Raw genomic sequence first — 57479 nt, forward strand, 5'->3', positions numbered from 1 at the left:
CTGCAAAGGTTTTCTATCACGCTGAAAAGAAGACAAAGGGCTAAAATAAAGTTCATTTTAGCCCTTTGTCAACAATCTACAGCCCGCCTGCTTAGAGCAGGGGGCTTTTTTTTATTTTTGCCGTCTTAAATTTTCGTACACTTGCTTTAGTGCACCTTCAAATTTTCCAGTTTGCTTTGGTTCATAATATTGCTTGTTTTTCAGCGGGTCAGGTAAATATTGCTGCTTCACCCAGCCATTTTCATAATCGTGCGGATATAAGTAATCGGCGCCCCTTCCAAGTGCTGCTGCTCCTTTATAGTGGGCATCTTTTAAATGAACGGGAACTTCACCCATTTTTCCCGTGCGAATATCATGCAGTGCCGCATCAATCGCTTGGTAAGCGGAGTTTGACTTTGGAGAAAGACACAGTTCAATCACGGCATTAGCGAGTGGAATTCGTGCTTCTGGGAAACCGACTCTCTCAGCTGTTTGAACAGCGCTTAACACACGTGGCCCTGCCTGCGGGCTGGCTAAGCCAATATCTTCATAAGCCATCACAAGTAATCGTCTCGAAATGCTTTCAAGGTCTCCCGCTTCAATGAGTCTTGCAAGGTAATGCAGCGCAGCATCTGCGTCAGACCCTCTAATGGATTTTTGAAAAGCCGAGAGGACATCATAATGGGCATCACCGTTTTTATCATGCGAGAAGCTCTTTTTTTGTAAACATTCTTCTGCTGCAGCTAGAGTGATCGTGATCTGTCCAGATTCATCCGATTTTGTCGATAAAACGGCTAGTTCAAGCGCATTTAAAGCGGAACGCACATCTCCTCCGCATCCATTTGCAAAATGATTCATTGCCTCCTCATCAACTTTGACCGAATAACCGCCAAGCCCGCGATGTTCATCCTGTAAAGCTCGAGATAATGCAGCTTTGATTTGCTCTGTTTCCAGCGGCTTCAGCTCAAATATTTGTGTCCGGCTACGGATGGCTGGGTTGATCGCATGATACGGATTAGCTGTTGTCGCGCCAATTAAAATAATCATGCCATTTTCTAAATACGGAAGAAGGAAATCCTGCTTCCCTTTATCGAGTCTGTGGACTTCGTCTAAAATCAAGATGACCTGACCACTCATTTTCGCTTCAGCGGCGACAGCTTCCATATCTTTTTTGTTATGAATCACCGCATTCAATGTACGGAAGGCAATGCTTGTACTGCCAGCGATTGCAGTTGCAATGGATGTTTTGCCGATTCCCGGCGGCCCGTATAAAATCATCGAGGACAAATGTTTCGCCTCGACCATTCGTCTAATAATTTGACCTTCTCCAACGAGATGCTCCTGCCCAATAATGTCTCCAATATGACTTGGGCGCATCCGATACGCTAAAGGTTTCATGATTATCTCTCCTAAAGCAATGTCTTGTTTGTATAGAGTACCGAAATTTCTTCAAATAGAAAAGGGATGCGTCCTCGTTTTGAGCTCAGAACCCGCAAATGAAAGTTGGCTAAAAGTATGATATAATTGCTTTTGGTCTATATAAGCGTATATGAAATCAGAAAAAAAATTGATGACATAGAAATAGAAAACGCAGAGGTGTTTAACTTGAAAATTTCTACTAAAGGCAGATATGGTCTGACGATCATGATCGAATTAGCCAAAAAACATGGTGAAGGCCCTACATCATTAAAATCAATCGCTCAAAACAATGATTTGTCTGAGCATTATTTAGAGCAGCTTGTATCACCACTTCGCAATGCTCGTCTTGTGAAAAGTATCCGCGGAGCGTATGGCGGCTATGTGCTTGCCCATGAGCCAAACGAGATTACAGCCGGTGATATTATTCGAGTATTAGAAGGACCTATTAGTCCTGTTGAAGTGATCGAAAACGAAGAGCCAGCAAAGCGTGCACTTTGGATTCGTATTCGTGATGCAGTAAAAGACGTACTAGACAATACAACTCTTGAAGACTTGGCAAGCTATAAAGATGACGAGGATCAAGAGGCGTATATGTTCTATATTTAGATCAGAGGTGTACCGGAAATGGAACGTATCTATTTAGATCATGCAGCCACAACGCCGATGGATCAGCGAATTGTGGACAAGATGATGCCTTACTTTACAGAGATATTTGGCAATCCCTCTAGTATTCATTCATATGGACGCGAGGCAAGAAAGTGGCTCGATGAAGCAAGGGAAGTCATTGCAGGAGAATTACACTGTAAGCAGCAGGAGATCATCCTCACAAGCGGGGGAACAGAGGCAGACAACTTGGCCATTACAGGTGTGGCAATGGCAAGGCAGCATGAAGGAAAACATATCATCACAACAAAAACTGAGCATCATGCAGTGCTGCATACATGCGAACGCTTAGAGAAGCTTGGTTTTGATGTGACGTATTTAGATGTGGATCACACTGGATTGATTCATCTTGATCAATTAAAACAAGCACTAAGAGACGATACAATTCTTGTGACCATCATGTATGGCAATAACGAAACAGGTGTGATTCAGCCAATTAAAGAAATTGGTCAACTTTTGCATGATCACGCTGCTCATTTTCATACAGACGCTGTACAGGCATTTGGGACAATATCAATTGATGTCACAGAACTTCATATCGACCTCTTATCTGCGTCCGGTCATAAACTAAATGGCCCGATGGGAACAGGCTTTTTATACGTGAATGAGCGTGTAAAACTTTCTCCGCAGCTATTCGGAGGAGAACAAGAAAGAAAACGCCGTGCTGGCACTGAAAATGTGGCGGGAATCATTGGACTTGCAGAAGCAGTTCAATTAACAAAGCAAAATAGAAGAGAAAAAGCAGTGCATTATGGTAAGCTCAAAGAAGCGATGCTGCAAGTATTCGAAGAGGAATCACTCAATTTCTCTATCAATGGACATCCGAAAGAGACATTGCCGCATATTTTAAATGTCCACTTCCCGGGCGTTTCCATTGAATCGTTACTTGTGAACTTAGATATGGAAGGGATTGCTGTTTCGAGCGGGTCAGCATGTACGGCTGGATCTGTCCTTCCTTCGCACGTATTAAGCGCCATGTATGGTGAAGAAGCAAAAGAGCTGACATCCTCAGTCAGAATAAGCTTCGGTCTTGGAAATGAAGAGGAACATGTGAAGCAGGCGGCGCGTAAGATAGCGGCTGTCGTGAAACGCCTAGCCAAATAAATGCTCCCTTTTGTTCGTGTGTGAAAAATGAAACAGCTAGGCACCTGAAGAACGAAACGCGCACGTTGTTTCATTGAAATTGGAGTTGATGAAGATGACAAAAAGACCTGAAGACACAAGAGTTGTGGTCGGTATGTCCGGAGGCGTCGATTCATCAGTTGCTGCGCTCATGTTAAAGGAGCAAGGCTATGATGTAATCGGCATATTTATGAAAAACTGGGATGACACAGATGAAAATGGTGTATGTACAGCAACGGAGGACTATGAGGATGTCATTCGTGTTTGTAACCAGATTGGAATCCCATATTATGCAGTGAATTTCGAGAAACAGTATTGGGACAAAGTGTTTCAATATTTTCTTGATGAATATAAAGCAGGCAGAACGCCGAACCCAGATGTCATGTGTAACAAAGAAATTAAGTTCAAAGCATTTCTTGAGCATGCATTGTCGCTTGGAGCGGATTATTTGGCAACGGGCCACTATGCCCGTGTCGACAGAACCGGCGATGAAGTCAAAATGCTAAGAGGTCTTGATACAAACAAAGACCAAACTTATTTCTTGAATCAGCTGACTCAAGAACAGCTTGATAAAGTGTTGTTCCCAATCGGCGATTTAGAGAAAAAAAGAGTGCGTGAATTAGCGAAAGAAGCAGAGCTCGCAACAGCAACGAAAAAAGATTCTACGGGCATCTGCTTTATTGGGGAAAGAAACTTTAAAACATTCCTCAGCCAATATTTGCCTGCACAGCCCGGTGTGATGCAGACAATGGACGGAGAAGTAAAAGGTGAACATGATGGACTCATGTATTACACGATCGGTCAACGCCAAGGACTTGGCATTGGCGGAAGCGGTGATCCGTGGTTCGTTGTTGGGAAAGACTTAGAGAAAAATATCTTATTTGTTGAACAAGGCTTCCACAATCCGCTTTTATACTCTGAAAGTATTTCAGCTGTTAACATCAGCTGGACTCGTCCTCATATTGTCGGCGAAAACGGTGAACTCACATGCACAGCGAAATTCCGATACCGTCAAGAAGACCATCATGTAAAAGTCAAAATGACAGGTGAGCAGGAAGCAATGGTGATCTTTGATGAACCCGTTCGTGCTGTCACTCCAGGACAAGCTGTTGTTTTTTATGATGGCGAAGAATGTCTTGGCGGCGGGACAATTGACGATGTCTTTAAAGATGGCCAAAAGCTGTCGTATGTGTAACATGTGTTAAAAACCTCAACGTCGCTGTTGAGGTTTTTTAATGAAAGGATGATGAGAGCGAATGAATCATAACGAAATCGGTATTGAAGCTTTAAATCAAGGGAACATCGAACAGGCAGCTGAAGCTTTTACGAAAGCCATTGAAGAAAGCCCAAAGGACCCGGTTCCATATATTAACTTTGCGAATTTACTTTCAAGCGTTCATGAATTTGAACGTGCTTTGAACTTCTTTCAAAAAGCCATTGAACTTGATCATACAGCAGCTGCAGCCTATTACGGGGCAGGAAATGTCTACACGATGAAAGAAGACTTTATGAAAGCGAAAGACTATTTTGAGCAAGCGCTACAAGCTGGAATGGAAAACAGTGATTTGTTTTATATGTTAGGACAGACACTGATGAAATTAGAGCAGCCGAAGCTTGCGATGCCTTATCTTCAGCGTGCAGTTGAGTTAAACGAAGAAGATAACGAAGCAAGATTTCAATTTGGCATGTGCTTAGCGAATGAACATCTGCTGGAGGAAGCGGTCGCAGTCTTTACTGAAGTAATTGCGCGAGATCCGCAGCATGCAGACGCCTTTTATAATGCAGGCGTTGCGTATGCGTATTTAGAAAAAAAAGATGAAGCGCTTGAAATGCTAGGAAAAGCCATTGACGTGCAGCCTGATCATATGCTTGCATTGCATGCGCAAAAGCTGATTCAAGAGGCAGAATAACCGGAAGGAGGGAAGACCTGTGCAGGAACATCCAGATCAAATGAAGCTTGAAGATGAACCGTTTTTAAAAGGGACGGTTCAAGCCGTTATTTTCCATAACGAAAGTAATTTATACTCGGTGTTAAAAGTAAAAGTCATTGAAACATCAGAGAATTTAGAGGAAAAAACAGCATCTGTCACAGGGTACTTCCCAGCGCTTCATGAGGAGGAAACCTACACCTTCTATGGCAAGGTCACAAGTCATCCGAAGTTTGGTGAGCAGTTTCAAGCCACTCATTTTCAAAAGGAAGTCCCTACAACAAAACAAGGCATTATTCATTATCTCTCTAGTGACTTGTTTGAAGGGATTGGGAAAAAGACGGCGGAAGAAATCGTCGGCAAGTTAGGCAATCAGACGCTTCATCAAATTATGCGTGATCCGTCTGTTTTGTATGACGTCCCGCGCCTGTCAAAAAAGAAGGCAGATAAGCTGGCTGCCGCACTTCAGGAGCATCAGGGGCTTGAGCAAATTATGATCAGCCTGAATCAATATGGCTTTGGTCCTCAGCTTAGCATGAAGATTTACCAAGTGTACGAGAGTGAAACGTTGCAGAAAATTAAAGAAAATCCTTATCAGCTCGTCAAAGACGTAGAGGGGATTGGATTTATTAAAGCAGATGAACTCGGCGCTAGAACAGGGATATCTGGAAATGATCCAGACCGCATTCGTGCAGCCCTTTTGTATACCGTTGAGACAGCAAGCCTGCAAGACGGTCATACGTACATACAAACGAAAGATCTGATCATCGAAACCCGTAAATTGCTGAATCAAACAGGCAATGACTACAAAGTGACTGAAATGGACGTTGCCAATCAGATCATTGCACTTGGTGAAGGGAAAGACATGATCATTGAAGATGATCGCTGTTACCATCCTTCGCTCTTTTATGCGGAACAAAGTGTGGCAAAACGCATTCAAAAAATTGTCTCTCAAACAGAATATGCAGATCAATTTCCTGAATCAGAATTTCTGCTCGCACTTGGTGAATTGGAGGAGCGGCTGGGTGTCCAGTATGCACCGACCCAAAAAGAAGCCATTCAAAAGGCACTCATGTCCCCGATGCTGCTCTTAACAGGCGGGCCGGGTACAGGGAAAACGACGGTCATTAAAGGGATTGTCGAGCTTTACAGCGATCTTCACGGCGTATCTCTTGACCCGGGTGATTATAAAAAAGATGAAGCATTTCCGTTCGTACTTGCCGCACCAACTGGACGTGCTGCGAAACGAATGACAGAATCCACTGGACTTCCTGCTGTGACCATTCACCGGCTGCTAGGCTGGAATGGATCAGAAGGCTTCTCACATGATGAAGACCAGCCGATTGAAGGAAAGCTTGTCATCATTGATGAATCGAGTATGCTGGATATTTGGCTGGCGAACCATTTGTTTAAGGCGATCCCAGATCATATTCAAGTCATTATGGTTGGAGACGAACATCAACTTCCATCTGTCGGACCTGGTCAAGTGTTAAGAGACCTGCTTGCGTCACAAGCTATACCGGCAGTTACACTAACTGATATTTACCGGCAGGCAGACGGTTCAACAATTGTTGAGCTTGCGCATGATATGAAAAATGGTGTTTTGCCAAAGGATATTACTGCACGCTCGAAGGATCGATCCTTTATTCAATGCTCTAGTGACCAAATGAAAGAAGTCATCGAGAAAGTGGTCAGCAATGCTGCTCAAAAGGATTATTCAGCAAAGGACATTCAAGTGCTTGCCCCGATGTATAAAGGAAAAGCAGGCATTAATGAACTGAATAAAATGCTCCAGCAAATTTTGAATCCTAAAAAGCCAAAAGGAAGAGAAATTCCATTTGGTGATGTCGTCTACCGGACAGGTGATAAGGTACTTCAGCTTGTCAATCAGCCCGAGAATAACATTTTTAATGGAGATATTGGAGAAATTGTCTCGATCTTTTATGCGAAAGAAAACACGGAAAAAGAAGATATGGCGGTCATCTCCTTTGATGGAAACGAAATCACGTTTACGAAAAAAGATTTTCATCAATTTACACACGCTTATTGTTGCTCGATTCATAAATCCCAGGGCAGTGAATTCCCAATCGTGGTGCTGCCAGTCGTGAGAAGTTATTATCGAATGCTTCGAAGAAATTTGCTTTACACTGCCATTACACGAAGTAAAAAGTTTTTAATTTTGTGCGGTGAGGAATCAGCATTAGAGTGGGGCGTAAAAAATAATGAAGACTCCCTCAGACAAACGTCTTTAACCATGCGTCTTACTGAAACGGAAGAAGTCATGGATGCTGAGCTAGCAGCCCTCCAAAAAGAACTTCCTTTCAGCGTACACGATGCCAATATTGGCATGGAGGGAATCACTCCGTTTGATTTTATGCAAGAGTAAATGGCTTCCATGGAAGCCATCATATTGTTAAACAAAGGGCTAAAATGAACTTGATTTTAGCCCTTTGTTTTTTTTCAGCGTGAAAGAAAACCTTTGCAGCCCTAAGAAGGACGAGTACTGGCGCGGAGCGAATTTGACATTCGTGAGCACCAGCACGCAGGACTGACAAAGAATGCGAGGGTTTGTCTACACGCTGATGGCTTCCTTCATGGAAGCCATTTCTTCGTATGAGTCATAGAGGAAACGCACACGATAAGACTGTTCCGAAAAGGTGGTTGATCACATTTTGAGAACATGTCGAGAGCTTGAAGGACTGACGATCTATACAGACGAGCTGTCTCATTCACTTGGATCGATCAAAGATATTTGCTTTTTAGCCGGCGGCAGCTGCGGAGGATATGTATTAGATGGGAAAAAGAAAGACTGTGCTTTCATTCCATTCTCAGCTGGCGACAAACTCACAGACAAAGGTCTATATGTGAGCTGCCAGAAGGGAGTCGAAATAGATGCCTCCGCCCCATCCTTCTTCTTTTCGAAATTAAAAAAGAAAATGATCCATACGCCAGATGGTGAAACATTAGGTGTTTTGGAAGATGTATACTTTTGCATGAATTCGGGCACAATCGTAGCATATGAACTCTCGGACGGCTTCTTTACAGAGCTATCAGGGATTCGAAAGCAGCTACATGCTGCCGGAACCTTGATGGACGTTCAAAAGGAAGCACTTGTTCTAAACCGAACGTAAAGAGGTGCTGAATATGCTCATTTGCCCAAATTGCAAATGTAAAGACATCGGAAAAATTGGGGTCAATCAATATTATTGCTGGGGCTGTTTTATTGAATTGACGCTGTCAAAAGGCAAAATATCTACTCACCAAGTGGAGGAAGACGGTACACTAAGCAGTTTAGACGACCTGTTTAGTGATGATGAACGTTCAATTCAACTATAAGTGTTAAGGGGGAATTTCGAATGGGCAAAATGACTTCTTCACTATTAACGCTTGGTGCAGGTGCACTCGCATATCACTTTGCAAGTCGATATGATATGCCATCTAAGCGGGATATGAAAAAGATGAGAAAACGAGTTATGCGAATGTTTTAAACAAAAAGGGACATCCACCATGAGCGGATGTCCTTTTTTTATGCCTGCCTGTACTCTAATCTCCGTGCAAGTAAGGACAAGCTGAAGTTAACAACAAAATACATCATGGCAGCCAAGAGGAAAATAGGAAGTAAATAAGATTGGCTTTGACCATTTAAAATCTGTGCGTGATGCAATAATTCTGGAAGGGCAATCACAACGGCAAGCGATGTATCTTTTAAAAGAGAAATAAATTGGCTGACAATCGGCGGTACCATTCGGCGTAACGCCTGTGGCATGATAATCATTTTTAACGTTTGCATATACGTTAAGCCAGAGGACCTGGCAGCTTCGATTTGTCCCTTATCAATTGATTTTAACCCACTGCGAATGATTTCTGACAGCATGGCGGATTCAAACACGGTTAAAGCCGCAATGGCAGAGGCGGTGATGCTCAGCTTAATACCGATTTCAGGCAGGGCGAAATACGTAAAAAAGATGATCAGCAAAAGCGGCAGGTTCCGGACGGTTTCAACAATGACCGCAAGCACCTTTGATAAAATAGGGATTTGTGCGAACCTCAATGTGCCAACGACTAATCCGATGATAAAGCTTAAAATGATGGAGATAAAAGCCACTTTTAAGGTGACAGCAAATCCTTCAAGTAAAAAGGCGAGATGATCGGGCTGGTAGGCACCTATAAAATCCATTGTGTTTCCTCCTTTCTAGTGGCTTCGGGCTAATCTTTTTTCTAAATAACCAACGCCTAGACTAAGCGGAATGGTCAATAGAAGATAGAACATGGCAACAAAGATGTATACATCAAATGTCACAAACGTTCTCGAAGCGATAAGGTCTCCTTGGTACATCAGATCAAACCCTGCAATGACACCTAAAATAGACGAGTTTTTCACAAGATTGATAAATTGATTCCCAAGTGGGGGAATGACAATTTTGATTGCCTGCGGCAGAATAATATATCGCATCGTTCCACCATATGACAGGCCAGAAGCTCTAGCTGCTTCCATTTGTCCAAGCGGTACAGCTTGTATACCTGCACGAATGGCTTCAGCGATAAAAGCAGACGTATAAATGGAGAGGGCAATGGTTCCTGCTGTAAAGCCATCTGCCACAATGCCAAGTACCGGTAAACCAAAGAAGAACACAAAGGTGATCAATAATAACGGAATATTCCGAATAAATTCCACGTAAGCCGTCCCTAACCAGTTGAGCGGCCTTAGTGGCGCAATTCTCATAATGGCAATGAGTGTACCGATGAAAAAGCTTCCAATCAACGCAATGACACTTGCACCAATCGTATATTTAAACCCTTCTAAATAAAGATGGAAGTTCTCAGTTAAAATGGAAAACCGCAGCAATCAGTTCACTTCCTTCCTAATCAACAGAGGAGCCGGCAAGCGGCTCTCCTGAGGGTGTTGAGGTTGATCGAGTCAATTAATTATTCTTTGATCCATTTTTTATGAATCTTGTCATACTCTCCATTGTCTTTTAATGCCTTTAACGCTTTATTAATGGCTTCTGTCAACTCTTCATCGCCTTTTTTTACAGCGATGCCATAAGGCTCATCGGTAAATGTTCCGCCAACGACTTCATAATTTGAATCTTCGTCTGCCATGCCAAATAAAATTGCATTATCAGTTGTCAGAACTTGCCCTTGATTTGATTTTAAGGCTGTAAAGGCTTCTTGGTAATTTTCAAATTCTAAAACGGATGCTTCTGGTGCTTTTTCGCGAATGTTTTGAGAAGAAGTGGACCCTTTCACTGCAAGCACCTTCGTACCTTTTTTAAGATCATCAATCGATTGAATGTCGCTGCCTTTTTTCACAAGCAGTGATTGTCCTGCTTCAAAGTAAACATCTGAGAAATTGACCTCTTTTTTACGCTCTTCTGTGATCGTCATTGTGGCAACAATGGCATGAATATCTCCTTTTTGCAGTAAAGGAATCCTTGTTTTAGATGTTACTTCTTTAAATTCTGCTTTTCCTTCATCACCGAGCATTTCTTTAGTGATCGCTTTTGCTATATCAATATCAAACCCTTCGATATCCCCACTGCTAGGATTTTTTAGACCGAATAAACGAGTATCGTTCTTCACACCAAAAACGATTTTCTTGTCTTTCTTAATGGCTTCTAATGAGCTGCCTTGTTTTGCATCGGTTGAGCCTTTCTCGGCAGAGCCGCAAGCAGCGAGAGCGATCATACAGCAAGTCATCAACAGTAATAGGCCAAAGCGTTTCATTTTTTTCATCAAATTTATACCTCCTAGTGATTTAAAATACGGCTTAAAAAGAGCTGAGCGCGTTTCTCGCGCGGTTTTTCATAAAAGGCAGCTGGTGTTGATTCTTCAAGGATTCTTCCTTCATCAATAAACACAATGCGGTCTGCGACTTCACGGGCAAATCCCATCTCGTGCGTGACAACGACCATTGTCATCCCTTCCCTAGCCAGCTGTTTCATCACATCTAGCACCTCACCGATCATCTCTGGATCAAGAGCTGATGTTGGTTCATCGAAAAGCATGACATCAGGTTTCATTGCAAGTCCCCTTGCGATTGCCACACGCTGCTGTTGTCCTCCTGAGAGTCTAGAAGGGTAGGTGTCTGCTTTTTCAGGAATGCCAACTTTATTTAAATAAAATTCAGCTGTTTCCTTTGCTTCTTCTTTGCTCACTTTTTTAACCTTCATAGGCGCAAGCATAATGTTTTCAAGCACCGTCTTATGCGGATAAAGATGAAAGTGCTGAAACACCATCCCGATATTTTGCCTGATGAGATTGATGTTGGTTTTCGGATGCTGAACAGACACTTGATTGACAAGGACTTTTCCTTCATCAATGCTTTCAAGACGATTGATACACCTGAGCATCGTGCTTTTTCCAGATCCTGAAGGACCGATGATCACAACAACCTCACCTTTTTGAATATGTAGGTTAATGTCCTTAAGTACATGGAACGGGCCGTAATGCTTGTTGACTTCTTCGAATGTGATCATGAAGAACCTCCTCTTGTCATCATTGAACTAAAGCGGATTCTAGCATAAATGGTTTAAAAAGAAGTAAATATTGGAATATTTTCTGACGGGGTTTTACAGCAAACAGTGACTTTGGATGGAGCTGTATGTTTCATGTGTATTCATTTTTAACAAAGTTAGGACAAATTTTATTTACATGGATAATTGCAGAAGTTGGTTAAACAATAAGAAGAGAGGTGAAAAAGGTGAAGAAACGTCCGATCGAGTTTCTAATATATGCTGCAGGTGTACTGCTTGTCCTTGCGTCTTTACTCATTTTGGTTCAGCTCGACGAGTTATGGATGCCTATTTTTTTATTGCTCAAAGCGGTTTTGATCCCGCTTCTTATCGCTATTTTTATTTCTTATCTTCTTTATCCAATTGTTGAACGACTACATAAGCGAGGTTTGCCAAGGACGGTCAGTCTCTTATTGATATATGTGCTGTTTTTTGGCGGCATTGGTTTGGCTGTGTATAAAGGGGCACCGGTTTTAATCGCTCAGTTAAATGAATTGTCGGAGCAAATTCCCATGCTTGCCGAAACGTATAATGGTGCTTTATCACATGTTCATCGTCATACAAGCCACTGGCCTGATGGACTACATGAAAGGCTGGATCGTTTTATTGTCCAATCTGAGACGTATGCCGCAAATGGCGCAGAGCGGATGATTCTTAGCTGTAAAGTACTGCTTGATTACGCCTTAGTTGCTGCACTTATTCCTTTTCTTGTCTTTTATATGGTGAAAGATATGAACACGATGAAGCGGGCAGCATGGTATTTAACGCCGCCGAGCTTTCGAAAAAGGGGACATGCCTTTGTGAAAGCAGTGGATGACTCACTTGGGGATTATATTAGAGGGCAATTGCTTGTCTGTTCTTTAATTGGGGGAGCTGCTGCCATTGTTCTCTGGCTGTTTCATATTCCATATCCGCTTGTACTAGGTATGTTAATCGGTGCAACGAATGTCATTCCGTATTTTGGCCCGATAATTGGAGCGATTCCAGCTGTCTTTATCGCTTTTACCATCTCAGTGAAGTCAGTGATCATTGTGCTAATTACAGTAGCCGTGCTTCAATTTTTAGAAAGCAATGTACTGAGTCCGATCATTGTCGGGAGAAGCCTGCATATGCATCCTGTCGTAATCATGCTGGTGTTACTCGCTGGAGGTGAGCTGTTTGGCTTGATTGGAATGATTTTAGCCGTGCCGTCCGCAGCCATTATGAGGGTCATCATTGTGCAATATATTCACATGAGACGAAGCGTTCATTGACAAGACGAGCCGAGTTGTCTATAATAATTTCGATTCATACATATTGAATTCAATGACGGACCCGAGTACGTTAAAAAGCTGTTGCAGAGAGAGGCTTTGTTTGCTGAGAAAAGCCTTATCAGACCTTTAACGGAAGCTAGTCCCGAGTGCAGATAAACACTGCCGCTCTCTTCCGGCGTTATCGGATGTGAAGGTGATAGACGCATATGTCTATAATCAGGGTGGTACCGCGAGAGCATCTCGTCCCTGTGTAAGTAGTTTTTTGCTTGCATAGGGCGGGATGTTTTTTCGTTTGTGTGAAGATTGAGGAATAAAAAAAGGAGGATTTATGATGAAAACTTTAACTTCAGCTCAAGTACGTCAAATGTTTTTAGATTTTTTTAAAGAAAAAGGACATGCTGTCGAACCGAGTGCGTCTCTCGTACCGCATGACGATCCAACACTTTTATGGATTAACAGCGGGGTGGCAACATTAAAGAAATACTTCGATGGCCGCGTCGTGCCTGAGAATCCGCGTATTTGCAACGCACAAAAATCAATTCGTACAAATGACATTGAAAATGTAGGGAAAACAGCACGCCATCATACGTTTTTTGAAATGCTGGGCAACTTCTCTATTGGAGACTATTTCAAAGAAGAGGCAATCGAATGGGCTTGGGAATTCCTCACAAGTGACGAGTGGATTGGCTTTGATTTGAATCTGTTATCTGTAACAGTACATCCAGAGGATGAAGAAGCGTATGTTCTTTGGAGAGATAAAATTGGTGTCCCTGAGGAACGAATTATTCGTCTAGAGGGCAACTTCTGGGATATTGGCGAGGGGCCAAGTGGTCCGAATACCGAAATTTTCTATGATCGCGGCGAAGCATATGGCAACGACATGAACGACCCTGAATTATATCCAGGCGGAGAAAATGAACGTTATCTAGAAGTATGGAATCTTGTTTTTTCTGAATTTAACCATAATCCAGATGGTACATACACACCGCTTCCGAAGAAAAACATTGATACAGGAATGGGTCTTGAGCGTATGGTCTCTGTGATTCAAAACGTACCGACGAACTTTGATACAGACCTGTTCATGCCGATTATTCGTGCAGTAGAAACGATTTCTGGAGAAAGCTATGGGGAGTCAAAAGAAAAAGACACAGCATTTAAAGTCATTGCTGACCACATTCGTACTGTTGCCTTTGCCGTCAGTGACGGAGCACTTCCTTCTAATGAAGGCCGAGGTTATGTGTTAAGACGTTTGCTGCGCCGTGCTGTGCGTTATGCAAAAACGATCCATATCCACCGTCCATTTATGTATGACCTAGTTCCAGTTGTTGCGGAGATCATGAAGGATTTCTATCCAGATGTTCAAGCAAAAGAAGAATTTATTGCAAAAGTGATCAAAAATGAAGAAGAGCGTTTCCATGAGACACTGAATGAAGGGTTAGCCATTTTATCAGAAGTGATCAAAAAAGAACGAGACAATGGCAGCTCACAAATTTCCGGTAAAGATGTGTTTAAGCTCTATGACACATATGGATTCCCGGTCGAACTTACAGAAGAATATGCAGAAGATGAGAACATGACAGTCGATCGTGAAGGCTTCCAGCTAGAAATGGAGAAGCAGCGTGAACGTGCAAGAAATGCCAGACAAGATGTAGGTAGTATGCAGGTTCAAGGCGGGGCTTTAGGCGATATTAAAGCAGAAAGTACGTTTGTGGGCTACGAAAATTTAACTGCAGATGCTCGTATTATCGAATTGCTTCAAAACGGTGAAATTGTTACAGAAGCTCACGAAGGGGAAACGGTGCAAATTTTATTAGATGAAACACCTTTCTATGCGGAAAGCGGCGGACAAGTGGCGGATAAAGGAACGTTAAAAAGTGCCGAAGCGATCATTGATATCAAAGATGTGAAAAAGGCACCAAACGGCCAGCATGTCCACGAAGGAATCGTCGTAAGTGGTACGGTTCAAAAAGGCATTGAAGTCACTGCAGAAGTCGAATCAGCGCTTCGAAAAGGCATTGTGAAAAATCACACAGCGACACATCTTTTGCACCAAGCGCTAAAAGATGTATTGGGCAGCCACGTTAACCAAGCGGGTTCACTTGTGAATGAAAACAGACTTCGCTTTGACTTTTCTCACTTTGGACAAGTAACAAAAGAAGAATTGTCACAAATTGAAAAAATCGTCAACGAAAAGATTTGGGAAGGCATTTCGGTTGCCATTGACCTGAAACCAATTGCTGAAGCAAAAGAAATGGGCGCAATGGCGCTGTTTGGCGAGAAGTATGGCGATATTGTCCGTGTGGTGCAAGTAGGTGATTACAGCATCGAGTTATGCGGAGGCTGTCATGTTCAAAACACTGCGGAGATCGGATTGTTTAAAATTGCATCTGAATCGGGTATTGGTGCTGGAACACGCCGTATTGAGGCTGTAACAGGTAAAGGTGCTTATGAAGAATTAAATGATCAGCTTGCGATTTTAGAAAAGGCAGCTAATGAACTGAAATCAAATACAAAAGATGTACCAAAACGCATCGCTTCCTTGCAGGCTGATTTAAAAGAAGTTCAAAGAGAAAACGAATCACTTCTTGCGAAATTAAGTCAAGCAGAAGCTGGCTCTATTTTAGAAAAAGTCATCGAAGTTGGCGGAGTGAACGTGTTAACTGAAAAAGTAAACGCCAAAGACATGAACCATTTAAGAACGATGGTTGATGACTTAAAAGCGAAATTAGGTTCAGCTGTCATCGTACTTGGTGCCGTTCAAAATGGAAAAGTCAACATTTCAGCCGGTGTGACGAAAGACGTTATTGAAAAAGGTCTTCATGCAGGAAAACTTGTGAAGCAGGCAGCTGAAATTTGCGGCGGAGGCGGAGGCGGACGCCCAGATATGGCACAAGCAGGCGGGAAACAGCCAGAAAAGCTTGAAGAAGCACTGGCAACTGTCGAAGAATCTGTCAAATCCGTTTTATAATCAGTCAATGTAGTGTAGAATAATGGTATTAGATGAGCGGTTAGAAAAAAGCTTGCTAGTAGAATGTTGGAAGAGAGGTGCAAGAAGCAGTGAGTTCATTTGATAAGACAATGAAGTTTAACTTCTCTGATGATTCAGCTGAAACCAATGTGAATGAAGTGCTCATAACAGTTTATGACGCACTCCAAGAAAAAGGATACAACCCGATCAATCAAATTGTCGGATACTTGCTGTCAGGCGACCCTGCTTATATTCCAAGACATCAGGATGCACGCAACCTAATTCGTAAACTAGAACGAGACGAATTAATTGAGGAATTGGTTAAATCGTACTTAGAGACACATAAAGAGGCGTAAAACATGAGAATTTTAGGCTTAGATTTAGGCACGAAAACCCTTGGTGTGGCAATCAGTGATGAAATGGGATGGACAGCTCAAGGGATTGAAACCATTAAAATTGATGAAGCAGGCGGAGACTTTGGTCTCAGTCGCCTGTCTGAGATCGTCTCGCAATATGGAACGGATAAAATTGTACTTGGTTTTCCAAAAAATATGAACGGTACGGTCGGTCCAAGAGGCGAGGCCAGCCAATCATTTGCGAAAGTGTTAGAAAACACGTACAATGTTCCTGTTGTGCTTTGGGACGAGCGTCTGTCAACGATGGCAGCAGAAAAAATGCTCATCTCTGCAGATGTGAGCAGACAAAAGCGTAAAAAAGTCATTGATAAAATGGCGGCTGTTATGATCCTTCAAGGGTACTTAGACAGCTTAAATTAAAATGAGGTGAATCAAATGGAACACGGAGAAAAGCAAATTACAATCGTTGATGATAATGGAAATGAGCAGCTTTGCGAAGTACTATTTACTTTTGAAAGCGACCATTTTAACAAATCATATGTTCTTTACTACCCAATTTCTGAACAAGATAACGAAGAAATTGAAATTCATGCATCAAGCTTCACACCAAACGAAGACGGTGAAGATGGCGAATTAGAGCCAATTGAAACGGATGAAGAGTGGGACATGATTGAAGAAACGTTAAATACGTTCTTAGATCAAGAAGACGAAGAAGAATAGAACGAATAAAAGGCCTGTGAACATGATCTCTGTGATCTTTCTTCACAGGTCTTTTTTACATTCTATATGTAAACTATTATTGAAATTTAGTTGACATATATCACTCGACCTTTTACGCTATTTTTATCAAAAACATCGAGTGAGGGGTATGAAAATTGAAAATTCACGATATGATGCAAATGGCATTCATGACAGCAGTTATTGGGATGTTAGGATTGATTCCGCCTATTTTTCTTGCGTTTACACCTGTACCAATCACCTTACAAACCGCAGGTCTTTTGCTTGCTGGAGGGCTGTTAAAACCAAAGCAAGCCCTGATTAGTTTACTTCTGTTTCTTCTAATAGTGGCAGCAGGCGCACCTCTTTTATCTGGAGGGAGAGGTGGAATAGGGGTCTTTTTTGGGCCAAGTGGTGGTTTTTTACTTGCTTATCCAGTGGCTGCCTTTATGATCAGCCTGTGGCTGAACCAGCTGAAGAAAGTGACGGCCTTACGACTATTTTTGATCTATGCGGTATGCAGTATCGGGATATTATATATAGGTGGAATTCCCTTTCAAGCCATGATGATGCATATAAAGATCACGCAAGCAGCTCTGTTCAGCGTCATTTATTTACCGGGTGATCTGATCAAAGCAGGGATATGTGCCGTCTTCACGGTGAAAATCATTCAAGCGATGTCATATCGAAAAAGGGACTTCCATAGAGGGAGGCGAGCAGTTTGATGAGAATAACGGAAAGCTATGCAGCTCATGCAAAAGTGAAGCCAGATCAGATGGCGATCATAGATGAAAAAGAGCAGATCACTTATGAAGAATGGCATGAGCATGTGAAGTCATCTGCACAATGGTTAAAAGAAACGCCTCATCAGCAAAAAAGAGTCGCTTTTTTATTATCAAATGGTGTTCCGTTTCTCCAACTATTTGCTGGCGCAGCTTCTGCAGGATGGACAGCGGTGCCTCTTGATCCGCGGTGGAGTGATAAGGAATGCGCGGAAAAGCTCTTATTAAGCGAGGCAGACCTTGTCATTGTGGAAGATCGATATATCAAAAGAATTGAAAAGTACAAGCTGGATATGCCAGTGCTCTCTTTATCTGAATGGAAAGAAAAAATCAGTCTCAGCATAAACGTTCAATCGAACAAAAGTAATACGGAGGAAGATCCTGCTTTTTATATGGGTTTTACTTCAGGATCAACGGGATCGCCCAAAGCCTTTATAAGACGCCAGCAGTCATGGATCGAGAGCTTTCAAATGACAGCTTCCGTCTTTGGGATCACACATCAAGACCATGTACTGATTTTAGGCACACTTTTATCCTCTCATTTTTTATACGGTGCGATCAGCACACTTTATTTCGGGGGCACCGTGACATTGTTAGAAAAATTTGTGCCAGAGAAAGCAAAGAAAACCTTAGAGAAAGGAGACATCACGGCTATTTATACGGTTCCGACCATGACAGAATCGTTACTGCAAATGGATGCTTTCGGAAAGAATCCGCTTCTTGTCCTGTCTTCTGGTGCAGATTGGGGAAACTCTTCAAAAAAACAGCTCGTCAACCGCTATCCTCACATCACATTTTTTGATTTTTATGGAACATCAGAATTGAGTTTTGTCTCCTATTTATCTTCAGATGACTTTTTGCAAAAGCCTACTTCTGTCGGAAAGCCTTTTCCTTCTATTCAGGTTGAAGTCAGGAGGGCAGATCAAACCGTTTGCAAGCCAAATGAAATAGGGAGAATTTATGTGAAAAGCCCAGTGTCTTTTTCAGGCTATTTACAAGATGAAAAGCCGCCCGAAGAGTGGCTGACCGTATATGACATGGGGTGGCTCGACGAGGATGGTTACTTGTATATGAGCGGCCGCGAGAATGGCATGATTGTCTATGGGGGACTGAATATTTTTCCAGAGGAAATTGAGCGTGTGCTGAATGAACAGCCAGAGGTGAATCGGTCAATCGTGATTGGACTTCCTGATCCATATTGGGGCGAAATCCCTGTTGCCATTATTGAGAATGTACAGCAAACAAAAACCATTCGGCAAGCGGTAAAAGAAACATTAGCGGCATACAAAGTACCAAAAAAATGGCTCGTCACGGACAAAATGATCGAAACATCAGGAGGGAAAATCGCTCGTGCCAGTATGAAAAAATGGGCGGAGGAACAATTATCATGCAAGCCGTGATTGTACAAGCGAAGCGGACGCCCTTCGGTGAGAAAAATGGAATGTTGAAGGATTACCGGCCAGAGCATCTAGCTGCGCCCTTGATCCAGCATTTTTCAAACGTGACCAAGCCAGATGACATCATTTTAGGCAATGTCGTCGGGGGTGGTGGCAACATTGCCCGTCTGTCCTCGTTAGAAGCAGGGCTTTCATTACATACTCCGGGTATGACCATTGATAGGCAGTGTGCTTCCGGTCTTGAAGCCATTAGAACGGCGTGCATCATGATTCAGTCGGGGGAGGGATCAATGTATATCGCTGGTGGAACGGAAAGCATTTCTCGGTCACCAATGAAAGAAAGGGCCCGCTTTTCTCCAGAGTGGATAGGGGACCCTCATATGGGGGAAGCGGCAGAGCTGACGGCGTCGAGATTTTCAGTTGCGAGACAAGAGCAAGATGACTATGCACTTTTAAGCTGGGAACGAAGTATAACCGCATTCAAGCAAGGAACGTATTCAGAAGAAATTGTTCCGATTAGTGGGATGAGTACAGATGAAGCGGCAGCTAAAATAAGACCGATTGCAAGCTTGATAAAGCGGGCAAAACCTGTCTTTTTACCAGGCAAAGGTACTGTGACTGTGACCAATAGCTGTAAAGAAGCAGATGGTGCAGCTGCCGTCGTTGTGATGGAAAGAGCGGAAGCGGAGGCAAAAGGCTTCAGCCCTATGCTGCGGTATATCGGGAGTGCCGTGACCGCTATGGACCCGCATTATCCTGCTGCTTCACCAATTGATGCAATCAAGAAACTTTTACATAAAGAACAGGTGAAGATAGAAGATGTTGCACTTTTTGAAATCAATGAAGCGTTTGCGCTCAAAGTAGTACTCATTGCCCGGACACTAGGTATTCCTTATGACCGTATCAATAAAAGAGGCGGTGCGCTTTGTCTTGGGCATCCATATAGCGCCTCGGGAGCTGCTATGATGGTGAGACTGTTTTACGAAGCCCGCGCCTTACCGAATGGAAGTTATGTCATGGCTGCAATTGGCAGTGGAGGCGGTGTCGGTTTAGCCGCACTATGGCAAGTTCTGTCATGACATGCATGAGCAAGTAATTGCCGAACTCCGTCGAATCATGTACTATAAAAGCTAGATGTGAGGAGGGCCATGCATGTTTTCAGAACAAAAGAAACGACCATTTTTTAAACGGAAAATGGGGATCGTCCTGTTATCTGTACTTGCTGTGATCATCATTGCAGCATTATCAGGTTTTTTATATGTAAAATCAGCACTCGGGCCGGTCGATCAAAAAAGCAAACAAACCATTAATATTCATATTCCAAATGGGACATCTGTCAGTGGAATTGCGAGCATTTTAAAAGAAAAAGAGCTGATTTCAAATGACACGATTTTCACTTACTATGCAAAGTACAAAAAAGCGTCAGGCTTTAAAGCGGGCTATTTTCATCTCAAACAAACAATGGATGCGGATCAGCTAATTCAAAAGCTGACATCTGGCGGGACAGACTACGCATTTCAGCTTGTGATACCTGAAGGGAAACAGTTGTCTGATATTGCAGCTATTATCGCAAACCAGACGAATTTTTCAGCGAAGGAAGTTGAAGCGAAGCTGGATGATCCAGCCTTTATTAAAAAATTAATGAAAAAATACCCGAAAACGGTGACATCACAAGTGAACGGGAAACAGGTCAAGCATCCGTTAGAGGGATATTTATTCCCGGCGACGTATCCGTTTTATCGTGAGGATGAATCACTTGAAACCATCATTGACACGATGATTAAACAAACAGATCAATATGTGAAAACGTATGAAAAGGACATGAAAAAGAGAAAGATGTCCATCCATGATGTCCTAACGATGGCATCCCTGATAGAAATGGAAGCAACCGAAAAAACAGACCGGTCAAAAATCTCAAGTGTGTTTTATAACCGGTTGAAAAAGGACATGCCGCTTCAAACAGATCCAACCGTTCTTTATGCGCTTGGCGAGCATAAGTCCCGTGTTTATTACAAAGATTTAAAAGTGAAATCACCTTATAATACGTATACAAACAAAGGGCTGCCGCCTGGACCTATTGCCAATGCTGGAGAATCTTCTTGGAAAGCAGCACTCCATCCAGAGAAAACAGATTTTGTTTACTTCCTAGCAAAGAAAAATGGCGAAGTCGTCTTTACGAAAACGTTAAATGAGCACAACAAAGCGAAAGCGAAATACATCACAGGCAGCAACTAGCGCTCATGTGAAAGGAAAAAGACTGTAGACAATGGTGAAATTGCCTGCAGTTTTTTTCGTTGTTATATCCATTTTATAGGTTCGCAATTACCACATCTTTGTGGTAAAATATATCGGGTTGTTTTTACTTAGATGAACGAAAGATTGACGAGAAAGAGAGCTGCAATAGGCAGGACTCTTCTTTTTCAGGTCATGAAGGAGCTAGACATATAATGACAATCGAAGATGATCAAATAAATGATTATATTGAAGATTTAATTGAGCCGAGTCCTGATGCCATCGCTCAATTAGAGGAGTATGCGAAAGAGCATCATGTGCCAATCATGGAAAAGGTGAGCATTGAACTGTTATTGCAGCTGCTTTCTTTGAAAAAACCGAAGAAGATTCTTGAGGTTGGGACAGCGATTGGCTATTCAGCGATTCGAATGGCTGAAGCTCTGCCAGATGCTGAAATCTATACGATTGAGCGAAATGCAAAACGTTATGAGGAAGCGACACGGAATATTGAAGAATTACATTTCAAAGATAGAATTCACGTGTTTTTTGGCGATGCGATCGAATCAGCTAAAACGGTTCAGACGATGGCGCCCTATGATGTGATCTTCATTGATGCGGCAAAAGGTCAGTATCAACGCTTTTTTGAGCTGTTTGAACCGATGCTGTCCGATGACGGAATGATTATTACAGACAACGTATTATTTAAAGGCTTAGTTGCGACAAATTATGAAGAAGAAATTGAAGATAAACGAAAAAAACAATTAATAGGCAAAATTGATCGATACAATCAATGGCTGATGTCAAATCCTGACTACCAAACGTGTATCATTCCAGTTGGAGATGGGATCGCCATTAGTACAAAAAGAGGTGACCAATCATGAAAAAACCAGAATTGCTTGTGACGCCAAGCAAGGTGTCGGATGTACTGCCGCTCATTGAAGCGGGTGCTGACGCATTTTTAATAGGTGAACAAACATATGGAATCCGTCTTGCAGGTGAGTTTTCAAGAGAAGATGTGAAACAAACGGTTCAACTCGCACATGCACATCACAAAAAAGTATATGTCGCCATGAATGCGATTTTTCATAATGACCGTGTGGCACTGCTTGGAGATTATTTAACCTTTCTCGATGGGTTAAACGTGGATGGTGTCGTTTTTGGAGATCCGGCAGTGATCATGGCCGCAAAAGAAACAGGTGTCAACTTGAATTTGCACTGGAGTACAGAAACAACTGGGACAAACTATTACACTTGTAACTACTGGGGCAGAAAAGGCGCAACACGTGCTGTTCTTGCCAAAGAACTCAATATGGATAGTGTGATTGATATCAAAGAAAACGCTGAAGTGGAGATTGAAATTCAAGTCCACGGCATGACTTGTATGTTTCAATCGAAACGGACACTTGTTGGCAACTATTTTGAATATCAAGGCAAACAAATGGACGTGGAAGGAAGAAATATGGAAGAAGGTCTATTCCTTCACGACCAGGAGCGTCAAAACAAATATCCTATTTTTGAGGATGAAAATGGCACACACATTATGAGTCCAAATGATGTATGTATGATTGATGAATTAGAAGAATTTGTCGACGCAGGCATTGACTCATTTAAAATTGACGGAATTTTAAAGTCACTTTCTTATATGACAGAGGTGACATCCCTCTATCGAAAAGCCATTGATTTACTAGTGACTGATAAGGAAGCCTATGAAGATCAGAAAGATGAATGGGTGGAGCGTATTGAAGATATCCAGCCTGTCAACCGCTCAATCGATACAGGATTCTTCTTTAAAGAAACGGTTTATTAAGATAAAAGGAGGCAGAGGAAATGGCACTTTTAAAAGATGGAATTTCTGAAGTGATCGATGGAAAACGTGTCATTACAAAAAAACCAGAACTGCTAGCGCCAGCAGGTAACTTAGAAAAACTAAAAATTGCTGTGCATTATGGAGCAGACGCTGTTTTTATTGGTGGGAAAGAATTTGGACTTCGTTCAAATGCAGATAACTTTTCAATTGAAGAAATGGCAGAAGGTGTTGCATTTGCGAACAAATACGGTGCTCGCATTTATGTGACAACGAATATTTTCGCCCACAACGAAAACATGGACGGGCTGGAAGAATATCTTCAAGGGATTGAAGGAGCGGGTGTAGCGGGAATTATTGTGGCTGATCCACTCATCATCGAAACATGCAAACGAGTAGCTCCAAAACTTGAAGTTCACTTGAGCACACAGCAATCTCTTTCAAATTGGAAAGCTGTGCAGTTTTGGAAGGAAGAAGGGCTTGAGCGTGTGGTCCTTGCACGTGAAACAAGCGCTCTAGAGATTAAAGAAATGAAAGAAAAAGTGGATATTGAAATCGAAACGTTCATTCACGGTGCGATGTGTATTGCTTATTCTGGCCGCTGCGTGCTCAGTAACCATATGACAGCGAGAGATTCAAACCGCGGAGGCTGCTGCCAATCTTGCCGCTGGGATTATGACCTTTATAAACTAGAAGGCTCTGAGGAAGCGCCTTTATTCGGTGAAGAAGATGCACCATTTGCGATGAGTCCAAAAGATTTAAAACTCATCGAATCCATACCGCAAATGATCGAAATGGGAATTGACAGCTTAAAGATTGAAGGACGAATGAAGTCCATTCATTATGTAGCAACAGTTGTCAGTGTCTATCGTAAAGTCATTGATGCTTACTGTGCGGATCCAGACAATTTCGTCATTCAACAAGAATGGCTCGATGAATTAGACAAATGTGCCAATCGTGACACGGCTCCTGCCTTTTTTGAAGGTGTACCAGGAACGGATGAACAAATGTTTGGCATTCATGGAAAGAAAACGACCTTTGATTTCGTCGGTCTTGTACTTCATTATGATGAACAAGAACAAATTGTCACATTACAGCAGCGTAATTTCTTTAAAGCTGGCGACGCAGTTGAATTTTTCGGTCCAGAAATCGAAAATTTCACATGTAAGATTGAGACGATTTGGGACGAAAAAGGGAACGAAATCGATGCCGCTCGTCATCCACTGCAAATTGTGAAATTTAAGCTTGATCAAAAAGTATACCCTAGCAACATGATGAGAAAGGGGAAATAACCGGCACATGGGGAAAAAACCAGTGGTGATTGGAATCGCTGGCGGCTCGGGTTCAGGTAAAACGAGCGTCACCAATTCCATTTACGAAAAATTTAAAGGACATTCAATCCTCATGCTTCAGCAAGATTTATATTATAAAAATCAAAGTCATATGCCATTTGAAGAGCGCCTGCTGACCAATTATGATCATCCGCTTGCATTTGACAATGACCTGATGATTGAGCATGTAGAAGCGCTGCTAAAGTACGAGTCCATTGAAAAACCGATTTATGATTTTAAACTAAACACACGTTCAGAAGAGACGGTACATGTTGAACCCAAAGATGTCATCATCGTTGAAGGAATCTTTGCTCTTGAAAACGAACGTCTAAGAAACTTAATGGATATTAAACTGTATGTGGATACTGATGCAGATCTTCGGATCATTCGCCGTATTTTACGTGATACGAAAGAAAGAGGCAGATCGATTGATTCCGTGATTGAACAATATGTATCTGTCGTCAGACCGATGCACAATCAATTCATTGAACCGTCAAAACGATACGCGGATATCATCATCCCAGAAGGCGGTCAAAATCATGTGGCCATTGATCTCATGGTGACAAAAATTCAAACGATTCTTCAAAACCGCGGAGAGTAAATGGTGGAGAAGAACAAAGACCTTTACGACGTAAAGGTCTTTTCAACATCATGCTCTTGTAGTCAATACTTTAGTAATGGCTAGTCCGAAATCATCGGTGAGCATTGTAAGAAACAGCCCTCTGAATAAAAGATTTGATATGATAGGAAAACAATGCTGCGAAATGAAGACAGGAAAATCACGATGGGATGCTGAAAGTTTCAGTTATTCCTGCTTTGTAAAAGTATATTAAAAAAACGACAAACAAATCATCACAAATTTTCAAACAATTCTTGATCAAAATGCAATTTTGTAATAATATAGCATAGACATATCGTACACTGACCATATTATGTATTGGAAGATGGAGAATGGATAAGCTATTCTTCTACATATGATCGAAATGGCCGAACGAGGTACAGGAGCTTCCTGTGCCTTTCCACAGTTTGTGCGATGAAGATAATACATCATCATGAGACCGCTGCTGTTCCTGCCTAATAAAAAGGCATAATAGTTGCATCTAAAAGGGACGCCATGTAAGATGGACTTTTACGAATATGGGACAGAAGGAATGAGGGCCGGAATATGTCCTCATTCTTGTATATTTCAGTCGTCACTCACATGCAGAAAGCTTGTATGATGAGGATTAATAGAAGGAGTGAATGATTCATGGCACAAGAGAAAGTATTTCCAATGACAGAAGAAGGAAAGCGCAAATTAGAAGAAGAGCTTGAATATTTGAAAACGGTTAAACGTAAAGAGGTTGTAGAGCGTATTAAAATCGCTAGAAGTTTTGGAGACCTCTCTGAAAACTCGGAATATGATTCTGCTAAAGAAGAGCAAGCGTTTGTAGAAGGTCGTATTACAACGCTTGATAATATGATTCGTAATGCCAAAATTATTGAAGATGAAGGTAACTCAAATATTGTTTCACTCGGTAAAACGGTGACATTCGTTGAATTACCAGACGGTGAAGAAGAGTCTTATACGATTGTAGGAAGTGCAGAAGCTGATCCGTTTGAAGGCAAAATTTCAAACGATTCACCAATTGCAAAAAGCCTTTTAGGCAAACAAGTAGACGACAAAGTCACGGTTCAAACACCTGGCGGAGAAATGTTCGTCCAAATTGTAAAAATTTCATAATTACGTTTATACGATAAACACCTCGTCCACAATAGGGACGAGGTGTTTTTATGCTGAAAACAAGAAGAATCCAATGGACAGGTGTCATTATTTTTATCTTATTGCTCGGTCTCCTATTTAGACTAGCGGAAATTCAGTTGTTTTTCACGGAATCTTTTTCAAAGCTTGATATTAATTTGATCCAAGAAAGTGTCAGGCAGCGGACAGAAGAAGTAGTCATTTCAGACGGACGCGGCGAATTTTTAGATCGGAACGGCGAGGCACTTCTCACAAAAGAAGAGCCTGCAGTCATCATATTTCCTTTCCTGCAATATGACCTGCCTCACTTAAAACAAACCGCTTCTATACTTGAGATGGAAGAAGATGAATTGAAGAGCCAGCTGACAGAAACGAAGAAACCACTCATTTTAAAAGATGATATCACGAAAAAAAAGCTGAAAGACATCAATGATATGAAATATTCAGGTGTTTACGGCGTATATATGAAAGAGAAGGACAAAAAAAGACTTGCCCTCCACACATTAGGTTTCACAAGCGAGAATCCAGAACTCTTGAGAAAACGTTATCCGGACAAAAAAGAGCTTTCGATTCGCACTGAGATCGGTACATTCGGTTTGGAAAGTACATTTGACGAATTTCTATTACCAGAGCAAGACACAAAATTGTTATATCATGTGGACGGAAGGGGAAACCCTTTGTTTGGGATGGACGTCAAATATACAGCAGAAGCTCATTCGTTTTATCCGCTGCAAGTGCAGACAACTATGGACGAAGACATGCAGAGGAAAATGGAGAATGTTCTCAAAGCGCAAGGTGTTGAAAAAGGCGGAGCGGTTCTGCTCGACATTCAAAATAGCAGTGTGCTGGCGATGGCGAGTGTTCCAAATGTGACCAGCAAAAACCGGCATGAGGCAAGAAATTACATGCTGACCGCAATGGCTCCCGGTTCTGTATTTAAAACGGTCGTACTTGCCGCAGCGATTGAAAAAAACTTGAACCAGCCACAAACGATGTATGATTGTCGAAAGAATTTATATGGAGAGCCAGAAGGAAAGCAGGAAGTACTGAATTTGTCTGAAAGCTTTGCGCAAAGCTGTAATTATACATTTGCGACACTCGCTGAGCAGCTCATCCAAACAGATGATCAAATCATTGAAAAGACAGCTTCAAAGCTTGGGCTTGTGGATCGAGCCGGTTGGGAAGGGGATGTATACCATAAGCAACAATTCAAACAGTTTGATCGTGAAGAAACAGGCAGTGTGTGGGGAGATAAAAGAGACAAGCATGTCAAAAAAGCCATTGCGCAAACGGCGATTGGTCAAAAAAATGTCAAAACAACCCCCTTACAAATTGCCAATATGATGGCAACGATTGCAAGGGGCGGAGAACGAAAAGAAGTGAGGATTGCAGATAAAGTGATGTATCAAAACGGAACAACGATGCTATCCTTTCAAAACAAACGACCTGATGGTGACAGTATTGACCGCTATACAGCTCAAACCTTGCAAAAGTACTTAAGGCAGGTGGTGACCTCTGACAAAGGAACAGGAAGAAGATTTCAAGACCTGCCGTTCCATATAGCAGGGAAATCAGGCACTGCCCAAACCGGCAGCAAAGATAAACAGGGGAATCCACTTTATCACAAGTGGTTTGCCGGATACTTTCCGGCAGAAAAACCAAAATACGCTCTGGTTGTTGTTCACCTTGATGAGGAAAGTGGCCGGGCTAAGACAAATGAAGCGTTTTATGATATTGTAAAAAAGGTCAATGAAATTGAAAAGAAACAGACATAGAACATCCCTTCATGTCATGTTAGAATAGTAACGACTTAGGGAACAGAGGCAAAGGAGTGCAGAGATTTTGAGTAGAAATTCTCGATTTGAACATCGTGATAAGCGCAGAAAGGCGAATATGGTGCTTAACATATTAATTGGTATCGTTGTGGTGCTTATTTTGGTTGTCGCATCGAGTTTGTTAATTTTTAATAGACCACCGAAAGATGTAGCCAACGAACCATCAAAAACAGCACCTGCATCGAGTGAAAATAAACAAAACTCAGAAGAAGATGTGAAAGATCAAAAGAAAGACACATCCGATGATGCGGATGCAAAAAAAGACGATTCATCTGACAAAAAAGACGATACAAAGAAAACAGATGAAGAAGAAGAGCCAAACAAAGATGCGTTAAAAGACGCCACAGAAACAGATGGCGGTAAAACAAGTGACGTAGATAAAACATATGAAAACGATAACTGGGAGCCTGTAGGAACAGAGCAATCGGGATCACATACAGCAACCTATGATGCTAACTCAAAAGACTGGAAAGAAATGATCAAAGCCATGTCCTATGCGACAGGAATCTCAGAAGACCAAATGACTGTTATTTGGTTAGGAAATAACGGAGGACCTCAAGATGCAAAAGGAACCATCCGTGATAAATCAACAGGTGAACGCTACCGTGTAGAAATTACGTGGGTGGATGAAAAAGGCTGGAAACCTGTGAAGGTTGAAAAATTAAAATAAAATAAAAAAGATGCATGCAAAAAGGCTAAAATGAACTTCATTTTAGCCTTTTTCTTCTTTTCAGCGTGATAGAAAACCTTTGCAGTCTAGAAAGGACTAGCACCGGCGCATAGACCTGACTGCCTACACGCTGATCTTTTTTTATGAGATATTCGCTTTAAAATGAACAACTGCTGTATACAAAATCTTATCATCAATGACAGTTGTTTGATGACTTACAGAATGAACAGTCAGCAAGATCGCCTGATTATGTTCAATTTGTTTTTGGATCTTTTGTTCAAGTTCTTTTAAAGACGTTGCTTCAAAAAATTCAATTTTGTCCTTTAAAAAATCCAGTTGAAAATCCATTTCATTCATCCCTCCATGCTCTAGATTCATCATAATCTCTCCCATTCAAAAGGGCAAATATTTTTCTACCCCGCCCAGTATTTTTTAGTAGGAAAGAATCAGAAGATGTGGTAGGATAGGAACTGTTCGACGGAATAAAACATACTATACGGATAGGAATAAATAGATAAAGTGGAGGGAAAGAAAAATGGGACGTGAGTTTCTTTCTTTATTTGATCATTGGGCTGAATCTTATGATGACACGGTAAGTGGTCATGACGAGCAGTATAAAGAAGTGTTTCGCCGGTATCCGGCCATTCTAAAAGAGATTACTCGCCGTGCAGGTCAACATGTCATTGAGTTTGGAAGCGGCACAGGAAACCTAACGGCGGCACTGCTTCAAGCAGATAAGAAAGTGTTTGGCATTGAACCTTCAGAGGCCATGAAGAAAGCGGCTCTTCAAAAAGGAATACCAGATGTATTTCATGACGGGGATTTTTTATCGTTTCCATCTCCACCTTTTGAGCCAGATACGATCGTCAGTTCATATGCTTTCCATCATTTAACGGACGACGAAAAAAAACAAGCCATCCACACCTATGGCAACATCCTTCCCTCAGGTGGTAAAATAGTCTTTGCTGATACAATGTTTCAAAATCAAGCAGCACATCAAGCTGAAACGAACAAAGCGAAAGCCGCTGGATTCGATCAGCTTGCAGAGGATTTAGAAACGGAATATTATCCATCCATAGGTGTGTTAAAGCAAATCTTTGAAGAAGAAGGTTTTAGCACATCTTTTCATCAAATGAATGATTTTGTGTGGATCGTAGAAGCGAAGAAAAGGGAATGAAAGGATGTTTTTGATTTGAAAATCGCAGTGATAGGTGCAATGGAAGAAGAAGTGACGATTTTAAGAGACCAACTAAAGAATGCCACACAAGAAAACATCGCTGGGTGTGAATTTACAACAGGTGTTTATGAAGATAAAGAAGTGATTTTATTAAAATCAGGGATTGGAAAAGTGAATGCAGCGGTCAGCACAACACTTCTGCTTGACCGCTTTCAGCCAGATTATGTGATCAATACAGGATCAGCTGGCGGTTTCCATCACTCATTAAATGTAGGTGATATTGTCATCTCTACTGATGTTAGACATCATGATGTGGACGTGACGATCTTTAATTACGAATATGGACAAGTGCCAGGATTACCAGCTGCTTTCATCGCAGATGATCAGCTTGTGAAGCTGGCAGAGGAATCTGCTTCAGAAATCGATCATATTCAAGTGGCAAAAGGAACGATTGCAACAGGAGATTCATTTATGGATGATCCTGGTCGTGTCGCGTTTGTGAGAGAGAAATTCCCAGAGCTGTATGCAGTGGAAATGGAGGCAGCTGCAGTTGCGCAAGTTTGCCATCTATTTGAAACGCCATTTGTGGTCGTTCGAGCGTTGTCAGATATTGCTGGGAAAGAATCCAATATCTCTTTTGATCAATTTCTAGAGCAAGCAGCGATTCACTCAACAGACCTTGTCCTGCGTATGATAAAGCAAACACAATAAAAGAAGGGGTTTCCCCCTTCTTTTCCATACAAAGGAAGGGATTTATATGGCTGTCATACATGATATTACGGAATTAATTGGCCACACACCGCTTTTAAAACTGTCAGGGATGGGTGTGCCGGCAGGTGTTGATGTTTATGCAAAACTTGAAATGATGAACCCAGGCGGAAGTATTAAGGATCGCTTAGGCGATATGCTGATTAAAGAAGCGCTGGCATCGGGCAAACTGCGCCCAGGCGGAACCATTATTGAAGCAACTGCAGGAAACACAGGCATCGGGCTTGCGCTAAGTGCAAGAAAACATCAATTGCATCCGATCTTCTGTGTACCAGAACATTTTAGTCAAGAGAAACAACAGCTCATGAAGGCGCTTGGTGCAGAGATTATTCATACACCAAGAAAAGATGGGATGAAGGGTGCGATTGATCGAGCCCTTGAACTAGAGGCAAGCCTTGACAATGCTTATTGCGTCTTGCAATTTAAAAACCAAGTAAATCCATTGACTTACTACAAAACACTCGGGCCAGAAATATGGTCTGACCTCCAGGGGAACATAGACGTGTTTGTAGCAGGAGCGGGCTCTGGCGGAACGTTTCAAGGCTGTGCTGCCTATTTAAAAGAGCAAAAAGAAGCGCTAAAAACAGTGATCGTGGAACCAGAAGGATCTATTTTAAATGGCGGAAAGCCGGGACCGCATAGAACGGAAGGAATTGGCCTTGAATTTATTCCAGATTATATGGAATCGACTTTATTTGACGAGATTTATACCGTCAGTGACGATGATGCTTTCCGAATGGTGAAAGAAGCAGCTGAAAAGGAAGGTGTTCTGCTCGGAAGCTCGTCTGGAGCCGCTCTATTTGCCGCTTTAGAGGAAGCGAAAAAGGCATCACCTGGGACAGTGATCGTGACCATTTTTCCTGATAGCAGTGAACGTTATTTAAGTAAAGGTATTTATGAGGGAGGAAAATAAAATGAAGCCAAAAACAATGATGATTCATAGTGGAATCACTGGGGATGAAAAAACAGGAGCCGTGTCTGTTCCCATTTACCAAGTCAGCACCTATAAGCAGCCTAAAGCAGGCGAGCACACTGGATATGAATATTCCAGAACTGCGAATCCAACAAGAACAGCACTGGAAACAGTCATTCGTGATCTTGAAGGTGGGGCAAACGGCTATGCATTCGGTTCAGGGATGGCTGCAATTACAGCCGTGATGATGCTGTTTAACAGCGGAGATCATATCGTACTGACTGATGACGTGTACGGCGGCACCTATCGTGTGATGACAAAGGTGCTCAACCGGATTGGCATTAAAGCCACATTTGTAGACACAAGTGATCCTGAAGCGGTGAAAAAAGCAATTTTACCAGAAACAAAAGCCGTCTATATTGAATCACCAACCAATCCATTGCTGAAAATGACCGATCTACAAGCCATAAGCCGGATCACAAAAGAAGCTGGCATCTTGATGATTGTCGATAATACGTTTTTTACCCCATATTTTCAAAAGCCGATTTCATATGGGGCTGACATTGTCTTGCACAGTGCCACAAAATATTTAGGCGGCCATAGTGATGTGGTGGGCGGACTTGTCGTGACAGCTACTGAAGAGCTTGGTGAAGAACTGCACTTTGTTCAAAATTCTACAGGCGGTATTCTTGGACCGCAAGATGCGTGGCTTCTAATGCGAGGGATGAAAACTCTCGGACTAAGAATGGAAGCACATCAACAAAACGCGCAGAAAATAGCTGAGTTTTTAGAACAGCATCCTGCGATTACACGTGTCTATTACCCAGGTTTAAGCGCTCACCCAGGTCATGAGCTTGCAAAAACTCAAGCAACAGGCTTTGGCGGTATGATTTCTTTTGATATTGGAAAAGAAGAAAATGTCGACGTGTTTTTAAGCCAATTGAAATTGTTTACAATCGCAGAAAGCCTAGGGGCGGTTGAAAGTTTAATCTCTGTTCCTGCTCGCATGACCCATGCATCGATTCCAAAAGAGCGCAGAGAAGAGCTTGGCATCACAGATGGTTTAATCCGTATTTCTGTCGGTATTGAGGATATTGATGACTTATTACATGATATTGAACAAGGGCTCGACGCAGTAACGAATGGATAGATTTACATGCCCCTCGCTTTCTCTCACTATGGTAAGCTATCAATAGACATTGATAACGGGAAGGTGAAACAAGTGAAGAAAAAGTGGGATGGTTTAGTGACAGATTACAAGCAATACGCTTTTATTTTGCTTGCTGTCAGCACCTTTTTATATATTGGTACGATTTTACCGAATCAGCACATAGAAGCATCACCAAAAATGCTGATGATGGCAGTTGATTGTGTTTTCTTATTAGCCGCTTTTCTTTGCGTGAAACGTGCGATCTTTTTTCAAAAAAAGCTACAAGAACTAGATGAAGATTAAGCAAAAAGTCTCCTCATATGATGAGGAGACTTTTTTAAATTGCACTGGATAATCGGACAAGAATCACTGTGGAAATTTAGTCAAACACACAAAAATCATCTAATTTACTAAAAACAGGTTTACAAAATGGTGCTTGCTGGATATACTTACAAAGTAATTAAAAACGTAAAGGAGGCTGAAGAATATGTTATTCGTATCTACTTTTGATCAATTCAACAACCAATTTCATCATGTCATCAGCCTGTGGAAGAGCTCGTGTCCTTCCTTTACCTTTTACGGTTCACGCTACAAAACTGTTTAAGTAAACGAGGATTTCACGTATCATCCATCGCAGGTTAGAAGACACTGTCTTTTGATCTGCATTTTTGTGTGCCCGCAGGTCAACTGATAAAGAAGATCTGCGGGCTATTTCGCGTGCTGCGAACTGAAGGGAGGTGAGCGTATATGACAATCCATTTATTTTTTATTACTTTGACGATCCAACGTAAATACAAAGACATTGAAACGGTTCTTTATGAACAACAAGTCGAAACATTTTATGAAGAAATGAAGCAGAAACAACTAAAGTACATGAACTAAAAAGGACAATAAAAAGATGAAAAGGAGGAGATTGACATGTTTATGATGCTTGCAATGCTTGATTGTTATACAAGGGAGAAGGACCAGGTTTAGACACGCTCCACATTGATCACCTGCACATATGATAACCGTAAAAGGAGATTGTGAGGTGATCAATGAATGTCGATGTCACCATATATGAGGTTTCCGTCAGTGGGGCACGGGTATGCGTCTATTCCGCATTCTTTAAAGCACGGGTACGGCAATCCATACAGAATGCAAAGAGAGCAAGAAGAAATGCTCAGACGCTATATGTACAATTATCCAACCTATTGGTATTAAAGAAAAGGAGCAGGAAACGTCATCGTTTCCTGCTCCTTTTACATTAGCAAATCCAGCTTGCACCGATGATGATTAACAAAATGAACAGTACAACAAGCAATGCGAATCCGCCTGCAAAACCGCCACCGTAGCCACCGCAGTAGCCTCCAGAATAACCGCCAAAGCCCATAATCTAGCACCACCTTTATCTAATCAAGATACATTCATAAAATATGCAGCTCATGCGGAAAACGAAATCAATCTGAACACAATTAATGAAAATGCCTATTTGTTTAAATATTTTTCATGACGTGCGAAACATTTTCAGAAAAGGTGCCGTCTAATAAAAGACAAAGGAATTAGGACTAGGTCTTAACTTTTGTTAGGCGAGAGCCGATATGAAAAGTAAGAAAATTCGTAAATAGTTTTATTTACTGGTGCAAAGCAGGTGTTGACATTGATTCAAAGCTGGATTGGAAAACAAATGAGGGAACCAAAGGGCTTGTTCTCAAAATGGGTAGCTCGCTATATGGAAAAAAATCATCATAATATCAATCAATGGACGATTCAACTCTTAAATATACAAGAAAACGACCGGATTTTAGAAATTGGTACTGGAAGAGGTATGACATTATCTAAAGTAGCAGAAAAACTTGATCGAGGAAAAGTATATGGAATCGATGCTTCGCGTCATATGGTAAAATACGCGAAAAGAAAACATAAGAGGCTTGTCGAGCAGGAAAAAGCCGTTATCACACTTGGAAAAGCTGAGCAATTACCTTTTGAAGACAGATCATTCAATAAATTGTTCACAGTGCAGACCATCTATTACTTGCCAGATATAGAACAAGTCATGAAAGAGGTATATCGCGTTCTTCAAGTGGATGGAGAAGTATTCTTATCTTTTCAAAAGCAGGAACTGATGAAGGAACAAAAACGCTCACAGTCTCTTTCAACGTACAGTGAAGAAGACATCAGCTGTCTTTTTTCAGCGTATCACTTTAGAGACGTCTCTGTTTACCATTATGATACATACATCTGTATCAAAGCCTTAAAATAATGATGAAAATATTTCCCAGGTAATGAACAAGCAATTAAAAAAGGCTCTTCGTCAGAAGGGCCTTTTTTGCATGTGGGAATTGATCATTCATCAATAAAAAAGACACTTCACAAGAAGAGTCTTTTGCATTCATTTCATATGTAGGGGCCAGCCAGGTGTGTAAGGAATGATAGTATATATAAGGAATTTGTTTGTCGATTAAGGATACCTGTCTGGCTTATTCCTTATATCGACAATGTTCTGCAAATGTTTAGCTTTTTTTTCAATATTTTCTTTTTTATTTGACTGGAAAATACATTTTTCTCTCCTAGATAGACATTTGTCACTTATTTTTTGAGTCAATGTGTGGTTAAAAGAAGGGAAAAGCCCGAGAAAGAGAGAATTTTGGAGAGACTTCATTTTTAAACAAAAAGGGAGGAATGAAAACATGTCGGGAAACAAAGGTGTCGTTTACAAAGGAGCAGGAAATGTAGCAGTTGAGGATATTGGATACCCTGATTTGGTTTTAAGAGATGGCCCTGGTGTACCTAAAGCCAATGTTGGACGTAAGTGTGAGCATGGCGTCATTTTAAAAGTGGTGACAACAAACATTTGCGGGAGCGACCAGCACATGGTAAGAGGGCGTACAACTGCGCCTGAAGGACTTGTCCTTGGTCATGAAATTACTGGTGAAGTCGTTGAAGTTGGACGAGATGTAGAGTTTATCCAAAAGGGTGATCTCGTATCAGTTCCATTTAATATTGCCTGTGGTCGCTGCGTCATGTGTAAAGAACAAAAAACCCATGTGTGTTTAAATGTGAACCCCGATCGACCTGGCTCAGCTTATGGATATGTAGATATGGGCGGATGGGTTGGCGGCCAATCGGAGTACGTCATGGTGCCATATGCTGATTTCCAGCTACTCAAATTTCCGGACAAAGATCAGGCGATGGAAAAAATACTTGATTTGACGATGCTTTCTGATATTTTCCCGACAGGTTTTCATGGTGCTTATACGGCTGGCGTAAAGCCGGGCTCTACCGTCTATATTGCTGGTGCAGGGCCAGTAGGTCTTGCAGCAGCGCATTCCGCTCAGCTCCTTGGCGCATCTGCTGTCATCGTCGGTGATCTTAATGAACAAAGGCTCGAGCAGGCGAGAAGCTTTGGCTGCGAAACGATTAATTTACGAAAACATGATCGAATCGGTGAACAAATGACAAACATCCTTGGAGAGCCAGAAGTCGACTGTGCGGTCGATTGTGTCGGTTTTGAAGCTTCAGGTCATGGAGATCAAGGAGAAGCACCAGCCACCGTTTTAAATACAATTATGGATATTACCAAAGTTGGCGGTAAACTTGGAATTCCAGGACTTTACGTCACAGAAGATCCAGGTGCTGTGGATGAAGATGCAAAAGTTGGATCTCTGAAAGTGCGAATTGGACTTGGCTGGGCCAAAGCCCATACCTTTGTGACAGGCCAAACCCCTGTCATGCAATATCACCGCAGCTTGATGAAATCTATTTTAAGCGGAAGAGCACAAATCGCCAAAGCCGTTAATGCAACCGTCATTTCCCTAGATCAAGCCCCTAAAGGATATAGCGATTTTGATTCGGGTGTGGCGAAGAAATTTGTGATTGACCCGCATGGGATGCTTTCTAAATAATGATCCATCGAAAAAACTTACAGGATTTTTCCTGTAAGTTTTTTTGTTTATAAATATAAAAAGACCTATACTGTTCTTCTACATTTCATAACGTGGTAAAATGAGTAAATTGGAAAAAATGATCTTTAGTTGAAAGACATACCATAAAACAGTTGGCAATGATTGGATAGGATTATGATAGATAGGAAGAATAGAGGAGAGATTACAATTGCTAAAAGTACAGAACATCATCAAAAATTATGAGGGTAAACAAGTATTAAAAGGGGTTAGCTTCCACTTGAAACCTGGTGAATCATTTGGGCTTTTGGGTCCTAATGGTGCAGGGAAATCAACCTTAATCGGCATCATGACAGGACTTCTACCTGCAACGAGCGGGACTGTTACGATTGGAGGCATTGATCTACATAAAGAAACAAAGCATGCACAGCAATTGATTGGCATTGTTCCGCAAGAGATCGCTTTATATTTAGATTTGTCAGCAAAAGAAAATTTAACGTTTTGGGGGAAAATGTATGGACTTAAAGGAGAAGAATTAAAAAGGAGAGTACAAGAAATCCTTGAATTAATTGGTCTGGGCAATAGAGCGAATGATAAAGTGAAAGTATTCTCAGGAGGGATGAAAAGAAGAGTGAATATCGGATGTGCGATTTTGCATCGGCCAAAACTATTAATAATGGATGAGCCTACAGTGGGTATAGACCCGCAATCCAGAAATCATATATTAGAAACAGTTAAAACGTTAAATAGTGAAGGAATGACAATTATTTATACGAGTCATTACATGGAGGAAGTCGAATATCTATGTGAAAAAATAGCTATTATGGATCAAGGTTCTTTCATTAAGGTAGGTGATTTAAGTGAATTGGCTGAGCTTGTTGGAGAAAAAAGAGAAATCATTTTTACGATTAAATGTGAACAAGGACAAAAGGATATGGAGCGAGTGTGCCAATACATAAATGAATACCACCCACTGAATGACTTTGTGGTACAGGAAAATCAAATCACATTATTTGATGACGACCCTCAGCATTTACTAAGTCAACTTATTCAAGGTGTAACCACATTAAATGTTCAATTAATTTCAGCAGAAGTTGTAGAACCAAATTTAGAAAATGTATTCTTGTATTTAACAGGTAAGAAATTACGAGATTAGACCGAATAGAGGTGAGCATATGAGCATTTGGGTTGTACTGAAAGATCTATTATTGTTTTTTAGGGATAAGAAAAGCTTTTTTACACTTTTTTTTATGCCTATCATATTAATTGCTATATTAGGTGCAGCATTTGGAGATAACATGAAGAAAGATAGCGAAATTAGGATCAATTCATTTCGAGTAGGAATAACAGATCAGGATAAGTCCGCTACAAGTAAAATGTTTCTTTCAACTTTGTCTAAGAGTGAACTCAGTGACATATTTGAGGTGAAGGTCACCTCGAAAAATCAATTAGAGAAAGATTTAAATAGTAGAGACATTACAATGGGTATAATCATCAAGCCGAATTTTGAAAAAAGCCTATTAAATCACGATCATGTGCAATTGAATATTTTGAAAGGACCTAATTCAAACTTACAGGAAATGGTTCTAGAGAATGTGGTTGTGCAATTCTTTCAAAATTATCATATGAATCGTATTCTGGTGCCGTTGAATCAAGGTAAAGAAGTGGAGATCGTGTCTGATCAACTGAAAAAAGAACTAGTGAACGAAAGGAATATTCATATCAACAGCCAGCCGATTACATCCTTCCAATACTACGCAGGCGGGATGGGTGTGCTTTTTTTATTAATGACTGTTGTTTTCTTGGTTGGCAGTATGATAGAGGAAAAAGAAGAAGAAGTTTATAAAAGACTACTAGTATCAAAATTAAGCAATACTAGTTATATCATTGGAAAGTTATTGGGCATTATTTTAATGAGTATGATTCAACTTGCGGTCATTATTTTATTTACTAGCTTTGTCTTTAAGGTGAACTGGGGAGAGCCTTTTACTGTTGTTATGATCGGATGTAGTTTTATATTAAATGCTGCGGGTTTCGGGGTGCTGATTGGTTCTTTTATCAATAGAGAAAAAACGTTTAACAGTGTGGGGATTTTAGGAACTCAAGTGTTAGCTGCTTTAGGTGGGAGTATGGTGCCCTTATACTTATTCCCACAATGGGTGATTGATACCAGCTATTTTTTACCTAATTCTCTTGCACTTCAAATGTTTTTGAAAAGTATGGCAGGTGCTGATTTTAGTGAAATTCAAAGCGGATTATTACTTAGCTGTGGGATGGGAATGGCTTTCTTCATCATTGCTTTATTAAGAATGTCTTTTGAAAGGAAGCATCGTTATGCATAAAATATTAGCCATTATCACGTTAAAGTTAAAAGAAACATTAAAGTCCCCATTGACCCTCATTTTTTTATTTGTGATGCCAATTGTATTTAGTTTTATCTTTGGTAGTACCGCATCTGATACAAAGAAACCGACAGTTGCTTTTATTCTAGAGCCCAGTCAAGGTAAACTAGATCAAGAAATTTTTCAAATTCTCGAAAAAAACACCAAATTTCTCTGGGTAAAGGCAACTGAAAGCGACGCAAAAGATTTAGTATCTGAAGAAAAGGTAGTTGCGTCTGTGAAAGTCGTAAACCAATTAAAGTCCCATCTAAAAGAAAATAAAGAGATTTTTGATGTGACAGTTTATAAAAAAACTGAAGAATATGCAGTCTTATCTCCCTATTTAAAAGAGACAGCTGCCATCATTTATCAAATCAATCAGGGTGTGAAAGAGCAGAAAAGTGTTTCTCTCACCAATGCATTGAACAAGTTAAATGAATCTGGCACGATTTCATTGGCCGAAAAAAATCAAAATGGTCAAGCAAGCCAACAACCCAATTTGATACCGCTTGGCTTTACCATTATGTTTATGATGTTTGCGATTTCAAGCTCTGTGTCTTCTATTCATTTGGAGTATAAAGATTATACATGGCAAAGATTGCTTTCGAGCCCAATTCATAAAATATATGTGCTGCTGGGTTATTTAATGGCTTATTTCCTCCTTGGATGGCTACAACTGGGTGTTCTTTTGACCGTCTTATCTGTGTTCTTTCAAATGTACTTAGGCAACTTGATTCATATTCTAGTGTTTGGATCATTTGTTATAGGGCTAGTCGTGAGTTTAGGTTTTATGATTGCCACTTTATCTCATACAAAAAAACAAGCTGAAGTATTTAGTGCAATTGTCATTGTAGGATCATGCATGCTAGGTGGTATTTATTGGCCTTTAGATATCGTTCCAGACATTATGAAGAAGATCTCTTTGGCTATACCGCAAACGTGGATGATGTCTGGTTTTGGTGAGATCATGAGCGGCAATGTTAATCTTTCTATCTTATTATTAGATGCGACGGTTTTAATTGCTTTTACGGTGGTCTTTATGATCATTGGTTTGAAGAGTATCAGATCCTATTAATCCTTTGTATTTACATTGTATCTTCTAAAAAGCCCTCTATAGCTATGTAGAGGGCTTTTTGTATACATGTGATTTACTTAAAATGATTGGATAACTCGTTAATATTTTCTGAGGTACAATGGTGAAAGAAATTGAAGGCTGCCCAAATAAATATTTCACATTACCCATTGAGAAGGATATATTCCTCTGTTAAATCAACAAACGCCTTCAAAGCAGGAGACATCCATTTATTTTTATGCCAGAATAGTTGGATTTTCGTTGTGAGACAGGGTCCCATCCAATTGATTTTAATCATATGGCCTTCTGTTATTTCTCTTTTTATAGAAATTTCGGGAAGTACAGCAATTCCTAAACCAGCCATTACACATTTTTTTATGGCTTCTACATCTGCTAGTTCTAGTTTACTTCTCGGTTTTGCTCCTGCCTGTGTCAAAGAGTGTTCGAAGGCATAACGATAATCGCAGTCTTCGGTTAACAACAATCTTTGCTCGTCTAAATCGATAGGATATACTTTTTGTTTTTTGCTCAATGGATTTGTTGGACAGCATACAATCGCCATCGGTTCATCTTTTAATTCTTTTACAATTAAATGTGAGGATACGACAGGATTCATCGATAATAGGGCGACATCAATTTGTCCTTCCAGTAATAGATTTAAAACATCCTTTTCAGCTATTCCGGGACGAAAAATCAGTTCTACTTTAGGATACGTTGTTTGAAAGTCCGTTAAAATATGAGGAAGTCGATAGGTACATTGTGTTTCAGATGCACATATTCTCAAAATGCCGCTTGGCTCACTCATCCCACCAACAGCCTCTAATGCTTCTCCTGTTAAACCTAAAATCTTATCCGTATAATCTTGAAACTTCATGCCAGCTTCAGTTAAAATGACCCTTTTTCCAAGCCTTTCAAATAGAGGGGTTCCTAGCTCTTCTTCTAATGCAGCGATATTTGCCGTGATACTAGATTGAGCATAGCCAAGTATTTGTGCTGTTTTTGTAAAGTTTAATACTTTTGATGCTGTTTGGAACATCATCAGTTGCTTTATTTCCAACGTCAATCCCTCCTAAATCGGATCAGCCGATTGATGCAATCAGAAAACTTCTATAGATAGATCATAACATTTTTACTATGATAAAAGTGGGCGCTTTCATTATTTAGAATGTTCAGATTTTATAGGGGGGATGGCTTTGTTTGAAACGATTGTCAATTCAATAAATGACTTTTTATGGACATATATTTTAGTCGTTATGTTAATAGGGATTGGAATCTACTTTACGGTGAGAATGAAGTTTATGCAAATTGTCTTACTAAAAGAGATCTTCCGTTCTATTTTTGAAAAAGCTCCAAAAATAAAAGGGAGTCAAGACATTTCTTCAATGCAAGCTTTCTTTATCGGAGCAGCGACGAGGATTGGAACTGGAAATATGGCAGGTGTTGCTATTGCCATCACAGTTGGTGGTCCTGGAGCTATTTTTTGGATGTGGTTTGCAGCAGTTTTAGGGGGAGCTTCTGCATTTGTCGAAAGCACACTCGCTCAAATATATAAAGTGAGAACAAGTGATGGTTTTAAAGGGGGTCCAGGCTATTATATACAAAAGCAATTTGGACTGAAATGGCCAAGTAGGATCTTTGCCTTTTCTGTTATTCTTAGTTTTGGCTTAATTTTTAATGCAGTACAAACGAACACCATCACAAATGCCTTTCGATATTCATTTGGTATCAGTCCAATTGGCATGGGGGTATTCGTAACCATTCTTACGGCTTTCATCATTTTTGGTGGTGTAAAGAGAATTGCCCGCTTTACCCAAATCATTGTGCCAATCATGTCCTCGTTTTATATTATCTTAGCACTTTATGTGATTGTGACAAATATCGCTGATGTACCCGCAGCATTAGCAAGTATTATGAAAAGTGCGTTTGGATTAGAGCAAATGGTTGGAGGCGGAATCGGCGCTGCAATAATGAACGGTGTCAAACGCGGTTTATTTTCCAATGAAGCAGGAATGGGAAGTGCGCCAAATGCAGCTGCTGCTGCTCATGTTTCACACCCAGTAAAACAAGGGTTTGTTCAATTATTAGGCGTTTTTTTTGATACATTAGTTGTTTGTAGTTGTACAGCATTTATTATTATGCTATCAACAGTAGAAACAGCAGGTGATTTGTCAGGTATTGAAATTACTCAAGCTGCAATGGCGCAGCATTTCGGTTCTTGGGCGAGTATTTTCTTAGCATTTGCGATCTTTACTTTTGCATTTAGCTCCATTGTAGGTGGCTACTATTACGGTGAAGCCAATATCAGTTTTATTCATAACAGTGTAACCGCGCTATTCGTGTATCGAATCACTGTTTTAATGATGATTATGTTTGGTGCTCTCGCTAACTTACAAATCGTTTGGACGTTAGCGGACTTGTCGATGGCGATTATGGCCATTGTTAACTTGGTTGCCATTGCGATTTTAGGCAAATTTGCTTTTGCGGCTCTAAATGATTACATGGGACAAAGAAAGGTAGGAAAGAACCCTGTTTTTTACGCTTCTACCATTCCAGGTTTAAAAGGAATAGAATGGTGGGGAGCAGAAAAACAAGCGATTAAATCAACAAATGAAGGGGTAGAAAATCAATGATAAATTTTGAATATGATTGTCATACGAAAATGATCATGGGGACTGGAAAATCTAAAGATATTGCCTCTATTGTAGAGGACATTGTATTGCCTAGTGCTACAATTATGATTGTAACTGACCCTGGTGTAAAAAGCGCAGGATTGGTGACGCCTATTGAAGCATATTTGCAAGAAGCTGGTTATTCCGTTGTCGTCTTTGATCAAGTATCTCCAAACCCTAGAGATCATGAATGTCTAACGGGTGCAGAGCTCTTTAGAAAAGTACAAGCATCAGCGGTTATTGCGATTGGTGGAGGAAGCCCAATGGATACGGCAAAAGCCATTGCTTTATTAGGTCCAAATGGCGGTAATCCTGAAGAGTATATAGCAGGCAAGAAAGCGTACACAAATGTATCACCCTTAATTTGTATTCCAACCACGGCTGGAACTGGCTCTGAGGTGACCCGTTCATCTGTGATTACGTTAGCTGCTTCACATAAAAAAATCACCTTAAAACATGCCTTGCTTCGACCAACTATTGCGATTTTGGATCCTGCTCTTACTTCTACGGTGCCAAAAAGTATAACAGCGGCAACAGGTGTTGATGCACTGGTCCATGCGATTGAAGGCTATACATGTAAAGAAACAAACCCTATTTCTAAGGCGATGGGGGCAAGCGCAATGAAAACCATTGTGACCTATTTACCGAAGGCGTATGAAGATGGATCTGATTTAGAAGCAAGATACAAAATGCAGGAAGGCAGTTTACTCGCTGGCTTATGCTTCGGTTCCGCTGATGTAGCAGCCGTGCATTGTTTAGCCGAAGCGCTCGGCAGTCTTTATGATACGCCTCATGGTATCGCAAATGCTGTATTTTTACCTTATGTCATACAATTTAATGCAGCTGAAAACAAATCATTGCACATAAAGCTTGCAAACATCATGGGCTTTGCAGATAAAACGGATGCAGATGATGTGGCGATTCAAAAATTAATGGATGGTATATATACATTCACAAAGAATTTAGGTATTCCATCACTAAAAGAATTATCTTATGTAAAAGTAGAAGATTTTGAAAAAATGGCTGAACTAGCAGAACAAAACAACTCTACAAAAAGCAATGTTCGTGCCGTTACGAAAGCGGACTACTTAGATATACTAAAGGCTGCTTTTTAATATAATCATACAGAAAAAGAGCCGAATAGAATGACTGAATGATAAACACAAACTTTCCTAGACTTTACACAAGAAGCAAACGACTATGTCGTCAATATGGAGAATTACAAATATACCACCCTCCTAATGTATGATTTAGGTGGTGGTTTTTCTATGTCCCATTTGACTAGGTATCATGTATACATGAGTGGTATGATAGACGACAACATCTCATGAGAGAAAGGATAGGATAAACGATGAATTTTCACAATAAAACAGTCGTTATCACTGGCGCAGCCAATGGAATTGGTGAATCGATCGCGTATGGCTATGCGAAAGAAGGGGCGCGTGTCGTGCTTGCGGATATTGACGAAGAGAAGGGCGAGCGCTTGGAAGATCAGCTGAAAAAGGAGTCCTTTGAGGCTTTTTTTAAAAAAACGGATGTGAAACAAGAGAAGGATATTCAAGACATCATGTCGGCTGCCGTGGCTCGTTATCAAACGATCGATATTCTCATCAATAATGCAGGGGTTATGTGTACAAAATCGCCTTATGAGCTAACGGTTGATGAGTTTGATCATGTGCTGCATACAAACCTACGAGGTGCTTTTTTATGTGCAAGGGAAGCGGCACGTTATATAAAAGAGAATCAATCAGGCGGTTCTATTGTTAATATTTCGTCCACTCGCGCGACCATGTCAGAACCGGATACAGAAGCGTATGCTGCATCAAAAGGTGGGATATCAGCACTTACTCATGCGCTGGCTGTTTCCTTTAGTCAGGATCATATAACAGTAAACAGCATTTCCCCTGGGTGGATTGAAACGAAGGATGAGAAAAATTTGCGAGAAATTGACCATCAGCAGCATCTTTCCAATCGAGTAGGAACGCCAAAGGATATTGTCAAAGCTTGTTTTTATTTAACAGATGAAGACAATCAATTTGTGACAGGAACAGATTTGGTTGTTGATGGCGGCATGACTAGAAAAATGATTTATGCGGATTAACATGAAAAAAAACATTGACGCCTTGACGGAGGCGCAGTACAATATGTAACAATTCAGCTGAAGATCGTGATGAAAAAAAGATAAAGCGCAAATAGAGAAGAGTATGTAATGGCTGCCTCACACAGAGAACTCCGTGAAGCTGAGAAGGAGCTGGGAAGCGTTACAGAACCAAGCCTCTTAGCTCTGCACCGGATTCATTGTGATGGTGATGCAGCGGCATTCTCCCGTTATAGAGAAGGGTTAGCGATAACCTGCTAAGGTTCATCTGGTAACAGGTGAATGAACTGAGGTGGCAACGCGGAGTCAATCCCGTCCTCAAGACAGAAATGTCTTGGGGGCGGGATTTTTTTATGACAAAAGGAGGGCACCACGATGAAAAAACATTGGCGGGATATGAGCATGTTACTTGGAGCGATTGGTATTGTGAACATAGGAGAATGGATTTATATGATTGCTCTCCATCTGCTGATTTTTCAGGAAACGGGCTCCGTTCTTGCTGTAACAGCCGTCTATATGTTAAGACCTGTCTCGGCTCTTTTAACAAATAGCTGGTCTGGTAGTTTAGTAGATAGACTGAATCAGCGGAATGTCATGATCAGTCTAGATCTATGCCGGGCCGTTCTGATTGCTTGTTTACCCTTTGCCTTATTTTCAGGCCACTTATTGATCGTATATGTGATGCTATTTCTCATTCATATGGCACAAGCCATGTTTCATCCAGCTTCGATGGTGTATATGACAGCACTAATCCCGGCGGATAAACGAAAACGGTTTAATGCCATTCGATCTTTGCTTCAGTCTGGTGGAATTTTACTCGGACCCGCCGTAGCAGGGCTGCTTTTTCTCATTGGTACACCAGTCCTTTCAATTTATGTAAATGCAATCTGCCTTTTGATATCTGCTGTTTTGACGATGTGTTTACCGATTTTGTCAAAAGCAGACGGGGCACAAAAGGGCTTTTCTCTCTCGGTATTAAAGGAAGATGCAAAACTTGTCTTTCGTTTCAGTCTCACATCCAGGCAAGTGATGGCCGTGTATTTATTATTTAGTGCCGCCATCACGGTGCTGCCGACTGCGATTGACTCACTTGAAGCAGCTTTTGCAAAGGAAGTGCTGATGTTGACCAATACCGAATATGGGTTTCTTGTCAGTGTAGCTGGAGCAGGGATTATCGCAGGGGCATGTCTCAATACGGTCATTGTCGAAAGGCTGCCTGTTTCAGTGATGCTTGGTGCGGGGAGTTTGTTTGTGGCTTTTGGATACTTGATCTATGCTTTTTCGAACACATTGACTGTCGCTGCAGCTGGCTTTTTTGTTCTCGCTTTCTTTTTAGCATTTGCAAACACCGGTTTTATGACTTTTTATCAAACGAATATCCCGGTAGAGGTCATGGGGAGAGTGGCAAGTTTTTATGCGTTATGTGAAGCTGTTCTGACGATGATGATGACAGGAATATGCGGCGTATTGGCGCATGTGTTATCGATACGTACTTCTGTCATAATTGGCTGCCTATGTATGCTTCTTATTTGTCTGTTGCTATGTTTTGTCATTTTTCGTCCATTGACTGTCAAAAAAATAGTGCATCTTACTTAGAAAATTAAAAAAATTATGTTATCATTATTTAAGTAAGTTAATTAAATTGATGAGAAAAGGAGTCTTACAAATGAAAGCACTACGCTGGCACGATCAAAAGGACATTCGACTAGAGGAAATTGACGAACCAACAGTTGCTCCAGGAAAAGTGAAACTGAAAGTAAAATGGTGCGGCATTTGTGGTAGTGATTTACATGAATATTTAGGCGGGCCGATCTTCATTCCTGTGAATGAACCTCATCCACTTACAAAAGAAAAAGCACCCATTACACTGGGACACGAGTTCTCTGGTGAAGTTGTAGAAGTTGGAGAAGGCGTGAGTAATTACAAAGTAGGCGATCGAGTGGTTGTTGAACCTATTTTTGCAACTCACGGGCACCAAGGTGCTTACAACTTAGATGAAAACATGGGCTTCTTAGGACTTGCTGGTGGCGGTGGAGGATTCTCTGAATATGTATCTGTCGATGAAGAATTACTTCATTTGTTACCAGACGAAATTTCATATGAGCAAGGTGCACTTGTTGAACCTTCTGCAGTTGCTTTATATGCCGTTCGTTCTAGTAAAGTACAAGCTGGGGATACAGCAGCTGTGTTTGGCTGTGGACCAATCGGTTTACTTGTCATTGAAGCATTAAAAGCAGCTGGTGCTACTGACATTTATGCAGTGGAATTATCAAAAGAGCGCCAAGAAAAAGCAAAAGAACTTGGAGCGATCATTGTAGATCCTTCTCAGTATGAAGATGTTGTTCAAGAAATCGCACGCCGTACAAATGGTGGAGTCGATGTTTCTTTTGAAGTGACAGGTGTACCTGTTGTATTGAAGCAAGCAATACAATCAACTAGAATTTCAGGTGAAACAGTCATTGTAAGCATTTGGGAAAAGGGCGCAGAAATTATGCCGAATGACATTGTCATTAAAGAACGTACAGTCAAAGGAATCATCGGCTACAGAGATGTTTTCCCATCTGTATTAAACTTAATGAGAAAAGGCTATTTCTCTGCAGATACACTCGTCACGAAGAAAATCAAGTTGGACGATGTGATCGAAGATGGCTTCCATGCATTAATCAATGAAAAAGATCAAGTGAAAATTTTAGTCAGTGCTGAATAAGTAGGACGAAAAAGAGAATGGCAGATGCCGTTCTCTTTTTTTTATAAGAGCATGCGATTTTTCATAAAGAGGGCATCGGCTGAATAGTGATAACTGCAAAGGTTTTTGTAAATAAAGGAGATGACATCATGTTTTATCACATTAAAGAACTGCAATATGAAGCAAAGCCCTCTAAGCCGGACCCTCTTTATGCGAAAAAATTACAAGAGGTGTTAGGCGGTCAATATGGAGAAATCAGCGTGATGATGCAATATTTATTTCAAGGGTTTAACTGCCGAGCGGATCAAAAATATAAAGATTTGCTCCATGACATTGGAACGGAGGAAATCGGTCATGTCGAAATGCTGGCAACGATGATTGCTCGATTACTTGATAATGCCCCAGTTAAAGAACAAGAAGAAGCGTATCAAAGTGATCCAGCACTTGCAGCCGTCATGGGCGGAATGAATCCTCAACATGCAATTGTTGCAGGCTTAGGGGCAATGGCAGCAGATAGTCAAGGGTATCCGTGGAATGCAAAATATATCATTGCAAGCGGAAATTTAATGGCTGACTTCCGGGCAAATTTGAATGCGGAGTCACAAGGCAGACTTCAGGTTACACGGCTTTATGAAATGACCGATGACCGCGGAGTGAAGGATATGCTCTCCTTTCTCATTGCTCGTGATACATATCATCAAAATATGTGGCTGGCTGCAATTAAGGAATTAGAAGAACGAGAAGGGGATGTCGTTGTTCCAACCACCTTCCCGCGCTCACTGGAAAAACAGCAAGTATCCTATGATTTGTTTAACTTCTCAAGAGGAGAAGAAAGCAAAGAAGGCAGATGGGCACATGGCCGAAGTATGGATGGAAAGGGAGAATTCAGATATATTTCTGCTCCTGTCGTGTTCGGCTCTGCGCCTAAACTCAAACCAGCACCGAAAGAACTATATAACACACCGAAAAAAGGAGAATAAAAAAGTCGATCAGGGTTTGTGCCTGATCGACTTTTTTAACGTCCAAGAGATTTTCCGTACACGCTGACTCGTTTCTCTAACAAAGCAAAAGCGAGTTCTAAGAAAATACTAAGCATCCAATAGATCAAAGCAGAGACGAGATACGTTTCTAAAAACTTGTAGCCGTCATTTGCAATGATGCGAGAGATTCCCATGATTTCCAGTACACCAATTGTAAACGAAAGGGACGTGGCTTTTAACAGCTGAATGAGCTGATTCCCTAGGTTTGGCAGGGCAACCACAAACGCTTGCGGTAAAATAATGCGAATCATCGCCTGTCTGGTGGTCATGCCAACGATTTTCGCCGCTTCAAGCTGCCCTCTGTCTACTGCAAGAAGTGCGCTGCGGACCACTTCTGTTAAATGTGCGGCTGAATGCAGGCTGAAGGTGATAAGGGCAACGGTAAGCGGGGAGACCAGATCCGGGTGGAAGGTCAAACCAAAAGTGCTATTCATTTTGGTCAGAACAAATGGAATGCCATAAAAGAAAGCAAACAACTGAACAATGAGAGGTGTTCCTCTAAAAAATGAGACATAGAGCGTGACAAGCTGGCGGAGCACAGGGATACGAAAGAGGCGAATGAAAGCAAAAACAGATCCAATCAAAAGGCTCACAGCCATAGAAACAAGTGCAATCAATAAGGTAAAGGGAACGCCTTTTAGAATATGTGGTATTTGGTCAATCGCAAATGATATATCAATGGTTTGCATCAAATCGCCTCCTTAGCGTGACAGGCTGGTGCGGCCTTTCACAAATTTTCTTTCCAGTAGCATCGTGATCAGTTCAATACTGATGCAAATCAGCCAATACACAATTGCAATGATGACGTACACTTCAAACATCCCTATCCCGTAGTTATTACCTAGGATGATTTTGACCTGTCCCATCATATCAATGAGTCCGATTGTAAATGCAATGGCAGTATCTTTCACGAGATCAATGGTGTAATTTCCGAGGTTCGGAAGTGCAATGAGAAAGGCTTGTGGAATAATGATCCTCATTAATGCCTGAGTATCTGTCATCCCAACAATGTAAGCTGCTTCAAGCTGATCTTTCCCAACAGAAGAATATGCACTGCGAAAGACTTCAGATAAATAAGCGCCCGTATGTAACGAGAATGTGATCATCACAAATAACACACGATCCCAATGATTGATTTGAATTCCGGCCATGAGTAAAAGCTGAGGCAGACCAAAATAAATCAGAAATAACTGAACAATGAGCGGCGTACTTCGTGTAAATGACAAATAAATGACCGCCAATTGTTTCAGCACTGGAATTTGTTTGATTCGAATGCAAGCAAACAGCAATCCGATGATGATGGCAAAAAACAATGACACCACAATCATAAGAAATGTGAGTGGCAGACGATCAACCACTTGTAAAAAGATTCTCAGCCAATCTCCAGCTGTAAACGTCATGGCGCTTCCTTCCTTTCTTCATATTGATAGCCTTGCTCTGATATATAGTCAATATCTTGAAAGAAATCAACGCCAAACCATTTCTTCGCAAGGTCAGGTAATGTTCCGTCTTCTATCATCTCTTGTGTCACTCGGTCCAATTGTGATGCTAGTTTCTTTTGACTAGGCTGTAAGACAAGATAAATAGGTTCCTTTGAGACAATGCCGCCCACTTTGACTTTCAGGTGAAGATGTTTTTGTATCGTATCAAAGGTTGAAATATTCATAAAAGCCGCATCGGACCGTCCACTTTCGACTCGTTTTAAATTGAGTTCGTTTGAAGGGCTTTCAATGGTCGTGAGCGGAATTTTCGGATCATTTTCTTCATTATATTGATTTAATATGGAACGAAGGCCGCCGCTAGGACTGACGGGAGCGAGCTTTTTTGATGTCATATCGTCTAGAGATTGAATATCTTGCTCTGATTCATTCACAATTAAACCTGTCATCGAATAGCCGTATGGAACCTTAGGATAAAGAAAGCGTTTTTCACGTTCAGGATTACTAAAAAACCAATTAGCCGCCATTTCAAATTTCCCAGCGCCGATCCCAATTAAATTGGATTCTTCCTCGCCAAAGGTATAATCAAAATGAATGTGTGGCAAACGTTTCTCGACTTCATTTAAATAATCGATGTTATAGCCAATCGGCTCGTTGCGGTCATTTGTGGCTAAAAAAGGCGGATTGACTTCTGCGCTTAGTGCGACTTTGACAATTTGTCTGCCATCATCTGTTGTCGTTTTCACACTGCTGCAGCCAATGAGAGAGAGGAGAAACAGAAGGATACTAGCGGCGGTGAATAAAGTCTTGCGCTTCATCTGTCTTCCTCCAATCCTTGCCACATCCCGCGATGAATTCTTGATAAAAATTGTTTCGTCCGTTCATGCTGAGGCTTCATCAGGACGTCTTCTGGTGAGCCTTTCTCAACGATTTCCCCATCTGCCATGAAGATCACTGTATCCGCTACATCCTTTGCAAACGAAATTTCATGCGTCACAATGACCATCGTCATGCCTTGGCTCGCAATATCTTTCATCATTTCAAGGATTTCTCCGACCATCTCTGGGTCCAGTGCGGACGTCGGCTCATCAAATAAAAGCACCGCAGGATTCATGGCAAGCGCACGGGCAATTCCGATTCGCTGCTGTTGACCGCCGGATAATTCGCTTGGAAATGCTTCTTTTTTATGAAGCAGTCCAATTCGTGTTAACAATTGCTCTCCGATTTTTTCTGCCTCTTTTTTAGACATGTTTTGAGACACAATCAATCCTTCTGTGATGTTTTCAAGTGCTCGTTTATTTTGAAACAAGTGATAATGCTGAAACACCATAGACGATTGCTGTCTGAGTTTTAGAAGATCTTTTTTTCGATATTGTTCAAATTGAATCGTGGCTTCTCCAACTGTCAGCGTTCCTTTGTCTGGGATATCAAGGCTGTTTAAACTGCGGAGAAGTGTTGTTTTTCCTGATCCGCTCGGTCCAATAATGGCGACCACTTCACCTTCTTGTACGGTGAAATCAATTCCTTTTAACACATGAGTTGACCCATAGGATTTATGTAGATTAGTAGCAGAAATCATAAAAGCATCACGTTCCTTTGACATATGTACTTAATATTGATAAAATTTAACACATTAAATCCTATAAGTAAAGTGTGTTTTAATAATACCTATTGGATAAATCGGATATGATAGATTGCGAGAAACAGAGGAGTTGGATACGTTTTGTCTAAAGCATTATTTGTCGATACAGATTTTCAAAAAAATTGGCTAAATCAACTAGAATCCCTTCGTGAAACGATCGAACATTCTGCAAAAGAACATGATGAGGGTGCCTATTTTCCTAAACAGAATATCGAATCATTAGTAGAACTGGGCTATACAACGTTGTCTCTGCCTGTTGAGTACGGGGGCGGGGGTCAATCTGTAAAGGATATGGTCCTTTTTCAAGAAACGCTAGGAAGTATGGATGGAGCAACTGCCTTATCGATCGGCTGGCACCAAGGAGTTGTTGGTGAAATTTATGAAAAGAAACTATGGAATGAGAAGCAGCTGCAATTTTTTGCTGAAGAAATCAAAAATGGGGCTCTTGTGAACCGGGCCGTCAGTGAGGCGCAGACAGGGAGTCCAACAAGAGGAGGCAAACCTGGAACAACTGCAACGAAATCAGGAGATCATTGGGTGATCAATGGCCGGAAAACATTCACAACGATGTCACCAGCACTCACATACTTTCTCGTCGGTGTATGGATCGAAGAAAAAGAAGCGATGGGCTTCTTCTTAATTCACCGTGATACAAAAGGTGTTTCTATAGAAGAAACGTGGGATGTTGTTGGCATGAGAGGAACAGAGAGCCATGATTTAATTCTAGATCAAGTGGAAGTCCCAGATGACATGTTGGTTGAAGTGCAAAAAGGACCTCGGGGCGGTATGCTGAATCCTTGGATCGCACATATCCCTTCCTGTTATTTAGGGATTGCGCAAGCGGCAAGAGACTATGCTGTTCAGTATGCCATCACCCATTCACCGAACAGTATTAGCGGAACGATTAGCGAACTGCCAAATGTCCAAACACTGATTGGCGAAATTGATTTACTACTAAAGCAAGCACGCCATGTCATCTATTCAACGACAACATTGTATGAGCAGCCAGAGAAAAGAGAGCTGTTAATCAATGAATTCGGTGCTGTGAAGCATACAGTCGTCAATCATAGTCTGCAAGTGGTCGATAAAGCCATGCGTTTAGTCGGTGCAAAAAGCTTAAGCCTTAGCTGCCCGCTTCAACGTTACTATCGAGACATTCGTGCTGGCCTTCATAACCCGCCAATGGACGATATGACGATTTCGAAAATTGCAAAGCAAGCGATTGAAGAGAAAAAATTGAACGTACAATAAACAGAAAGCCGGATAAAACCGGCTTTTTTTATTGAAAAAGAGGACGAGCGGCTCTTATTTCTGATCAGTCAGCATGCTACAATCGATTGCAATCATGAGCAAAGAGGGTGATTGTTTGCAAAAAAAAAAGATGAAATGGCTGATTGCTGGCGCGATGCTTGCAGCACTTTGTATGAGCAAGCCTGCATCAAGTGAAGGAACATCTCCAAAATGGTCCGTCGATGAATTCATGAAAGATCGGGAAGGCACATTTGTGATTCAAGAAGTAAAAGAAAAATCACCATGGGTGTATAACAAAAAAAGAGCGAACAAGCGCTTTGCACCTCAATCAACGTTTAAAATAGCAAATGCCTTAATCGGACTTCAAACAGGCGCAGTTAAAGATGAATATGACATTAAATATTGGGACGGAGTAAAAAGAGAGATTGATAACTGGAATAAGGACCATACACTGGGCTCTGGCATGAGAGATTCAGTCGTCTGGTATTATCAAGCCATGGCACGTGACATCGGGGAAGAACGCATGGGCCATTGGATAAAAGCCATTCATTATGGGAATCAAGACATATCTGGCGGAATTGATCAATTTTGGCTAAGCAGTACGTTGCGCATTTCTCCAGTAGAACAAGTTCATTTCCTTAAACAGCTATATGAAGAAAGTCTCCCATTTGACCTATCGGTTATGAGAACCGTCAAACGAATGATGATACAAGAAGAAGAGAAACACACCACGCTATACGGAAAAACAGGCTCCGGATCAGGAATCGGCTGGTACGCAGGCTTCATCAAACATGAAAACAAAACCTACATCTTCGCCACAAATATAGAAGGCACCGGACTAGAAGCAAAAGAAATCACCTATCGTATTTTGAAAAAATATCATTTGGTAGAAGCATCCGTTTAGGGTGCTTTTTTATGTGTGAAAAAGGGGATATATAGATAAGTTGATGATATATGGATTAGTTTGAAAGTATGGTATATTTATAGAAATATATTGAAGTGAAATAGTAATCATTATCTTAACAACTATAGGCAATGCAAGAGGTGAAAAATTTGAAAAAAATTAAATTGAATACTTTGACCAAAGAATTTATCGCAGATATCGAAAAAGAAATAACAAAAATCGCTTTGAATATAGTGAATGAAAAACAAATAGATTTTAGAGATTTAGGGTTAACAATCAATGCTGCATTTGGACGATTCGGATATGGGAAGAAATTTAGCGGGAGAGAAGTTCATGTTTCAGATTGTTTTAAAGCAGGTTATCATTCATCCATATATTTTTCAGTAGATTATCTAAATGGCGAAGAGTTTCATGATGGTGATGAGGGAGATGAAGGTTATTGTATAGACCATCTGGATATCTGGGATTGTGTATCAAATAATCTGATCAGCAAAAAAGGATATTTAATTGCATTTGAAAATGAATTGGATTTGCGAGGAATTATTATACAACTAGTTAATGAATTGTACAAAGAAGCAACAGAAATTCTTCAAATTCTAAGGAGCTAATATTTTAAACTAGCTATATTTAGAAGGGAAGAAAGGGCATTTTAATGGGAATGAGATAGAGCATTTACACCTAAGAAAGCAAGTTTTGAAAAAAGAGTGAGCAAACATTCACAATCTTATTAGGAGGCTTACAAGAAGTGCATTTGAAAAATATACAATTAATGTCAGATGACGATCATGGGAACTTAGCCAGCCAATCCTTTTGTATGACTGAAATGTTTTTATACGAATTAGAAAAGAAATTTCAAACGAAAGATTGTGAGGCTATTGTTTTGATATGTGGGCCTTTTAAAGACTACAAATTAATTAGTACTTCAAAAGATGAACCAGACATCTTATTTATAAAAAATACGTACGAGCTGGAAGTATCCTTCCGTTACAGTGAATTTGAAAATGCAACAAATAAGAAAAAGATCTTAGCAGATACTTTGGAAAAAGCGATACTCTATCTTTGTGAACTGAAGAATTGGGACAGTCAGCTAGTCAAAGCAACATTTAAGAAAATGAAGGAGAAGGAATATAAAGCGGAGATTAAAGGGAGAACAAAACTAAGTCCCGATAAAAAAAGAAAAGCTTACCCACTTATCGAATTAGATTTAAAACAGTTTACTCTTTATCTTGTAGTTGAAGACAATAAAAGAAATATCTTAGATAAAAAATTAATTGCTAAAACCGATACTTACTTAGAAGAAATTTCCTATCATATGAGAGAGCTTAAGTGGTTAACGGATCATGAAGTGGCACTTTTCAAACGTGCAAATAAAACAGTTTATACAAGTATACGTTTATCGTGTGAGAATAACCTAAAGAACACAATATATAAAGGGGTATTCTAAATGGGCTTTTGGGAAGAAGAACATAAAAAAAAGAACATCATAATTGGTGATGATGGATTAGATATTTTTGAAGAAGCGATTGAACAATTCTATGAAATGACTGAGGAACATTTGAAGAAGAAGCCAACGATTGATGAGATGCTTTTGACAATTATGATGGCTTTAAACAATGGAGGTAGTCACTATTTTGATGATTTAAACGACAAAGAAGTAACGGATATTAAAATAACAACTAAAAAAGTAAAAACTTTAAGTAAAGTGGAACCAGGAGCTATATTTGAACTCCCATTAAAAGAAGTTGGGAAATTGAGCTATGCTTTGATCATTTCGGGTGAGGGGAAAAATCAATATGATGATATTTTAATCCAATACTATGATTTGTTTGTTGATGAAAGAATAGAAAAAAATGAGTTAAAACAATTGATGAAAAAAGAGAATGAACTATTTGTTGCAAATACAGGTCTGACAGGCTTTTTAAATGGTTCATGGAAAGTCATCACAAAAATAAATCAAGATTTTATAAAAGAAGAGGATCTTCAAAATCTGAAATTCGTGGAATACCGAGATGGAAATTATTACGTAAGCAAGGGGAAAGAAGGTCACAATGCACCTGTTATGGACTTAGAGGTTGCTGACCCAAAAACGGCTAAAATGATATTTAACCCGATTGGTATGCTTGGCGAATACACTATTATAAGCATTCTTTCATTATATTTTAAAGGTATGTCAATGGAGGATATTATTAAATATGAAATATAGGCAGTTTACAGCGTAAAATGAGTTTTGAGAAAGGAATGGTGTAATAAATGGCTGAACCAAAAATGCTAGACTGTTTAAATAAAATACGAAATGTCTTAAAGGGGACGATCACAAGAGAACAAGTGTCTGATTGGGCTGAAATTTACGTTTCTGCAGACGATCCAGAAATAGACGATGATCAAGTTTGGGATATGCTGATTCTTTTAAGTGGAATTGATTTGAAAGATTCACCTAATTCTTACTTACATCCTGTAGAGGATTTGAATGACTGGTTAGAAGAATACAAATAGTTCCTATATATGAGCTTGCTAAATTCTTATGATTAAGCCCATTTATAAATAAAAGGAGTGACGCAATGTCCATGCATCCGAAAGAATTAGAAACCACCGTCCAATTACCTGTGAAAAAGCGTTATGACTATTTCATCAAAAAGATTGTTGATTTTGAAGAGGTTTGGTCATTAAGAAACGAGAAGGGGTGGGTGATGTCAGAGGATGAACATCGTGTACCGCAGCTTCATTTTTGGCCGACAGAGGAACATGCCGCTTATTGTGCGATCGACCAATGGGAAAAAACAGTGCCAGAAATGATTGATTTAGACGATTTTATAGAAGAGTGGCTGCCGGGAATGTTAGCAGATGGAATCAATCCGTCCATTTTCTATAATCGAAATAATTCGGTGTCAATTGAAATTCAAACATTAAAAGAAGATATAGAGGAAGAATTAAAAAACTACTAGTTCGACAAGAGTGGAGGTAGTTGTTTGAAACGGCTTGAAGACTTATTTATTCGTTCAGAAAAAGAGTTCAAATTCTATCAGAATTTAGTAGACCATGTGTTTGAAACAAATAAAGAGCTGCCACAACAAGTTTTTCGTAAGACATTTGATTGTTTTTTGTTTCAAGAGTTTGATTGGGCATTGAGTGATGATATTTTACCAACCATAAAAGAGTTATCAACTGTTACACAAGATAGAGAATTTTTGACTGCAGTCCTTCAACCAGATCCAATTGATTATTATTTGAAGGAATTTGGTTATTATCATTGGCTGAAAGCGAGTGTGAACATTTCAGGTGAGGATTATGTAAATGCACTATGGATGCACCCAAAAGGTTCCATAGCGGATAATATAATCACGAATTCGAATATAGTTGTCTGGTTAGCTCATTCTTTGCAGTGGGCGATTTGGGCAGATAGAGATATGGAAATTTGTATCATAGGAATGGTATCAACAAAAGATTCTGTGAAAAATAGGTTATTAAAAGAAGGGTGGAAACCAATGGATCACCCTGTTTTAGCAAATTGGTTTGAAGGATTATTGAAGGATCAAAAAACATTCAATGATTATTACACTCAAATGCTCTCTCATTATGCGTCATGTTACAAGCGGTGAAATGGAGTATCAATGACTGATGATAAACTTACCCGAAGATATGAAAGGAGCATAAAGTGAAAGATTTGTTTATATCCGATCCAAAAGAACTTGAACATGT

General features: G+C 40.6%; 63 protein-coding genes and 1 other annotated feature (1 of these 64 cut by a window edge). Of the genes, 51 read left to right on the plus strand and 12 right to left on the minus strand.

From position 1 onward, the window contains the following. Window positions 1-111: 111 nt before the first annotated feature. The gene (locus tag ACTJJQ_RS00665; protein ID WP_056705823.1) at window positions 112-1377 is read right to left on the minus strand and encodes a replication-associated recombination protein A; all 1266 of its coding nucleotides are present in this window, start codon (window positions 1375-1377) and stop codon (window positions 112-114) included. A 207-nt stretch (window positions 1378-1584) separates the two neighbouring features. Here ACTJJQ_RS00665 and cymR point away from each other — a divergent pair, with 207 nt between their 5' ends. The 8 genes from cymR to ACTJJQ_RS00705 all read left to right on the plus strand — a co-directional run bounded on the left by cymR (window position 1585) and on the right by ACTJJQ_RS00705 (window position 8599). Beyond that, window positions 1585-2004, plus strand: coding sequence for a cysteine metabolism transcriptional regulator CymR (gene cymR, locus ACTJJQ_RS00670; protein ID WP_008342713.1), 420 nt, complete (start codon window positions 1585-1587; stop codon window positions 2002-2004). Window positions 2005-2022: 18 nt separating this feature from the next. Next, a complete protein-coding gene (locus tag ACTJJQ_RS00675; RefSeq protein WP_035390962.1) occupies window positions 2023-3165 on the plus strand; it encodes a cysteine desulfurase family protein in 1143 nt (380 codons plus the stop codon). A gap of 94 nt (window positions 3166-3259) precedes the next feature. Then, the gene (gene mnmA, locus ACTJJQ_RS00680; RefSeq protein ID WP_008342709.1) at window positions 3260-4378 is read left to right on the plus strand and encodes a tRNA 2-thiouridine(34) synthase MnmA; all 1119 of its coding nucleotides are present in this window, start codon (window positions 3260-3262) and stop codon (window positions 4376-4378) included. Between the two features lie 61 nt (window positions 4379-4439). Beyond that, a complete protein-coding gene (locus tag ACTJJQ_RS00685; protein WP_048001807.1) occupies window positions 4440-5093 on the plus strand; it encodes a tetratricopeptide repeat protein in 654 nt (217 codons plus the stop codon). A 19-nt stretch (window positions 5094-5112) separates the two neighbouring features. Continuing rightward, window positions 5113-7497, plus strand: coding sequence for an SF1B family DNA helicase RecD2 (gene recD2, locus ACTJJQ_RS00690; RefSeq protein ID WP_440599863.1), 2385 nt, complete (start codon window positions 5113-5115; stop codon window positions 7495-7497). Window positions 7498-7783: 286 nt separating this feature from the next. Next, complete coding sequence (locus ACTJJQ_RS00695; RefSeq protein WP_048001805.1) at window positions 7784-8242, plus strand: PRC-barrel domain-containing protein; 459 nt, start codon at window positions 7784-7786, stop codon at window positions 8240-8242. Window positions 8243-8255: 13 nt separating this feature from the next. Further along, window positions 8256-8447 (plus strand): hypothetical protein, encoded by a 192-nt coding sequence (locus tag ACTJJQ_RS00700; protein WP_003216308.1) that lies wholly within the window; start codon window positions 8256-8258, stop codon window positions 8445-8447. A 20-nt stretch (window positions 8448-8467) separates the two neighbouring features. Beyond that, on the plus strand, window positions 8468-8599 hold the full coding sequence (locus ACTJJQ_RS00705) for a YrzQ family protein (RefSeq protein ID WP_008362324.1): 132 nt from the start codon (window positions 8468-8470) through the stop codon (window positions 8597-8599). Window positions 8600-8637: 38 nt separating this feature from the next. Here ACTJJQ_RS00705 and ACTJJQ_RS00710 read toward each other — a convergent pair whose 3' ends face one another. The 4 genes from ACTJJQ_RS00710 to ACTJJQ_RS00725 form a co-directional block, all read right to left on the minus strand. Next, window positions 8638-9288, minus strand: coding sequence for an amino acid ABC transporter permease (locus ACTJJQ_RS00710; RefSeq protein WP_048001804.1), 651 nt, complete (start codon window positions 9286-9288; stop codon window positions 8638-8640). 15 nt (window positions 9289-9303) lie between these two features. Beyond that, on the minus strand, window positions 9304-9957 hold the full coding sequence (locus ACTJJQ_RS00715) for an amino acid ABC transporter permease (protein ID WP_007501460.1): 654 nt from the start codon (window positions 9955-9957) through the stop codon (window positions 9304-9306). A gap of 80 nt (window positions 9958-10037) precedes the next feature. After that, the gene (locus ACTJJQ_RS00720; RefSeq protein ID WP_008342689.1) at window positions 10038-10847 is read right to left on the minus strand and encodes a transporter substrate-binding domain-containing protein; all 810 of its coding nucleotides are present in this window, start codon (window positions 10845-10847) and stop codon (window positions 10038-10040) included. Window positions 10848-10861: 14 nt separating this feature from the next. Beyond that, window positions 10862-11590, minus strand: coding sequence for an amino acid ABC transporter ATP-binding protein (locus ACTJJQ_RS00725; RefSeq protein ID WP_242730756.1), 729 nt, complete (start codon window positions 11588-11590; stop codon window positions 10862-10864). A gap of 224 nt (window positions 11591-11814) precedes the next feature. On the opposite strand from ACTJJQ_RS00725, the gene ACTJJQ_RS00730 reads away from it, so the two are divergent. From ACTJJQ_RS00730 to ACTJJQ_RS00805, 16 genes are all read left to right on the plus strand, one after another. Next, entirely contained in the window at window positions 11815-12879 is a 1065-nt protein-coding gene (locus ACTJJQ_RS00730) for an AI-2E family transporter (RefSeq protein WP_017358104.1), read from the plus strand. Between the two features lie 43 nt (window positions 12880-12922). Beyond that, window positions 12923-13130: a binding site (T-box leader), on the plus strand. An 80-nt stretch (window positions 13131-13210) separates the two neighbouring features. Continuing rightward, a complete protein-coding gene (gene alaS / locus ACTJJQ_RS00735) occupies window positions 13211-15847 on the plus strand; it encodes an alanine--tRNA ligase (protein WP_440599864.1) in 2637 nt (878 codons plus the stop codon). 89 nt (window positions 15848-15936) lie between these two features. After that, on the plus strand, window positions 15937-16203 hold the full coding sequence (locus tag ACTJJQ_RS00740) for an IreB family regulatory phosphoprotein (RefSeq protein ID WP_024718370.1): 267 nt from the start codon (window positions 15937-15939) through the stop codon (window positions 16201-16203). Window positions 16204-16206: 3 nt separating this feature from the next. Continuing rightward, window positions 16207-16623, plus strand: coding sequence for a Holliday junction resolvase RuvX (gene ruvX, locus ACTJJQ_RS00745; protein ID WP_003216519.1), 417 nt, complete (start codon window positions 16207-16209; stop codon window positions 16621-16623). A gap of 15 nt (window positions 16624-16638) precedes the next feature. Beyond that, entirely contained in the window at window positions 16639-16923 is a 285-nt protein-coding gene (locus ACTJJQ_RS00750; protein ID WP_017358102.1) for a DUF1292 domain-containing protein, read from the plus strand. A 155-nt stretch (window positions 16924-17078) separates the two neighbouring features. After that, complete coding sequence (locus tag ACTJJQ_RS00755) at window positions 17079-17645, plus strand: biotin transporter BioY (RefSeq protein WP_242730752.1); 567 nt, start codon at window positions 17079-17081, stop codon at window positions 17643-17645. After that, a complete protein-coding gene (locus tag ACTJJQ_RS00760; RefSeq protein ID WP_369456506.1) occupies window positions 17645-19102 on the plus strand; it encodes an acyl-CoA synthetase in 1458 nt (485 codons plus the stop codon). The genes ACTJJQ_RS00755 and ACTJJQ_RS00760 overlap by 1 nt, the downstream gene beginning before the upstream one ends. Further along, on the plus strand, window positions 19090-20178 hold the full coding sequence (locus ACTJJQ_RS00765; RefSeq protein WP_242730750.1) for an acetyl-CoA C-acyltransferase: 1089 nt from the start codon (window positions 19090-19092) through the stop codon (window positions 20176-20178). Before ACTJJQ_RS00760 ends, ACTJJQ_RS00765 begins: the two co-directional genes overlap by 13 nt. Window positions 20179-20251: 73 nt before the next feature. After that, window positions 20252-21334 (plus strand): endolytic transglycosylase MltG, encoded by a 1083-nt coding sequence (mltG, locus tag ACTJJQ_RS00770; protein WP_440599865.1) that lies wholly within the window; start codon window positions 20252-20254, stop codon window positions 21332-21334. A 212-nt stretch (window positions 21335-21546) separates the two neighbouring features. Further along, a complete protein-coding gene (locus ACTJJQ_RS00775) occupies window positions 21547-22212 on the plus strand; it encodes an O-methyltransferase (RefSeq protein ID WP_008342672.1) in 666 nt (221 codons plus the stop codon). Next, on the plus strand, window positions 22209-23138 hold the full coding sequence (locus ACTJJQ_RS00780; protein ID WP_160757496.1) for a peptidase U32 family protein: 930 nt from the start codon (window positions 22209-22211) through the stop codon (window positions 23136-23138). The genes ACTJJQ_RS00775 and ACTJJQ_RS00780 overlap by 4 nt, the downstream gene beginning before the upstream one ends. A gap of 20 nt (window positions 23139-23158) precedes the next feature. Then, entirely contained in the window at window positions 23159-24427 is a 1269-nt protein-coding gene (locus ACTJJQ_RS00785) for a peptidase U32 family protein (RefSeq protein ID WP_025207695.1), read from the plus strand. A gap of 7 nt (window positions 24428-24434) precedes the next feature. Beyond that, complete coding sequence (gene udk / locus ACTJJQ_RS00790) at window positions 24435-25067, plus strand: uridine kinase (protein ID WP_007501435.1); 633 nt, start codon at window positions 24435-24437, stop codon at window positions 25065-25067. Between the two features lie 648 nt (window positions 25068-25715). After that, entirely contained in the window at window positions 25716-26189 is a 474-nt protein-coding gene (gene greA / locus ACTJJQ_RS00795) for a transcription elongation factor GreA (RefSeq protein WP_007501433.1), read from the plus strand. 50 nt (window positions 26190-26239) lie between these two features. Next, a complete protein-coding gene (locus ACTJJQ_RS00800; protein WP_440599866.1) occupies window positions 26240-27982 on the plus strand; it encodes a peptidoglycan D,D-transpeptidase FtsI family protein in 1743 nt (580 codons plus the stop codon). Between the two features lie 67 nt (window positions 27983-28049). Beyond that, on the plus strand, window positions 28050-28712 hold the full coding sequence (locus ACTJJQ_RS00805; protein WP_113747145.1) for a YrrS family protein: 663 nt from the start codon (window positions 28050-28052) through the stop codon (window positions 28710-28712). A gap of 141 nt (window positions 28713-28853) precedes the next feature. Here the strand turns inward: ACTJJQ_RS00805 and ACTJJQ_RS00810 are convergent, their stop codons facing one another. Beyond that, the gene (locus ACTJJQ_RS00810) at window positions 28854-29060 is read right to left on the minus strand and encodes a YrzA family protein (RefSeq protein WP_026050117.1); all 207 of its coding nucleotides are present in this window, start codon (window positions 29058-29060) and stop codon (window positions 28854-28856) included. Window positions 29061-29247: 187 nt separating this feature from the next. Here ACTJJQ_RS00810 and ACTJJQ_RS00815 point away from each other — a divergent pair, with 187 nt between their 5' ends. The 7 genes from ACTJJQ_RS00815 (at window position 29248) to ACTJJQ_RS00845 (ending at window position 33923) form a co-directional block, all read left to right on the plus strand. Continuing rightward, complete coding sequence (locus ACTJJQ_RS00815) at window positions 29248-29889, plus strand: class I SAM-dependent DNA methyltransferase (protein WP_242730742.1); 642 nt, start codon at window positions 29248-29250, stop codon at window positions 29887-29889. A 15-nt stretch (window positions 29890-29904) separates the two neighbouring features. After that, the gene (gene mtnN / locus ACTJJQ_RS00820; RefSeq protein WP_019743016.1) at window positions 29905-30600 is read left to right on the plus strand and encodes a 5'-methylthioadenosine/S-adenosylhomocysteine nucleosidase; all 696 of its coding nucleotides are present in this window, start codon (window positions 29905-29907) and stop codon (window positions 30598-30600) included. A gap of 46 nt (window positions 30601-30646) precedes the next feature. After that, entirely contained in the window at window positions 30647-31570 is a 924-nt protein-coding gene (locus ACTJJQ_RS00825; protein WP_024718360.1) for a PLP-dependent cysteine synthase family protein, read from the plus strand. 1 nt (window position 31571) lies between these two features. Next, the gene (locus ACTJJQ_RS00830; RefSeq protein ID WP_008342652.1) at window positions 31572-32720 is read left to right on the plus strand and encodes a bifunctional cystathionine gamma-lyase/homocysteine desulfhydrase; all 1149 of its coding nucleotides are present in this window, start codon (window positions 31572-31574) and stop codon (window positions 32718-32720) included. Between the two features lie 72 nt (window positions 32721-32792). Next, the gene (locus tag ACTJJQ_RS00835; RefSeq protein ID WP_061420905.1) at window positions 32793-33023 is read left to right on the plus strand and encodes a YrhC family protein; all 231 of its coding nucleotides are present in this window, start codon (window positions 32793-32795) and stop codon (window positions 33021-33023) included. Window positions 33024-33467: 444 nt separating this feature from the next. Beyond that, window positions 33468-33602 carry a YrzI family small protein gene (locus tag ACTJJQ_RS00840; protein WP_008342648.1) on the plus strand — a complete coding sequence of 45 codons (135 nt, stop codon included), beginning with the start codon at window positions 33468-33470 and terminating at the stop codon, window positions 33600-33602. Window positions 33603-33761: 159 nt separating this feature from the next. After that, a complete protein-coding gene (locus ACTJJQ_RS00845; RefSeq protein ID WP_154666048.1) occupies window positions 33762-33923 on the plus strand; it encodes a hypothetical protein in 162 nt (53 codons plus the stop codon). A 43-nt stretch (window positions 33924-33966) separates the two neighbouring features. Here the strand turns inward: ACTJJQ_RS00845 and ACTJJQ_RS00850 are convergent, their stop codons facing one another. Continuing rightward, window positions 33967-34092 carry a YjcZ family sporulation protein gene (locus tag ACTJJQ_RS00850; protein ID WP_008342643.1) on the minus strand — a complete coding sequence of 42 codons (126 nt, stop codon included), beginning with the start codon at window positions 34090-34092 and terminating at the stop codon, window positions 33967-33969. Window positions 34093-34359: 267 nt separating this feature from the next. Between ACTJJQ_RS00850 and ACTJJQ_RS00855 the strand changes: the two genes are divergently transcribed. The 5 genes from ACTJJQ_RS00855 (at window position 34360) to ACTJJQ_RS00875 (ending at window position 40057) form a co-directional block, all read left to right on the plus strand. Then, window positions 34360-34962 (plus strand): class I SAM-dependent methyltransferase, encoded by a 603-nt coding sequence (locus ACTJJQ_RS00855; protein ID WP_017367683.1) that lies wholly within the window; start codon window positions 34360-34362, stop codon window positions 34960-34962. Between the two features lie 427 nt (window positions 34963-35389). Further along, window positions 35390-36604, plus strand: a complete 1215-nt coding sequence (gene fdhA / locus ACTJJQ_RS00860) for a formaldehyde dehydrogenase, glutathione-independent (protein ID WP_046344086.1) — start codon at window positions 35390-35392, stop codon at window positions 36602-36604. A 208-nt stretch (window positions 36605-36812) separates the two neighbouring features. Continuing rightward, window positions 36813-37757 (plus strand): ABC transporter ATP-binding protein, encoded by a 945-nt coding sequence (locus tag ACTJJQ_RS00865; protein WP_242730736.1) that lies wholly within the window; start codon window positions 36813-36815, stop codon window positions 37755-37757. Between the two features lie 19 nt (window positions 37758-37776). After that, entirely contained in the window at window positions 37777-38943 is a 1167-nt protein-coding gene (locus ACTJJQ_RS00870) for an ABC transporter permease (protein WP_224563825.1), read from the plus strand. After that, the gene (locus ACTJJQ_RS00875) at window positions 38936-40057 is read left to right on the plus strand and encodes an ABC transporter permease (protein ID WP_242730734.1); all 1122 of its coding nucleotides are present in this window, start codon (window positions 38936-38938) and stop codon (window positions 40055-40057) included. Before ACTJJQ_RS00870 ends, ACTJJQ_RS00875 begins: the two co-directional genes overlap by 8 nt. Before the next feature lie 160 nt (window positions 40058-40217). Here ACTJJQ_RS00875 and ACTJJQ_RS00880 read toward each other — a convergent pair whose 3' ends face one another. After that, entirely contained in the window at window positions 40218-41111 is an 894-nt protein-coding gene (locus tag ACTJJQ_RS00880; protein ID WP_008342630.1) for a LysR family transcriptional regulator, read from the minus strand. A 130-nt stretch (window positions 41112-41241) separates the two neighbouring features. Here ACTJJQ_RS00880 and ACTJJQ_RS00885 point away from each other — a divergent pair, with 130 nt between their 5' ends. The 6 genes from ACTJJQ_RS00885 (at window position 41242) to ACTJJQ_RS00910 (ending at window position 48487) form a co-directional block, all read left to right on the plus strand. Next, the gene (locus tag ACTJJQ_RS00885; RefSeq protein WP_348936136.1) at window positions 41242-42684 is read left to right on the plus strand and encodes an alanine/glycine:cation symporter family protein; all 1443 of its coding nucleotides are present in this window, start codon (window positions 41242-41244) and stop codon (window positions 42682-42684) included. Next, window positions 42681-43838, plus strand: coding sequence for an iron-containing alcohol dehydrogenase (locus tag ACTJJQ_RS00890; protein ID WP_440599867.1), 1158 nt, complete (start codon window positions 42681-42683; stop codon window positions 43836-43838). The genes ACTJJQ_RS00885 and ACTJJQ_RS00890 overlap by 4 nt, the downstream gene beginning before the upstream one ends. A 236-nt stretch (window positions 43839-44074) precedes the next feature. Continuing rightward, window positions 44075-44824: a glucose 1-dehydrogenase gene (locus ACTJJQ_RS00895; RefSeq protein ID WP_440599868.1), complete on the plus strand. Its 750-nt coding sequence runs from the start codon at window positions 44075-44077 to the stop codon at window positions 44822-44824. 372 nt (window positions 44825-45196) lie between these two features. Next, window positions 45197-46417, plus strand: a complete 1221-nt coding sequence (locus tag ACTJJQ_RS00900; protein WP_440599869.1) for an MFS transporter — start codon at window positions 45197-45199, stop codon at window positions 46415-46417. Between the two features lie 70 nt (window positions 46418-46487). Then, window positions 46488-47528: a 2,3-butanediol dehydrogenase gene (locus ACTJJQ_RS00905; protein ID WP_017358082.1), complete on the plus strand. Its 1041-nt coding sequence runs from the start codon at window positions 46488-46490 to the stop codon at window positions 47526-47528. A gap of 128 nt (window positions 47529-47656) precedes the next feature. Further along, a complete protein-coding gene (locus ACTJJQ_RS00910; RefSeq protein ID WP_007501404.1) occupies window positions 47657-48487 on the plus strand; it encodes a manganese catalase family protein in 831 nt (276 codons plus the stop codon). A gap of 35 nt (window positions 48488-48522) precedes the next feature. Here ACTJJQ_RS00910 and ACTJJQ_RS00915 read toward each other — a convergent pair whose 3' ends face one another. From ACTJJQ_RS00915 to ACTJJQ_RS00930, 4 genes are read right to left on the minus strand one after another with little or no spacing between them, the layout of a single operon-like run. Beyond that, window positions 48523-49236, minus strand: a complete 714-nt coding sequence (locus tag ACTJJQ_RS00915; protein WP_440599870.1) for an amino acid ABC transporter permease — start codon at window positions 49234-49236, stop codon at window positions 48523-48525. A 12-nt stretch (window positions 49237-49248) separates the two neighbouring features. Then, a complete protein-coding gene (locus ACTJJQ_RS00920; RefSeq protein ID WP_008342617.1) occupies window positions 49249-49947 on the minus strand; it encodes an amino acid ABC transporter permease in 699 nt (232 codons plus the stop codon). Continuing rightward, a complete protein-coding gene (locus tag ACTJJQ_RS00925) occupies window positions 49944-50804 on the minus strand; it encodes an amino acid ABC transporter substrate-binding protein (RefSeq protein WP_035390933.1) in 861 nt (286 codons plus the stop codon). The genes ACTJJQ_RS00920 and ACTJJQ_RS00925 overlap by 4 nt, the downstream gene beginning before the upstream one ends. Continuing rightward, window positions 50801-51589: an amino acid ABC transporter ATP-binding protein gene (locus ACTJJQ_RS00930; RefSeq protein WP_007501396.1), complete on the minus strand. Its 789-nt coding sequence runs from the start codon at window positions 51587-51589 to the stop codon at window positions 50801-50803. Before ACTJJQ_RS00930 ends, ACTJJQ_RS00925 begins: the two co-directional genes overlap by 4 nt. Before the next feature lie 120 nt (window positions 51590-51709). Between ACTJJQ_RS00930 and ACTJJQ_RS00935 the strand changes: the two genes are divergently transcribed. The 9 genes from ACTJJQ_RS00935 to ACTJJQ_RS00975 all read left to right on the plus strand — a co-directional run. Further along, the gene (locus tag ACTJJQ_RS00935; protein ID WP_331832524.1) at window positions 51710-52879 is read left to right on the plus strand and encodes an acyl-CoA dehydrogenase family protein; all 1170 of its coding nucleotides are present in this window, start codon (window positions 51710-51712) and stop codon (window positions 52877-52879) included. Window positions 52880-52994: 115 nt separating this feature from the next. Then, window positions 52995-53783: a BPU family class D beta-lactamase gene (gene blaBPU, locus ACTJJQ_RS00940; protein WP_008342608.1), complete on the plus strand. Its 789-nt coding sequence runs from the start codon at window positions 52995-52997 to the stop codon at window positions 53781-53783. A 140-nt stretch (window positions 53784-53923) separates the two neighbouring features. Further along, the gene (locus ACTJJQ_RS00945; protein WP_440599871.1) at window positions 53924-54391 is read left to right on the plus strand and encodes a hypothetical protein; all 468 of its coding nucleotides are present in this window, start codon (window positions 53924-53926) and stop codon (window positions 54389-54391) included. A gap of 137 nt (window positions 54392-54528) precedes the next feature. Continuing rightward, window positions 54529-55227, plus strand: a complete 699-nt coding sequence (locus tag ACTJJQ_RS00950) for a hypothetical protein (protein WP_440599872.1) — start codon at window positions 54529-54531, stop codon at window positions 55225-55227. Continuing rightward, window positions 55228-55986 carry an Imm26 family immunity protein gene (locus ACTJJQ_RS00955; protein ID WP_165378939.1) on the plus strand — a complete coding sequence of 253 codons (759 nt, stop codon included), beginning with the start codon at window positions 55228-55230 and terminating at the stop codon, window positions 55984-55986. Window positions 55987-56033: 47 nt separating this feature from the next. Continuing rightward, window positions 56034-56276, plus strand: coding sequence for a DNA-binding protein (locus tag ACTJJQ_RS00960; RefSeq protein ID WP_035390920.1), 243 nt, complete (start codon window positions 56034-56036; stop codon window positions 56274-56276). Window positions 56277-56341: 65 nt separating this feature from the next. Continuing rightward, window positions 56342-56725, plus strand: coding sequence for a DUF2750 domain-containing protein (locus ACTJJQ_RS00965; RefSeq protein ID WP_440599873.1), 384 nt, complete (start codon window positions 56342-56344; stop codon window positions 56723-56725). 24 nt (window positions 56726-56749) lie between these two features. After that, window positions 56750-57379: a hypothetical protein gene (locus ACTJJQ_RS00970; protein WP_041090861.1), complete on the plus strand. Its 630-nt coding sequence runs from the start codon at window positions 56750-56752 to the stop codon at window positions 57377-57379. A gap of 56 nt (window positions 57380-57435) precedes the next feature. After that, on the plus strand, window positions 57436-57479 hold the beginning of the coding sequence (locus ACTJJQ_RS00975) for a hypothetical protein (protein ID WP_440599874.1). Its footprint extends 565 nt past the window's final position; 44 of the gene's 609 nt are visible here — the first part of the coding sequence; the start codon lies at window positions 57436-57438; its stop codon lies off the right edge, out of view.

Source organism: Bacillus sp. 22483 (genome assembly GCF_052044605.1).
Lineage (GTDB): Bacteria > Bacillota > Bacilli > Bacillales > Bacillaceae > Bacillus > Bacillus altitudinis.

What these genes read in the sequence shown, in the direction of transcription:
- ACTJJQ_RS00665 (WP_056705823.1), bottom strand. Translation starts at nt 1,377, where the DNA reads ATGAAACCTTTAGCGTATCGGATGCGCCCAAGTCATATTGGAGACATT.
- ACTJJQ_RS00675 (WP_035390962.1), top strand. Translation starts at nt 2,023, where the DNA reads ATGGAACGTATCTATTTAGATCATGCAGCCACAACGCCGATGGATCAG.
- mnmA (WP_008342709.1), top strand. Translation starts at nt 3,260, where the DNA reads ATGACAAAAAGACCTGAAGACACAAGAGTTGTGGTCGGTATGTCCGGA.
- ACTJJQ_RS00685 (WP_048001807.1), top strand. Translation starts at nt 4,440, where the DNA reads ATGAATCATAACGAAATCGGTATTGAAGCTTTAAATCAAGGGAACATC.
- ACTJJQ_RS00700 (WP_003216308.1), top strand. Translation starts at nt 8,256, where the DNA reads ATGCTCATTTGCCCAAATTGCAAATGTAAAGACATCGGAAAAATTGGG.
- ACTJJQ_RS00705 (WP_008362324.1), top strand. Translation starts at nt 8,468, where the DNA reads ATGGGCAAAATGACTTCTTCACTATTAACGCTTGGTGCAGGTGCACTC.
- ACTJJQ_RS00710 (WP_048001804.1), bottom strand. Translation starts at nt 9,288, where the DNA reads ATGGATTTTATAGGTGCCTACCAGCCCGATCATCTCGCCTTTTTACTT.
- ACTJJQ_RS00720 (WP_008342689.1), bottom strand. Translation starts at nt 10,847, where the DNA reads ATGAAAAAAATGAAACGCTTTGGCCTATTACTGTTGATGACTTGCTGT.
- ACTJJQ_RS00725 (WP_242730756.1), bottom strand. Translation starts at nt 11,590, where the DNA reads ATGATCACATTCGAAGAAGTCAACAAGCATTACGGCCCGTTCCATGTA.
- alaS (WP_440599864.1), top strand. Translation starts at nt 13,211, where the DNA reads ATGAAAACTTTAACTTCAGCTCAAGTACGTCAAATGTTTTTAGATTTT.
- ruvX (WP_003216519.1), top strand. Translation starts at nt 16,207, where the DNA reads ATGAGAATTTTAGGCTTAGATTTAGGCACGAAAACCCTTGGTGTGGCA.
- ACTJJQ_RS00750 (WP_017358102.1), top strand. Translation starts at nt 16,639, where the DNA reads ATGGAACACGGAGAAAAGCAAATTACAATCGTTGATGATAATGGAAAT.
- ACTJJQ_RS00760 (WP_369456506.1), top strand. Translation starts at nt 17,645, where the DNA reads ATGAGAATAACGGAAAGCTATGCAGCTCATGCAAAAGTGAAGCCAGAT.
- ACTJJQ_RS00765 (WP_242730750.1), top strand. Translation starts at nt 19,090, where the DNA reads ATGCAAGCCGTGATTGTACAAGCGAAGCGGACGCCCTTCGGTGAGAAA.
- mltG (WP_440599865.1), top strand. Translation starts at nt 20,252, where the DNA reads ATGTTTTCAGAACAAAAGAAACGACCATTTTTTAAACGGAAAATGGGG.
- ACTJJQ_RS00775 (WP_008342672.1), top strand. Translation starts at nt 21,547, where the DNA reads ATGACAATCGAAGATGATCAAATAAATGATTATATTGAAGATTTAATT.
- ACTJJQ_RS00780 (WP_160757496.1), top strand. Translation starts at nt 22,209, where the DNA reads ATGAAAAAACCAGAATTGCTTGTGACGCCAAGCAAGGTGTCGGATGTA.
- ACTJJQ_RS00785 (WP_025207695.1), top strand. Translation starts at nt 23,159, where the DNA reads ATGGCACTTTTAAAAGATGGAATTTCTGAAGTGATCGATGGAAAACGT.
- udk (WP_007501435.1), top strand. Translation starts at nt 24,435, where the DNA reads ATGGGGAAAAAACCAGTGGTGATTGGAATCGCTGGCGGCTCGGGTTCA.
- greA (WP_007501433.1), top strand. Translation starts at nt 25,716, where the DNA reads ATGGCACAAGAGAAAGTATTTCCAATGACAGAAGAAGGAAAGCGCAAA.
- ACTJJQ_RS00800 (WP_440599866.1), top strand. Translation starts at nt 26,240, where the DNA reads ATGCTGAAAACAAGAAGAATCCAATGGACAGGTGTCATTATTTTTATC.
- ACTJJQ_RS00810 (WP_026050117.1), bottom strand. Translation starts at nt 29,060, where the DNA reads ATGGATTTTCAACTGGATTTTTTAAAGGACAAAATTGAATTTTTTGAA.
- ACTJJQ_RS00815 (WP_242730742.1), top strand. Translation starts at nt 29,248, where the DNA reads ATGGGACGTGAGTTTCTTTCTTTATTTGATCATTGGGCTGAATCTTAT.
- ACTJJQ_RS00825 (WP_024718360.1), top strand. Translation starts at nt 30,647, where the DNA reads ATGGCTGTCATACATGATATTACGGAATTAATTGGCCACACACCGCTT.
- ACTJJQ_RS00830 (WP_008342652.1), top strand. Translation starts at nt 31,572, where the DNA reads ATGAAGCCAAAAACAATGATGATTCATAGTGGAATCACTGGGGATGAA.
- ACTJJQ_RS00840 (WP_008342648.1), top strand. Translation starts at nt 33,468, where the DNA reads ATGACAATCCATTTATTTTTTATTACTTTGACGATCCAACGTAAATAC.
- ACTJJQ_RS00845 (WP_154666048.1), top strand. Translation starts at nt 33,762, where the DNA reads ATGTCGATGTCACCATATATGAGGTTTCCGTCAGTGGGGCACGGGTAT.
- ACTJJQ_RS00850 (WP_008342643.1), bottom strand. Translation starts at nt 34,092, where the DNA reads ATGGGCTTTGGCGGTTATTCTGGAGGCTACTGCGGTGGCTACGGTGGC.
- fdhA (WP_046344086.1), top strand. Translation starts at nt 35,390, where the DNA reads ATGTCGGGAAACAAAGGTGTCGTTTACAAAGGAGCAGGAAATGTAGCA.
- ACTJJQ_RS00870 (WP_224563825.1), top strand. Translation starts at nt 37,777, where the DNA reads ATGAGCATTTGGGTTGTACTGAAAGATCTATTATTGTTTTTTAGGGAT.
- ACTJJQ_RS00875 (WP_242730734.1), top strand. Translation starts at nt 38,936, where the DNA reads ATGCATAAAATATTAGCCATTATCACGTTAAAGTTAAAAGAAACATTA.
- ACTJJQ_RS00885 (WP_348936136.1), top strand. Translation starts at nt 41,242, where the DNA reads ATGGCTTTGTTTGAAACGATTGTCAATTCAATAAATGACTTTTTATGG.
- ACTJJQ_RS00890 (WP_440599867.1), top strand. Translation starts at nt 42,681, where the DNA reads ATGATAAATTTTGAATATGATTGTCATACGAAAATGATCATGGGGACT.
- ACTJJQ_RS00895 (WP_440599868.1), top strand. Translation starts at nt 44,075, where the DNA reads ATGAATTTTCACAATAAAACAGTCGTTATCACTGGCGCAGCCAATGGA.
- ACTJJQ_RS00900 (WP_440599869.1), top strand. Translation starts at nt 45,197, where the DNA reads ATGAAAAAACATTGGCGGGATATGAGCATGTTACTTGGAGCGATTGGT.
- ACTJJQ_RS00905 (WP_017358082.1), top strand. Translation starts at nt 46,488, where the DNA reads ATGAAAGCACTACGCTGGCACGATCAAAAGGACATTCGACTAGAGGAA.
- ACTJJQ_RS00910 (WP_007501404.1), top strand. Translation starts at nt 47,657, where the DNA reads ATGTTTTATCACATTAAAGAACTGCAATATGAAGCAAAGCCCTCTAAG.
- ACTJJQ_RS00915 (WP_440599870.1), bottom strand. Translation starts at nt 49,236, where the DNA reads ATGCAAACCATTGATATATCATTTGCGATTGACCAAATACCACATATT.
- ACTJJQ_RS00920 (WP_008342617.1), bottom strand. Translation starts at nt 49,947, where the DNA reads ATGACGTTTACAGCTGGAGATTGGCTGAGAATCTTTTTACAAGTGGTT.
- ACTJJQ_RS00925 (WP_035390933.1), bottom strand. Translation starts at nt 50,804, where the DNA reads ATGAAGCGCAAGACTTTATTCACCGCCGCTAGTATCCTTCTGTTTCTC.
- ACTJJQ_RS00930 (WP_007501396.1), bottom strand. Translation starts at nt 51,589, where the DNA reads ATGTCAAAGGAACGTGATGCTTTTATGATTTCTGCTACTAATCTACAT.
- ACTJJQ_RS00955 (WP_165378939.1), top strand. Translation starts at nt 55,228, where the DNA reads ATGGGCTTTTGGGAAGAAGAACATAAAAAAAAGAACATCATAATTGGT.
- ACTJJQ_RS00960 (WP_035390920.1), top strand. Translation starts at nt 56,034, where the DNA reads ATGGCTGAACCAAAAATGCTAGACTGTTTAAATAAAATACGAAATGTC.
- ACTJJQ_RS00965 (WP_440599873.1), top strand. Translation starts at nt 56,342, where the DNA reads ATGTCCATGCATCCGAAAGAATTAGAAACCACCGTCCAATTACCTGTG.